The 54,543-nt window shown below is 64.4% G+C and carries 58 protein-coding genes and 1 pseudogene (2 of these 59 cut by a window edge); 30 read left to right on the forward strand and 29 right to left on the reverse strand.

The window, feature by feature from the left end; genetic code table 11:
• The 5 genes in view from BLT08_RS06785 to BLT08_RS06805 are tightly spaced (at most 3 nt apart) and all read left to right on the forward strand, a layout consistent with a single transcriptional unit that may run on beyond the window.
• A protein-coding gene (locus tag BLT08_RS06785) for an ABC transporter substrate-binding protein (RefSeq protein ID WP_175529252.1) crosses the window boundary here: on the forward strand, positions 1–1,264 show its 3' portion. It extends 44 nt beyond the left edge of the window; the window shows 1,264 of its 1,308 coding nt (coding positions 45–1,308); its start codon lies off the left edge, out of view; the stop codon is at positions 1,262–1,264.
• Between the two features lie 3 nt (positions 1,265–1,267).
• Entirely contained in the window at positions 1,268–2,158 is an 891-nt protein-coding gene (locus tag BLT08_RS06790; protein ID WP_175529253.1) for a branched-chain amino acid ABC transporter permease, read from the forward strand.
• Entirely contained in the window at positions 2,151–3,227 is a 1,077-nt protein-coding gene (locus tag BLT08_RS06795) for a branched-chain amino acid ABC transporter permease (protein WP_090304236.1), read from the forward strand. The genes BLT08_RS06790 and BLT08_RS06795 overlap by 8 nt, the downstream gene beginning before the upstream one ends.
• Positions 3,227–3,958 carry an ABC transporter ATP-binding protein gene (locus tag BLT08_RS06800; protein WP_090304240.1) on the forward strand — a complete coding sequence of 244 codons (732 nt, stop codon included), beginning with the start codon at positions 3,227–3,229 and terminating at the stop codon, positions 3,956–3,958. The genes BLT08_RS06795 and BLT08_RS06800 overlap by 1 nt, the downstream gene beginning before the upstream one ends.
• Positions 3,959–4,687, forward strand: a complete 729-nt coding sequence (locus BLT08_RS06805) for an ABC transporter ATP-binding protein (protein ID WP_090304242.1) — start codon at positions 3,959–3,961, stop codon at positions 4,685–4,687.
• A gap of 69 nt (positions 4,688–4,756) precedes the next feature.
• Here BLT08_RS06805 and BLT08_RS06810 read toward each other — a convergent pair whose 3' ends face one another.
• Both BLT08_RS06810 and BLT08_RS06815 read right to left on the reverse strand, forming a co-directional pair.
• A complete protein-coding gene (locus BLT08_RS06810) occupies positions 4,757–5,218 on the reverse strand; it encodes an acyl-CoA thioesterase (RefSeq protein ID WP_090304244.1) in 462 nt (153 codons plus the stop codon).
• Between the two features lie 57 nt (positions 5,219–5,275).
• A complete protein-coding gene (locus BLT08_RS06815; protein ID WP_090304246.1) occupies positions 5,276–6,067 on the reverse strand; it encodes an N-acyl homoserine lactonase family protein in 792 nt (263 codons plus the stop codon).
• A gap of 125 nt (positions 6,068–6,192) precedes the next feature.
• Here BLT08_RS06815 and BLT08_RS06820 point away from each other — a divergent pair, with 125 nt between their 5' ends.
• Together BLT08_RS06820 and BLT08_RS06825 are read left to right on the forward strand one after the other, a co-directional pair.
• Positions 6,193–6,327, forward strand: a complete 135-nt coding sequence (locus BLT08_RS06820) for a transporter (RefSeq protein ID WP_090304248.1) — start codon at positions 6,193–6,195, stop codon at positions 6,325–6,327.
• A 104-nt stretch (positions 6,328–6,431) separates the two neighbouring features.
• Positions 6,432–7,766 (forward strand): NAD(P)/FAD-dependent oxidoreductase, encoded by a 1,335-nt coding sequence (locus tag BLT08_RS06825; RefSeq protein WP_090304250.1) that lies wholly within the window; start codon positions 6,432–6,434, stop codon positions 7,764–7,766.
• 280 nt (positions 7,767–8,046) lie between these two features.
• On the opposite strand, the gene BLT08_RS06830 is transcribed toward BLT08_RS06825, so the two are convergent.
• From BLT08_RS06830 to BLT08_RS06840, 3 genes are all read right to left on the reverse strand, one after another.
• Complete coding sequence (locus BLT08_RS06830) at positions 8,047–8,754, reverse strand: metallophosphoesterase (protein ID WP_090304252.1); 708 nt, start codon at positions 8,752–8,754, stop codon at positions 8,047–8,049.
• The gene (gene artA, locus BLT08_RS06835) at positions 8,751–9,761 is read right to left on the reverse strand and encodes an archaeosortase A (RefSeq protein WP_090306042.1); all 1,011 of its coding nucleotides are present in this window, start codon (positions 9,759–9,761) and stop codon (positions 8,751–8,753) included. Before artA ends, BLT08_RS06830 begins: the two co-directional genes overlap by 4 nt.
• Positions 9,762–9,888: 127 nt before the next feature.
• On the reverse strand, positions 9,889–10,242 hold the full coding sequence (locus BLT08_RS06840) for a hypothetical protein (protein WP_090304254.1): 354 nt from the start codon (positions 10,240–10,242) through the stop codon (positions 9,889–9,891).
• Positions 10,243–10,992: 750 nt separating this feature from the next.
• Between BLT08_RS06840 and BLT08_RS06855 the strand changes: the two genes are divergently transcribed.
• The 3 genes from BLT08_RS06855 (at position 10,993) to BLT08_RS06865 (ending at position 12,703) form a co-directional block, all read left to right on the forward strand.
• Entirely contained in the window at positions 10,993–11,583 is a 591-nt protein-coding gene (locus tag BLT08_RS06855) for an OB-like fold-containing membrane protein (protein WP_090304261.1), read from the forward strand.
• A complete protein-coding gene (locus BLT08_RS06860) occupies positions 11,576–12,085 on the forward strand; it encodes a metal-dependent hydrolase (RefSeq protein ID WP_090306046.1) in 510 nt (169 codons plus the stop codon). Before BLT08_RS06855 ends, BLT08_RS06860 begins: the two co-directional genes overlap by 8 nt.
• Before the next feature lie 63 nt (positions 12,086–12,148).
• The gene (locus BLT08_RS06865; RefSeq protein WP_090304263.1) at positions 12,149–12,703 is read left to right on the forward strand and encodes a metal-dependent hydrolase; all 555 of its coding nucleotides are present in this window, start codon (positions 12,149–12,151) and stop codon (positions 12,701–12,703) included.
• 74 nt (positions 12,704–12,777) lie between these two features.
• On the opposite strand, the gene BLT08_RS22905 is transcribed toward BLT08_RS06865, so the two are convergent.
• Entirely contained in the window at positions 12,778–12,948 is a 171-nt protein-coding gene (locus BLT08_RS22905) for an HVO_0758 family zinc finger protein (protein WP_175529254.1), read from the reverse strand.
• A 219-nt stretch (positions 12,949–13,167) separates the two neighbouring features.
• Between BLT08_RS22905 and BLT08_RS06870 the strand changes: the two genes are divergently transcribed.
• The 5 genes and pseudogenes from BLT08_RS06870 (at position 13,168) to BLT08_RS06885 (ending at position 17,108) form a co-directional block, all read left to right on the forward strand.
• Entirely contained in the window at positions 13,168–14,343 is a 1,176-nt protein-coding gene (locus BLT08_RS06870; RefSeq protein ID WP_090306049.1) for a glycosyltransferase family protein, read from the forward strand.
• A gap of 26 nt (positions 14,344–14,369) precedes the next feature.
• On the forward strand, positions 14,370–14,849 hold the full coding sequence (locus tag BLT08_RS06875; protein ID WP_090304266.1) for a DUF7109 family protein: 480 nt from the start codon (positions 14,370–14,372) through the stop codon (positions 14,847–14,849).
• Positions 14,850–14,882: 33 nt separating this feature from the next.
• The gene (locus BLT08_RS06880) at positions 14,883–15,476 is read left to right on the forward strand and encodes an NUDIX hydrolase (RefSeq protein WP_090304269.1); all 594 of its coding nucleotides are present in this window, start codon (positions 14,883–14,885) and stop codon (positions 15,474–15,476) included.
• A gap of 203 nt (positions 15,477–15,679) precedes the next feature.
• A complete protein-coding gene (locus BLT08_RS22520) occupies positions 15,680–15,829 on the forward strand; it encodes a DUF2080 family transposase-associated protein (protein WP_139171286.1) in 150 nt (49 codons plus the stop codon).
• Positions 15,830–15,832: 3 nt separating this feature from the next.
• Positions 15,833–17,108, forward strand: a pseudogene (locus tag BLT08_RS06885) (RNA-guided endonuclease InsQ/TnpB family protein).
• 13 nt (positions 17,109–17,121) lie between these two features.
• Here BLT08_RS06885 and BLT08_RS06890 read toward each other — a convergent pair.
• The gene (locus tag BLT08_RS06890) at positions 17,122–17,808 is read right to left on the reverse strand and encodes a DUF502 domain-containing protein (RefSeq protein ID WP_090304272.1); all 687 of its coding nucleotides are present in this window, start codon (positions 17,806–17,808) and stop codon (positions 17,122–17,124) included.
• Positions 17,809–18,013: 205 nt separating this feature from the next.
• On the opposite strand from BLT08_RS06890, the gene BLT08_RS06895 reads away from it, so the two are divergent.
• The 3 genes from BLT08_RS06895 to BLT08_RS06905 all read left to right on the forward strand — a co-directional run bounded on the left by BLT08_RS06895 (position 18,014) and on the right by BLT08_RS06905 (position 21,100).
• A complete protein-coding gene (locus tag BLT08_RS06895; RefSeq protein ID WP_090304275.1) occupies positions 18,014–18,793 on the forward strand; it encodes a DUF7388 family protein in 780 nt (259 codons plus the stop codon).
• Between the two features lie 352 nt (positions 18,794–19,145).
• The gene (locus BLT08_RS06900) at positions 19,146–19,910 is read left to right on the forward strand and encodes a creatininase family protein (protein WP_090306052.1); all 765 of its coding nucleotides are present in this window, start codon (positions 19,146–19,148) and stop codon (positions 19,908–19,910) included.
• Complete coding sequence (locus BLT08_RS06905) at positions 19,907–21,100, forward strand: NAD(P)/FAD-dependent oxidoreductase (protein WP_090304277.1); 1,194 nt, start codon at positions 19,907–19,909, stop codon at positions 21,098–21,100. Before BLT08_RS06900 ends, BLT08_RS06905 begins: the two co-directional genes overlap by 4 nt.
• 28 nt (positions 21,101–21,128) lie before the next feature.
• Here BLT08_RS06905 and BLT08_RS06910 read toward each other — a convergent pair whose 3' ends face one another.
• Positions 21,129–21,590: an Hsp20/alpha crystallin family protein gene (locus BLT08_RS06910; protein WP_090304280.1), complete on the reverse strand. Its 462-nt coding sequence runs from the start codon at positions 21,588–21,590 to the stop codon at positions 21,129–21,131.
• Between the two features lie 168 nt (positions 21,591–21,758).
• The gene (locus BLT08_RS22910) at positions 21,759–21,917 is read right to left on the reverse strand and encodes a DUF7559 family protein (protein ID WP_175529255.1); all 159 of its coding nucleotides are present in this window, start codon (positions 21,915–21,917) and stop codon (positions 21,759–21,761) included.
• A gap of 201 nt (positions 21,918–22,118) precedes the next feature.
• Here BLT08_RS22910 and BLT08_RS06915 point away from each other — a divergent pair, with 201 nt between their 5' ends.
• Together BLT08_RS06915 and BLT08_RS06920 are read left to right on the forward strand one after the other, a co-directional pair.
• Positions 22,119–23,843 (forward strand): radical SAM protein, encoded by a 1,725-nt coding sequence (locus BLT08_RS06915; protein WP_090304282.1) that lies wholly within the window; start codon positions 22,119–22,121, stop codon positions 23,841–23,843.
• A 171-nt stretch (positions 23,844–24,014) separates the two neighbouring features.
• Positions 24,015–24,419, forward strand: a complete 405-nt coding sequence (locus BLT08_RS06920; protein WP_006092272.1) for a TRAM domain-containing protein — start codon at positions 24,015–24,017, stop codon at positions 24,417–24,419.
• 123 nt (positions 24,420–24,542) lie between these two features.
• On the opposite strand, the gene BLT08_RS06925 is transcribed toward BLT08_RS06920, so the two are convergent.
• On the reverse strand, positions 24,543–25,196 hold the full coding sequence (locus BLT08_RS06925; protein WP_090304285.1) for a helix-turn-helix domain-containing protein: 654 nt from the start codon (positions 25,194–25,196) through the stop codon (positions 24,543–24,545).
• Positions 25,197–25,300: 104 nt separating this feature from the next.
• Here BLT08_RS06925 and BLT08_RS06930 point away from each other — a divergent pair, with 104 nt between their 5' ends.
• Complete coding sequence (locus BLT08_RS06930) at positions 25,301–25,654, forward strand: ArsR/SmtB family transcription factor (RefSeq protein ID WP_090304287.1); 354 nt, start codon at positions 25,301–25,303, stop codon at positions 25,652–25,654.
• Positions 25,655–25,801: 147 nt separating this feature from the next.
• Here the strand turns inward: BLT08_RS06930 and BLT08_RS06935 are convergent, their stop codons facing one another.
• The 4 genes from BLT08_RS06935 to BLT08_RS06950 form a co-directional block, all read right to left on the reverse strand.
• The gene (locus BLT08_RS06935; RefSeq protein ID WP_090304289.1) at positions 25,802–26,569 is read right to left on the reverse strand and encodes a geranylgeranylglyceryl/heptaprenylglyceryl phosphate synthase; all 768 of its coding nucleotides are present in this window, start codon (positions 26,567–26,569) and stop codon (positions 25,802–25,804) included.
• 79 nt (positions 26,570–26,648) lie between these two features.
• Positions 26,649–27,431: a YkgJ family cysteine cluster protein gene (locus BLT08_RS06940; protein WP_090304291.1), complete on the reverse strand. Its 783-nt coding sequence runs from the start codon at positions 27,429–27,431 to the stop codon at positions 26,649–26,651.
• A 131-nt stretch (positions 27,432–27,562) separates the two neighbouring features.
• Complete coding sequence (locus BLT08_RS06945) at positions 27,563–28,357, reverse strand: MBL fold metallo-hydrolase (RefSeq protein WP_090304293.1); 795 nt, start codon at positions 28,355–28,357, stop codon at positions 27,563–27,565.
• Positions 28,358–28,471: 114 nt separating this feature from the next.
• Entirely contained in the window at positions 28,472–28,753 is a 282-nt protein-coding gene (locus tag BLT08_RS06950; RefSeq protein WP_090304294.1) for a MarR family transcriptional regulator, read from the reverse strand.
• Positions 28,754–29,078: 325 nt separating this feature from the next.
• On the opposite strand from BLT08_RS06950, the gene BLT08_RS06955 reads away from it, so the two are divergent.
• Together BLT08_RS06955 and BLT08_RS06960 are read left to right on the forward strand one after the other, a co-directional pair.
• The gene (locus tag BLT08_RS06955) at positions 29,079–29,786 is read left to right on the forward strand and encodes a class I SAM-dependent methyltransferase (RefSeq protein WP_090304296.1); all 708 of its coding nucleotides are present in this window, start codon (positions 29,079–29,081) and stop codon (positions 29,784–29,786) included.
• Positions 29,787–29,958: 172 nt separating this feature from the next.
• The gene (locus BLT08_RS06960; protein WP_090304298.1) at positions 29,959–30,864 is read left to right on the forward strand and encodes a glycosyltransferase family 2 protein; all 906 of its coding nucleotides are present in this window, start codon (positions 29,959–29,961) and stop codon (positions 30,862–30,864) included.
• 20 nt (positions 30,865–30,884) lie between these two features.
• Here BLT08_RS06960 and BLT08_RS06965 read toward each other — a convergent pair whose 3' ends face one another.
• Together BLT08_RS06965 and BLT08_RS06970 are read right to left on the reverse strand one after the other, a co-directional pair.
• Positions 30,885–31,673 (reverse strand): enoyl-CoA hydratase/isomerase family protein, encoded by a 789-nt coding sequence (locus BLT08_RS06965; protein WP_090304300.1) that lies wholly within the window; start codon positions 31,671–31,673, stop codon positions 30,885–30,887.
• A 387-nt stretch (positions 31,674–32,060) separates the two neighbouring features.
• Complete coding sequence (locus BLT08_RS06970; protein WP_090304302.1) at positions 32,061–32,840, reverse strand: DUF7839 domain-containing protein; 780 nt, start codon at positions 32,838–32,840, stop codon at positions 32,061–32,063.
• A gap of 290 nt (positions 32,841–33,130) precedes the next feature.
• On the opposite strand from BLT08_RS06970, the gene BLT08_RS06975 reads away from it, so the two are divergent.
• Positions 33,131–33,631, forward strand: coding sequence for a hypothetical protein (locus BLT08_RS06975; RefSeq protein WP_090304304.1), 501 nt, complete (start codon positions 33,131–33,133; stop codon positions 33,629–33,631).
• 335 nt (positions 33,632–33,966) lie between these two features.
• Here BLT08_RS06975 and BLT08_RS06980 read toward each other — a convergent pair whose 3' ends face one another.
• Positions 33,967–34,809 (reverse strand): hypothetical protein, encoded by an 843-nt coding sequence (locus BLT08_RS06980; RefSeq protein WP_090304306.1) that lies wholly within the window; start codon positions 34,807–34,809, stop codon positions 33,967–33,969.
• A gap of 130 nt (positions 34,810–34,939) precedes the next feature.
• Positions 34,940–36,121, reverse strand: coding sequence for a bifunctional sugar-1-phosphate nucleotidylyltransferase/acetyltransferase (gene glmU / locus BLT08_RS06985; RefSeq protein ID WP_090304309.1), 1,182 nt, complete (start codon positions 36,119–36,121; stop codon positions 34,940–34,942).
• Between the two features lie 153 nt (positions 36,122–36,274).
• On the opposite strand from glmU, the gene BLT08_RS06990 reads away from it, so the two are divergent.
• Positions 36,275–37,405: a DUF4367 domain-containing protein gene (locus tag BLT08_RS06990; protein WP_090304311.1), complete on the forward strand. Its 1,131-nt coding sequence runs from the start codon at positions 36,275–36,277 to the stop codon at positions 37,403–37,405.
• Positions 37,406–37,500: 95 nt separating this feature from the next.
• Here the strand turns inward: BLT08_RS06990 and BLT08_RS06995 are convergent, their stop codons facing one another.
• From BLT08_RS06995 to BLT08_RS07020, 6 genes are all read right to left on the reverse strand, one after another.
• Positions 37,501–37,704 carry a hypothetical protein gene (locus BLT08_RS06995; RefSeq protein WP_090304313.1) on the reverse strand — a complete coding sequence of 68 codons (204 nt, stop codon included), beginning with the start codon at positions 37,702–37,704 and terminating at the stop codon, positions 37,501–37,503.
• A 192-nt stretch (positions 37,705–37,896) separates the two neighbouring features.
• Positions 37,897–39,435, reverse strand: a complete 1,539-nt coding sequence (locus BLT08_RS07000; protein ID WP_090304315.1) for an aldehyde dehydrogenase family protein — start codon at positions 39,433–39,435, stop codon at positions 37,897–37,899.
• A gap of 117 nt (positions 39,436–39,552) precedes the next feature.
• Positions 39,553–40,494 (reverse strand): phosphatase PAP2 family protein, encoded by a 942-nt coding sequence (locus BLT08_RS07005; protein ID WP_090304317.1) that lies wholly within the window; start codon positions 40,492–40,494, stop codon positions 39,553–39,555.
• A gap of 89 nt (positions 40,495–40,583) precedes the next feature.
• Positions 40,584–41,114, reverse strand: a complete 531-nt coding sequence (locus BLT08_RS07010; RefSeq protein ID WP_090304319.1) for a hypothetical protein — start codon at positions 41,112–41,114, stop codon at positions 40,584–40,586.
• A 116-nt stretch (positions 41,115–41,230) separates the two neighbouring features.
• Complete coding sequence (locus BLT08_RS07015; RefSeq protein WP_090304322.1) at positions 41,231–41,746, reverse strand: HTH domain-containing protein; 516 nt, start codon at positions 41,744–41,746, stop codon at positions 41,231–41,233.
• A gap of 86 nt (positions 41,747–41,832) precedes the next feature.
• The gene (locus BLT08_RS07020; RefSeq protein ID WP_090304325.1) at positions 41,833–42,642 is read right to left on the reverse strand and encodes an RIO1 family regulatory kinase/ATPase domain-containing protein; all 810 of its coding nucleotides are present in this window, start codon (positions 42,640–42,642) and stop codon (positions 41,833–41,835) included.
• Between the two features lie 228 nt (positions 42,643–42,870).
• Here BLT08_RS07020 and BLT08_RS07025 point away from each other — a divergent pair, with 228 nt between their 5' ends.
• The 3 genes from BLT08_RS07025 (at position 42,871) to BLT08_RS07035 (ending at position 45,848) form a co-directional block, all read left to right on the forward strand.
• Positions 42,871–44,082, forward strand: a complete 1,212-nt coding sequence (locus tag BLT08_RS07025; RefSeq protein ID WP_090304328.1) for a DUF7544 domain-containing protein — start codon at positions 42,871–42,873, stop codon at positions 44,080–44,082.
• Positions 44,083–44,461: 379 nt separating this feature from the next.
• Complete coding sequence (locus BLT08_RS07030) at positions 44,462–45,604, forward strand: acyl-CoA dehydrogenase family protein (protein WP_090304331.1); 1,143 nt, start codon at positions 44,462–44,464, stop codon at positions 45,602–45,604.
• Positions 45,605–45,620: 16 nt separating this feature from the next.
• Positions 45,621–45,848 (forward strand): hypothetical protein, encoded by a 228-nt coding sequence (locus BLT08_RS07035; protein ID WP_090304334.1) that lies wholly within the window; start codon positions 45,621–45,623, stop codon positions 45,846–45,848.
• 47 nt (positions 45,849–45,895) lie between these two features.
• Here BLT08_RS07035 and BLT08_RS07040 read toward each other — a convergent pair whose 3' ends face one another.
• The 3 genes from BLT08_RS07040 to BLT08_RS07050 form a co-directional block, all read right to left on the reverse strand.
• Positions 45,896–46,687, reverse strand: coding sequence for a DUF6517 family protein (locus BLT08_RS07040; RefSeq protein ID WP_090304337.1), 792 nt, complete (start codon positions 46,685–46,687; stop codon positions 45,896–45,898).
• A gap of 181 nt (positions 46,688–46,868) precedes the next feature.
• Positions 46,869–47,372 (reverse strand): DUF2062 domain-containing protein, encoded by a 504-nt coding sequence (locus BLT08_RS07045; protein ID WP_090304340.1) that lies wholly within the window; start codon positions 47,370–47,372, stop codon positions 46,869–46,871.
• A gap of 118 nt (positions 47,373–47,490) precedes the next feature.
• Positions 47,491–48,744 carry a Glu/Leu/Phe/Val family dehydrogenase gene (locus BLT08_RS07050; protein WP_090304343.1) on the reverse strand — a complete coding sequence of 418 codons (1,254 nt, stop codon included), beginning with the start codon at positions 48,742–48,744 and terminating at the stop codon, positions 47,491–47,493.
• Between the two features lie 1,199 nt (positions 48,745–49,943).
• On the opposite strand from BLT08_RS07050, the gene BLT08_RS07055 reads away from it, so the two are divergent.
• Complete coding sequence (locus tag BLT08_RS07055) at positions 49,944–51,227, forward strand: Cdc6/Cdc18 family protein (RefSeq protein ID WP_090304346.1); 1,284 nt, start codon at positions 49,944–49,946, stop codon at positions 51,225–51,227.
• Positions 51,228–51,360: 133 nt separating this feature from the next.
• On the opposite strand, the gene gdhB is transcribed toward BLT08_RS07055, so the two are convergent.
• Positions 51,361–52,647: a glutamate dehydrogenase GdhB gene (gene gdhB / locus BLT08_RS07060; RefSeq protein WP_090304348.1), complete on the reverse strand. Its 1,287-nt coding sequence runs from the start codon at positions 52,645–52,647 to the stop codon at positions 51,361–51,363.
• Between the two features lie 151 nt (positions 52,648–52,798).
• Here gdhB and BLT08_RS07065 point away from each other — a divergent pair, with 151 nt between their 5' ends.
• A complete protein-coding gene (locus tag BLT08_RS07065) occupies positions 52,799–54,199 on the forward strand; it encodes an NAD-dependent succinate-semialdehyde dehydrogenase (RefSeq protein WP_090304351.1) in 1,401 nt (466 codons plus the stop codon).
• A 90-nt stretch (positions 54,200–54,289) separates the two neighbouring features.
• Here the strand turns inward: BLT08_RS07065 and BLT08_RS07070 are convergent, their stop codons facing one another.
• Positions 54,290–54,543 carry the 3' end of a carboxypeptidase regulatory-like domain-containing protein gene (locus BLT08_RS07070; RefSeq protein ID WP_090304354.1) on the reverse strand. The gene runs 649 nt beyond the window's last position, so only the last 254 of its 903 coding nucleotides appear in the window; its start codon lies beyond the right edge, outside the window — the gene reads right to left on this strand; its stop codon occupies positions 54,290–54,292.

Below are 54,543 nucleotides of genomic sequence, written 5' to 3' on the forward strand. Positions count from 1 at the left end.
ACGACGAACATTTATCGGAGCAGCCGGAGCCGGTGCAGTAGCGACGACGTTTGCCGGCTGTCTCGGCGAAGACGACGACGACATCATCCGTATCGGTCACCTCGGGCCGGTCCAGATGGACATGGGGGCGGGGGCGGAGAACAGCGCCCAACTCGCGGTCGATCAGGTCAACGACGACGGTGGGATTCTCGACCAGGAGGTCGAACTGATCTCCGAGGACTCCCTCGCTGACCCCGGAGAGTCGATGACTGCGACCGAGCGCATGGTCGAACAGGAGAACATCGACGTCCTGATAGGGACGTTCGTGAGCGAGGTCACGCAGGGAATCGTCGACTACGTGGGCGAGGTCGACATCCCGTTCCTGATCACCGGGTCGGCGGATCCGATCACGCTCACCGATACGGTAGGTGAGGACTACGACCAGTTCAAGAACATCTTCCGGTCGGGCCCGATCAACTCCGACCTGCAGGCGCTCGGTATGGCAGACTACGCCGAGTTCCTCGCCGACGAACACGGCTGGACGGACTTCGCACACATCGCGGACGACGCCGCCTGGACGGTCCCGTTCTCCGAGAACCTCCCGGACGAACTCGAGGACCGCGGACTCAACGTCGTCCACGAGGATCGGCTGGCGCCGGGAACCGACGACTTCTCGCCGATGCTCAGCGACGTCAGCAGCGCCGACGCCGACGCGATGCTGCGCTTTTTCGCACACAACGTCGGCACGGGGATGCTCGTCAACTGGCGGGAAAACGAGTACGAGTTCGGTATCGAAGGGATTCACGTTCCAGGGATGTCGCCCGAGTTCTGGGACGACTCCGAAGGTGCAGCACTGTACGAAACGACGTCGCAGTCGGGGGCCGCGGGCGCCGCAGAGATCACCGAAGAGACGGTCCCGTTCACCGAAGCCTACGTCGAGGAGTACGGCGACAGTCGACCGAGTCTCCCGATGTACATGGGGTACAACTCCTACGACGCCGTCTTCGTCTACAAGAACGCCGTCGAGCGCGCCGGCACGGCCGACTATCAGGCGGATATCGATACGATCGTCGACGAACTACTCGAGACCGATCACACCGGTGCAACGGGGGAGATCGAGTTCTACGGCCCCGACTCGGAGTACCCCCACGACGTCATGGAAACGGAAGTGGACGGCACCATTTCGAACTTCCCCGTCACGCAGTGGCAGGACGAGGGCGAGTTCGAGTGCGTCTTCCCTCGCGACTTCGCGAGCGCCGACCACCTCGCACCCGACTGGATGTGAGACATGTTAGGTGCACTTATTTCGGTACTGGTAACGGGAGCGATGATCAGCGCCGTCTACGCGCTGATCGCGATCGGCTTTACGATGATTTTCGGCGTCGGCGGCGTGTTGAACCTCGCTCACGGCGCGTTGATCATGATCGGGGCGTACAGCTTTCTCGTCGTCACGTCAGGATCGACACTCGGAATACTGTCGCTTCCGACGGGGATCGGACTCATCGTCGCGATCGCCGTCGCCGCGGCCGCCTCGTACGTGCTCTACATCGGCCTCGTCGAGCACATCGAGGAGAATCCGGTGATCACGTTTCTCGCGACGCTCGTCGTCGCACTGATCCTCTCGGAACTGTTCGTGATGGGCTTCTCCTCGAGTCCGCGAACGCTGATCAACCTCGTTCCGGGGAGTATTCACGTCGAGCAGTTCGGCGTTCGCGTCACGAACATCGAGGTCGTCGGCTTCGTCGTCTCCTGGATCGCGATCGGGTTGCTGTGGTACTACGTGACCCGAACCGACGAGGGGAGATCGATCCTCGCGACGTCGATGAGCGAACGCGGCGCGCAGCTAACCGGCGTCGATCTTCCGAAGATCAAAGCCCGGACCTGGCTGATCGCGGGCGCGTTCGCCGGTCTCGCCGGCGTGTTCATCGGGACGCTTCAGTCGACGAGTCCGATCATGTGGCTCGATCCATTGGCGCTCGCGTTCATCATCGTCGTCATCGGCGGCATCGGTTCGATCAAGGGCTCGATCGTCGCGGCGTACCTGATCGGCTACCTCGAGACGCTGACCGTGGAGCTTCTCGGAGCCGGATTCAGGGGCACGTTCTCGTTGCTCGTGCTCGTCATCGTACTGCTCGTAATGCCACAGGGTCTGTTCGGGAGGGAGTGGGTCCATGAGTAGTGACACCGGCCGTCTCGGCGGCCCGCTCAACTCGATCGCAGACGGCTACAACGACCGCTTCGGACAGGTGTTCGGCGAGTTGAACGGCTTGCAGTTCGCGCTGATTATCGGCTCGCTACTCGTCTTGCTGCTCGTTCCCGTCTGGGCACCGCTGCTCGGCATGAGTGGTCTCCTGCGGACGCTCGCGCTCGCGTCGATCTGGGCTATCCTGGCGATGGGCTGGGACATCCAGAGCGGCTATACGGGCTACATCAGCTTCGGTCACGCCGTTCTCTCCGGCGGAGCCGCGTACACCACTGCGTTGCTTATCGGGAACGTCAACCCTGATCTCTCGCTCGCGGTGACGCTGCCGCTATCGGTCCTCGCCGCGTTGACGATCGGCCTCGTGATCGCCGTTCCGTCGTTGCGGCTCAAGGGGCCGTACTTCTCGCTGGTCACGTTCGTCGCCGGCCTGATATTTTACCAGCTCACCTACGCGTTCAGTGACTACACGGGTGGTGAACTCGGTGTGCGGGTCGGCCGGATCGACTTTACCGTCGGCGGATTCGAAATCACAACCTTCGATCCGGTGATGCGGTACTACGTCATGCTGGTCCCGATGCTGTTGATCGCGGTCACGCTGCTGTACGTCGCTCGATCGAACGTCGGGATGATCTTCGTCGCGATTCGGGAGAACGAGACGGCCGTCTCCGCCGCCGGGATCGACACGACCAAGTTCAAGATCTGGTCGTTCGTGCTGAGTTCGATCCCGATGGGGATCGGCGGCTGGCTGCTCGCACACTTCTACGGCACCGTGAACCCGTTGAACTTCCTGCTGGTCGACCGGAGCATCGAACTGATCGCGATGGCCGTCGTCGGTGGGATGAGTTCGATCCTCGGACCGATCGGCGGCGCGTTCCTCGTGATCGTCCTCCGCGAAGAGGTGTTGCGAATCTTCGGTGCGACGGGCCGTTGGGTCATGCTCTGGACGCTGATCCTGCTCGTGCTCGTCTTCGCCCGCGACGGGCTGTTCCGCAAACTATGGCACTATCTCGGGCGACTCGGCTCCCGAGACGGAGGTGAGAACTGATGAGTCTGTTCAGGTTAGACGGATTGACGAAGCGATTCGGTGGACTGGTCGCCGTCGACGACCTCTCGTTCGAGGTCGATCGCGGTGAGATCGTCGGTCTGATCGGGCCGAACGGGTCGGGCAAGTCGACCGTGTTCAACTGTACGATGGGACGGTACAAGGTCAGCGACGGGTCGATCCACTTCGACGGCTCCGAGATCACCGACTACAGAACACACGAAGTCGTCGAGAACGGTCTCTCGAGGGTGTCTCAGGAGTCCAACCCGATCACGGAGATGCCCGTCGCAGCCAACATCAAGCTGTTCACCCTTCCGAACAGCGTGCTGGCGTTCCGCGGCGGAGCCACCGACGAAGAGATCTACCAGTACGCGGCGCGAATCGATCTCGAGGACAAACTCGAGGAGATGCCCGACGAGTTGCCACACGCAGATATCCGGCGACTCGAGATCGCGAAGGCGCTCGCGACGGAGCCCGAGATGCTGTTGCTCGACGAGCCCTTCGCCGGGATGAACCAACAGGAGATCAACGATCTGGTCGATAAGTTCGAGGAGTTGCGGGAAGAGGGAATCACGATGATCGTCGTCGATCACAACATGGGCGGACTGATGAAGCTCGCAGATCGGATCGTCGTGATCCACAACGGAAGCAAGATCGCCGAGGGGTCGCCCGAGGAAATCGCCGAGAACGAGGCGGTCAAACGGGCGTACCTCGGCAGTACGGAGGCGATGTAGATGTCAGACAGCACCACGCCACACCTCGAGATCGACGATCTCCACGTCTACTACGGTAAAGCACACGCACTGCAGGGCGTCTCGATCGACGTCGACAACGGAGAGATATTCGGCGTCATCGGCCCCAACGGAGCCGGGAAGACGACCATGCTGAACGCGATCGCCGGCTTCCTCGAATACGACGGATCGATCCACTACGACGGTGTCGACCTCGCGACCGTCAGCCCTCGAGATATCGTCACTGACGGGCTCGTCTACTGTACGGAAGATCGGGACCTGTTCCCGTTCTTTACCGTCCACGAGAACCTGCAGATGGGCGCGCAGTTCCGGGACGACCGCGAGGCCGTCGAGGAGGACATGCGGATGGTCTACGACCTGTTCCCGCGGCTCGACGAACGCCGCGATCAGGAGGCCGAAACGATGAGCGGTGGCGAACAACAGATGCTCGCCATCGGTCGCGCGCTGATGAGCGATCCCGATCTGTTGATGTTGGACGAGCCGACGCTCGGGTTGGCACCGATCATCATCGAGGACATCAACGACGCGATCGAGAAGTTGAATCAGGAAGAGGGACTCACCATCCTGCTAGCCGAGCAGAACTCGACGTTCGCGCTCCGCCACGCCGAACGCCTCGCACTGCTCGAGACCGGGAGTATCGAACTCGCGGGATCCGCGGCCGAGTTCCAGGACAACGATTACATCCGCGAGGCGTACATCGGGATCCACTGAGGCGGTCGCTTCGCGGCTGACGTTTTTTTGAGAGTGCGTCGATAGTTCGAGTGACTTCCTCGGGCCGTCTCACTCCGGAAGGCCGCCCTGATACGCCGCGACGGCCTCCCGAAACGCGTCGGGGACGGCGACCGGCTCCTCGGTCTCGAGGTCGACGGCGACCTGCGTAACGCTGCCGTCGGCGAGCAGTTGGTCGTCGGCGTTTCGTTTCACGCGGTACTCGAACGTGATGCTGGCCGTCCCCATCTCGACGACGCGCAGTTCGTTGACCAGCACGTCGCCGAACTCGGCCGCGTCGCGGTAGTTCAGCTCCGTGTTGACGACGTGGACCTGCCAGCCGTCGGTCTCCATCTGCTCGTAGCTGTAATCGATCTCTCGAAAGAACTGGGAGACGGTCTCGTCCTGAAAGGTGAAGTACTCGCCGTAGAAGACGATTCCCTGCTGGTCGGTCTCGGCGAATCGGACGCGATTCTCGAAGACTGGCTGGAAGTCGGCTTCGGCAGCGTCGTCAGTATTGTCAGCAGTATCCATACCACCTACCGTCGTCGCGACGAGCAAAATCGTACCGGACTCGGCAACTGGCCGCCGCTACAGCGACTCGAGCGTCTCGAGATCGTCACCGTCGTGACCACAGATAACGGTCGCGTCGTGCCGTCGCTCGAGGTCTTTGACCGTCCGGAGGCTCTCGAGCCAGTGGCGTTTGCTCCAGAGTAACTGCCCGCCCATCGGCAGTTCGTCGTGATAGTTCGCTCGCGTGTAAGCTTGATCGCCAGCGAGGACGACGGTGCCGGCGTCCTCGAGTTCAAGTTGGACCCCGAGCAGGCCGGGCGTATGTCCTGGGAGGTGGACGAATTCGAGGTCCTCGACGAAGTACTCCCGGTCGCCGTGAACGATCTCCCAGTTCAGGTCGCGGTCGAAATCACCCGCCACGTAGGCCTCGTCGCCCGCGTCGGTCTTGGCGCTGTAGTAGGCGAACTGCAGTTCCTCCTCGTGGACGTAGACGGGCGTGTCGGTCCCCTCGAACGCGTACAGCCCGCCCGCGTGGTCGAGGTGGAGATGGGTCTGGATCACGCAGTCGATATCGGAGACGGCGTAGCCCGCGTCGGCGAGGTCGTCCTCGAGCGGCCGCAACCCGGTGTGTTCGAACGCGGCGTAGAGGTCGGCGGGCCAGTGGCCCGAATCGGCCTTCGGATGCGAGCCGGTGTCCCAGAGGATCGTCGCTTCGGGGTGGTCGATGACGAGGTTGTAGACGGGACCGTCGCCCATCACCGTCTCCGGGTTCGGCTCGTCGTTCGTCCCCAGCGTCGCCCCCTCGATGATGTTGTTGACGTCGGTGGTGATCGTGCCGCGCTCGATCGGCGTAACGGTCGCAGAAACCATGGTTGACACTGTGGCCGGCCGGGCATAATACCGGCGGCGGGAGCCCGTACCCGTGTGTCGGCGTTCGGGCCGTTCGCTGTGCATGCCTGCCGCAGGTCTACCTGATAGTTCGTCGTAGCTGTCACATGGTTCGACTCTCGACGATTATGATCATCGCCGGTATCGTGCTCCTGCCAGTCCCGATCCCACCGTTCGCGACCATCGCCGGACTCCTCCTTATCGTCGCGGGGGTCGCCCTCCGAGTGCTGACGGATCTGTAGCGGGCAGTTGGACCGCCCGCGAGCGACCGATGAGCGCCACGATCCGAAAAGCAACTGCATGAGTAGGTCCACGATTTTACGTCCCCCGGCGTGACGGATGGGGTATGCAGACGACTCCACGGGTGCTCGTCGTCGGCGGCGGACTCGCCGGTCTCGTCGCGGCGCGCCACCTCGCCGGCGGCGGGGCCGACGTGACGCTCCTCGAGCGCGACGACACGGTCGGCGGCCGGGTTCGGACGCTCGAGCGGGACGGCTACCGATTCGATCGCGGCTTTCAGGTGCTCTTTCCCGCCTATCCCGCAGTGCGGCGGGAACTGGACCTCGAGGCCCTCGACCTGCGCCGATTCACCTCGGGCGCGACCATCGCGCGACCGGGCCGACGGTCGGTGCTCGCCGACCCGCGTCAGCGGCCGGGCGCGATACCGGCGACGCTGCGCAACCCCGATATCACGGTGGGCGACCGGCTTCGTGTCGCTCGCCTTTGGTGGGCGTTGTGGGGACTCGAGCCGGATGACGTCTTCGACGATGCTCGCGAGGAAGACGTCTCGATCGAACGCTACCTGCGCGAGCGCGGCTTCTCCGACGGGTTCGTCGAGGAGTTCGTCGCGCCGTTCTACGGCGGAATCACCCTCGACCGAACGCTCTCGACCTCGAGTCGGGTCTTCGAGTACACGTTCGCGACCCTCGCGGCTGGCGGGGCCGCGGTTCCGGCGAGGGGGATGGAAGCGATACCGGCACAGCTCGCCGAGCACGTTCGGGACGTCGACGGGACGATCGAGACCGATATCGCGGTCGAGTCGGTCTCGAGCGACGAGTCGTCTGCGACCGTCGAGACGGCCGGCGGAGCGACGCACGACGCGGACGCGGTCGTCGTCGCCACCGATCCGCCGGACGCACGGGAGTTGACCGGCCTCGAGTCGATCCCGACCGAGGCGCGGGGCTGTGTCACCCAGTACTACGCGCTGCCGGACGAGACGGGTCTCGAGACCGGCAAGCGATTGGTGTTGAACGCGCTCGAGGACGAGGGACCGAACCACGTCGTCCCGCACAGCGCCGTGGCACCCGAGTACGCGCCCGAAGACACGACTCTCATTAGCGCGACCTACCTCGGGTGCGAGGGCCAACGGCCCTCGAAGCGAAGCGACACCAGCCGCGGGGCAGAAGCGAGCGACGCGGAACTGGCCGAACGAACGCGACGGGCGCTCGAATCGTGGTATCCGGAACGGCGGTTCGACGGCCTCGAGACGCTGCACACCGATCGAATCCCGTTCGCTCAGTTCGACCAGCCGCCGGGGATCTACGACCGACTGCCGAACGCCCGCGATCCGGACGGGCCGGTCTACCTGGCGGGCGACTACACCCGCTGGTCGTCGATTCAGGGCGCGATGCGCAGCGGGCGAGACGCGGCCGGAGCGGTGCTCGAGGACCTGTCCCGATAGCCTCTCGAGTGCGAGCACGCGGTACCCCCGCCGCGGCGTGGACGGTCGAATTCGGCGATCGATCAGGGATAGTCACTATCCGTCAGCGGGTGGTAGCCTCACGGAATGACGAGAAACGGTACGGGACGACCCGAAGGAGTCGATCGACGGCTCGCACGGCTGTTCGTAGTCGTTATGAGCCTCTCGCTGACGGTCGCATCGCTGATCGTTTTGCTGTTTCACCGATTCGAAGAGACACTCCGTCGGTGGGTACGCCGGAGCTAGCCCGTCACCGAGTCGCTCACAGCAGCCGTCGACACTCGCCCAGCGGCGGAAACCACAGCGGCTCCTCGCTCGAGTCGTCCCAAACTGCCGGATGGAACTGGCCGGGGTTGGTGACCAGCGGCGACTGAAAATCCCGAGCACCCATGCCGTTGACGGTCGCGCCCGACGCCAGCCTCGTAAACGCCGGGCAGACGATCACGTCGGCTCCTTCGTAGACGCCCGGCCCGTAGAGGAAACACGGCAGTTTGCGGCCGTCGACGGAGAGCGCCGGATGATCGTGACCGACGACGTACCGGTCGGCCTCGAGAGCGGGTGCCTCGTGACCGTGACAGACGACCGTCTCGCCGTCCGCGAGACGATACTCGGGGCTCGTGTCGCCGTCGAACGCGTCCTCGAGCATCGTGTCGTGGTTACCGGGCGTGACGACGAGGGAGGCACCTGCACCGTCGACGACGGTCTCGAGACCCGCCAGATCGCGTTCGACGCCGCGCGGGAGTCGGCTGAAGGAGTGGAGGAGATCGCCAGCGACGACGACGGTTTCCGGCGCGGTGCGTTCGAGCAGGGACTCGAGTCGGTCGCGGACATCGCTCCCGTCGTCGATAGGGGCGTCGACGCTCGAGTCGACGGCTTTGCCGAGGTGGAGGTCCGCGACGACGAGCGCGTCGGCGTCGGGGACGAAGAGCGCGCGTTCGAAGGGCGAAACGGGGAGGTCGACGGCGGTCACTGCTGCTCGGGGCCGCCGTCGGCGCGGACCTCGTCCTTGCCGAGCGCCTCGAACAGGTCGTACTCGTTGCCCGTGAGGACGAAGAGGACGTCCTCGAGCGGCTCTAAGATCTCGGGGAGGATTTTGACGAGCAGGTAGGTGATCCCGACGAGGGCGACGATCGACAGCGACTGGGCGATGTAGTTGTGCGCGACGAGGAAGGACACCCGACTCTCCTCGGCTCCCATGTACGTGACCATGAACGAGACGAGCCAGTCCTGCTGGAACCAGCCCCACGGGGAGGCCAGCCCGATGAAGACGTTGCGCACGAGGTTGAGGAACCAGATGACGCCGATGGCCATCGCGAAGGCGATCGCCTTCCGCTTGAACGGGGCCTTCACCGCGGCGACGAGTCCGCCGAAGATGGCCATGCTGCCGAGTCCCGTACAGGCGAGGATAATGTAGGTGGTCCGCCCGGTTACCGTCTCGTCGGAGTCGAAGTCGAACCGGCTCTGGTAGCCGTTCGCGCCCTCGTTGATGCCGGGGCTGTGGCCGAGCAGTTCCATCCCGTAGTGGGTCTGGACCGCGGTCGTCTCGATCAGCCACGTTCGGACGACCGGAATCGTCTCCGCGGGGAGATAGATGAGCCCCATGAACGCGACGGCTTTCGTCAGGAGGAACAGCGAGTCGCGGCCGTCCCAGAGGAGGTAGCCCGTGTACGCACACAGCGGGAGCGCCGCGAGCGCCAGCACCGTCTGGAGCGGGCTCTGGACGTCGTAGTAGTAGTACGGCACCATCGTCAGCCAGAAGACGCCGAAAGTGAGCCAGGCCCCCATCGCGAGGTGTCTGGCCGGCTCGGGGACGCCCTGCCATCGGAGAACCAAGGCGGCCAGAAACGCCGCGATCGCGACCCACGCGAGCAGATCCGTCAACCCCATCGAACCGATAACTGCCGGCGTCAGCGTCGCGCCTACGGCCTCGAGACCCGCGACCGATCCCGTCTCGGCCGCGGCGGAAGCGGGCGACATATTCATGGAAGACTGAAGGAGGGCGTCGTTATCAACCTGACGCCCTGTATCACATCGTTCGGACGAGAGAACAGTGGCCGAACGAAGAGCGAGAGCCCCGAACGATGCGATCGACGCGTCTCTCGGGTCAGTTGGAACTGTAGACGGCTCCGGAATCGATCATCGTCCGCGCGTAGAGGTCGATCGTCGAGAGTGCGATGATCGTCAGCGGAAACGCCACGTCGGCGAAGCTGACCGCCTCGAGTCGGAGCGCGGTCACGAGGATCGGTTCGGTGAGCGTCCCGGCGACGAGGAGCGTGCCGGGGCTGAGAAACACGAGCGCGAGCGCGCACAGCGCGGCCCAACTGCACCCGCGTTTCCACTGGCGGCTGTAGAGGTGGCCGGTGCCCGGGAAGCAGACGGCCAGGAGGTACGCCGGCCACGTCCTCGCGCGTCCGCCGAGACGACGCGGCAGGCGGATCATCACCTGCGGTAACGTCATCGGTGTCGCCTCCGGCAGGCCGTGGATCGGTGGTCGACGCGATCCGGTTCGACTATCCTCGATGTGTCCATAGTAGCCGGGTCCACAGTCTCATTGAAAAACGTCAGTCAGACGGTCGCACGACAACGACGCCGCGACCCACCTACCGCGGCCCACGGTCAAACGACGGCGGACGACGCAGCGTCTCTTCCGATCGCGTATAATAGCCCACAAAATCCACCGGCCCGTTTTTGTAGACCGGTCACAGAACACGTCTATGGACGACCAGTACGGCGGACCGACTCGTCCATCGAGCCACCACCGAGTCGACGAGCCGACCGCGTGTTGTAGCTGCGGAGCCGAGATCGGACCGCGCGAGCGACGCCTGACGTGGCGAGTCCGCGACGGCGACGACCGTTTTCGGTATCACTACTGCAGCGACGCCTGTCTCCCGACCCCTGGGTTCGGATCGGATTGACGTCCCGCTCCAGACTCGAATTGCTCGAGTCGGCCGGCCACTTCTCGGAACACCCGGGCTGGTAGTCGGCGTGTCACTTCTGCCGATCACCAGCGTGGTCGGCGCGTTCGGCTACCGAGCGATCGCCACGCTGGAACCGTTCGAAAACGACGTAATAGTCCCCGTTACCGGGATAACGATGGGGCCCTGTTTCGGACTCCTCGTCCGGGTCGTTGCCGTCGTCACCCGCGAGCAGCGATCGGCGGTAACGGAAGACATTTGTCGCAGCTAACCGATCCACTCGAGGAACACGCATGTCCGAGCCGTACGGCCAACGCGGTCGCGTCCTCGCCGGACTCGTCCTTCTGGCGCTGCTCTTCGGTTGTCTGGTCTGGGCGGGCGCGACGACCGGCGATCTGACGGAGAGTCGATATCCGGACGAAGTCGAGGTCACGCCGGACCGCGAGTCGTACGTCGGCGACCGGGTCGTCCTCGGCGGGTTCGTCGTCGACACCGACCCGGTCGTCATCGCGACGCGTGCCAGCGGCTACGGCCGATTTACGCTCGTGGACGCTGACGCACAGCTCAAAAACGATGACGGACCGCTCGAGGAGGGCGATCGAGTGACCGCGTTCGGAACGCTCGAGGACGAATCCACGCTCGTCGTCGAACGCACGACGACTCGCGAGTCGTCCGAGACGAGCTACATGCTGCTCGTGTCCGCCCTGGGTGGGCTCGTGAGCGCGTGGTGGTTCGTCCGCCACTGGTGCTTCGACCGGGGCGCGCTCGCGTTCGTGCCGCGAGCGGGTGACGACCCATCGTCCCAGGGCGACGGTCGATCCGCAATCGAACACGCGGACCAACGCGGACGAGCCGCCTCGGACGGAGGTGACCGACGTGGCTGACGTCCTGACGCACGTCCTCGTCGGCTACGTCATCGGCACGCTCCTCACCTTTCGAGTGGAGTCGCTGGGGCAGGCACACGTCGCGCTGGTCGTGATCGGCGCGCTCTCGCCGGACTTCGTGAAGATTCAGCTCCTGTTTCCGGACGGCTTCGTCGCGTGGACGCTCGGCGTGCCGTTCTCCTGGAGTCCGCTGCACACCGTCGCGGGCTCCGTCCTCGTAATCGGGCTGGGCAGCCTGCTCGTGGCACCGGCCCAGCGCAAACGGGCGCTCGCCCTGCTCGCGGTCGGTGCGCTCTCACACCACGTCCTCGATCTTCTGCTGTTGACACCGACGGGGGAGTCCTACGCCGTCTTCTGGCCGCTGCTCGAGTACCGGTTCCCCTCGGCGGATCTGTACCTGAGCAGCGACCGCTGGCCGGCGGTCGTCGCCGGCTGCTGTGCCCTCGTCGTCTGGCTCGTCGACCGCTCTCGCACCGCCGCTCCGGAGACGGCCCACGAGTGACCGTCCCATCGCCCGCGACCGATCGCACCAGTTATATTTCACCTCCACCTCGTCCCGGCCAGTATGTGGCCACTCGGACACGTCGCCGTCGCCTATCTCTGCTATACGGTCGCGACGCGAGCCCGTTTCGACGCGCCGCCGGCGCAGGTCTCCGTGCTCGCTCTCGTCGTCGGCAGCCAGTTTCCGGACCTCGTGGACAAACCGCTCGCGTGGTATCTGGGCGTCATCCCGACGGGACGGACGCTCGCACACTCGCTGTTCCTCATCGTCCCGCTCTCGATCGCCCTCTACGTGCTCGCCAGCCGCTACGATCGCAGCGAGTACGGCATCGCCTTCGCGATCGGCGCGCTCTCGCACGTGCTCGTCGACGCCCTGCCCGTGCTCTGGGGCGTCGAGGGGAGTGCGAACCACCTCCTCTGGCCGGCGATTCCCGTCGAGGAGTACGAACAGGGGCCGCCGACCGTCCTCGGTCTCCTACGGGAGTCGATGGGCGATCCGTACTTCCTCTCGGAGTTCGTGCTCGCCGCCATCGCCTTCGTGCTCTGGCGACGTCACGGCTATCCCGGTCTCGAGCCACTATACACCGCACTCGAGCGAGTGCGGCCGACTGCAGGATAGCAGGTTTCGACCCTCGACAGCCGACGGCCGATAGCGAGTCGCCAACTGTCCGCGGCGTCGACAGACTGAGACGACTACCGAATCTCCTTCCACTCCGCGGCGCAGTCCGGACAGATCCGAACGGTTTTGATCTCGTTCGGGTCGTTCTCGGTCTTCAGGGGCTTTTCGCAGTCACCACAGACGAGCCGATCGTACGTGTCCTTCTCGAGTTCGCCTTCGCGGAGTGCCTTCCGGACTGATTTCATGTTCGCCCCCTACGAAGGTGGGGGAGAAAAAGACCGGTGCTTATTTCGAGGTCGTGTCGTCACTGATCCAACAGTTTCCCTGCAGTGAGTTTCGGTCCGAACGAAGCGGTCGGGTTCACGACCAATCGGACGAACGAGCCGGTGGGAGTCCGCGGTACCCCCGCGGTCTATCTGGCCGGAGTCGTGGGCGTTTTACCAGTTCGGCCGAACACTCCACCGATGGAGTACGTACAGGAGCGGATCGCGACGCTCCACGCATTCGGGGGGCGAGATGGGGGGTCGGGTGGCACGCTCGCTCATGACACCGCCGATGCGGTCGCCGAGACGACCGTCGTCGTTCCGATGACCGCTCGTGAACACGAGAACCCCGCCGCCGAGCGCGTCCTCTCGGAACTCGAGACCCTCGAGCCCGCCCCGGCCGCCGTTATCGTCCCCGTTCGAGCCGACGCCGACGAGATCGAGCCGTTTCGGCGGTGGCTCGAGTCGTTCGCCCTACCGATTCGGGTCTGTTGGTGTAACGCGCCCGCGGTGGAGACGCTGCTCGCGGACGTGGGACTGGCGAACGGCTTCGGCAAGGGACGGGACGTCTGGCTCGCGCTCGGCCCCGCCGCCGAGTTCGGCGAGTACGTCGTCGTCCACGACGCCGACGCTCGGAGCTACGAGGCCGCACACGTCCGCCGGCTGCTCGCCCCGCTCACCATGGAGTTCGAGTTCTCGAAGGGGTACTACGCCCGCGTCGAAGACGATCAGCTCTACGGGCGACTGTTCCGGCTGTTTTACGCGCCCCTGATCCGAACGCTGTCGGCCGATCACGACGCGCCCGTCCTCGACTATCTCGAGGCGTTCCGGTACGCGCTGGCCGGGGAGTTCGCCGTCACTGCGGGCCTCGCCCGACAGCTTCGCGCGCCGCGAGCCTGGGGACTCGAGGTTGGCACGCTCGGCGACGCCTTCGACCAGGCCGGGTTCGACGGCTCCGCGCAGGTGGATCTCGGCCGCCACGAGCACGACCACCGCGCGGTCGCCGGCGATACCGGTCTGGAGGGGATGAGCCGTGAAGTCGCCGCGGAACTGCTCCGCGTCCTCGAGGAACGCGGCGTCGATCCCGACTACGAAACGCTCGGAGAGCGATATCTCGCGGCCGGCGATCGGTTCGTCCAGCAGTACAGCGCCGACGCGGCGTTCAACGGACTCTCCTACGACGCGGCGAACGAGCGCGACCAACTCGCGCGCTACGCGAACTCGATCGCCCCGCCCGGCCCCGACCGACGGCTGCCGCGATGGCGCGACGCGCCGTTCGAACCGAGCGACGTCCTCGAGGCGGCCCAACCGTGGCAGGTGGGCGGACCGACCGGTCTGCGCCGATCCGAACGGATCGACACCGGCGCACAAGACTAATCTGCCCACCCTTCGTTGTGGCGGGTATGAACGCGACCGCCGACGAACTGGCAGGGGTCGTCGACCTCTTCGGCGGACTGACCCGGCCGGAACTCGAGCGGGCGCTCTCGGAAGCCGCGTTCCGCGCCGACGGCCAGTCCGTCGACGAGTCGGCGCTCGAGGCGGCGATCGACGACGCCCTCGAGAGCTTCGCCCTCGTCGAGTACGAGCGGCGCGTCGACGACGACCGTCAGTCCCTGCTCGTCGCCGGCCCGACGGCGTTTCCGTCGGTCCCCGAGCACGCCGAAGACGTCCCGCACATCCTCGATATCGACCGCCGTCGATTCGATCGCGACGCCCTCGGTGAACAGGTCTACGAGCAGTTCGTCGACGCCGCCGAGTCGGCCGTCGATGCCGACGACGACGATCGAACCCGGCACCTGCTCGACGTCAGCTACGACGTCGAAGCCTGGGCGCCGGTCGACCTCGCGAGCGAACGAGACCGACTGGAGGCGAGCCTCGAGTGAGCCCCGAATCCCCGTGAACGCGGACGAACACCCATGTCACAGAAGACCCTGACCCTGGAGCCGGTCGCGAGCCACGAACCGCTCGAGATCGACGACCAGGAATACGACGCGGCCGTCCTCGCCCCGGTCATCGAGCGCGACGGCGAAGATCACCTGCTGTTTACCCGACGGGCCGACCACCTCGGCGAACACCCCGGCCAGATGAGCTTCCCCGGCGGCGGCGCCGAACCCGTCGACGAGACGATTCTCGACACCGCACTGCGAGAGTCGAACGAGGAGATCGGACTCGAGCCCCGGGAAGTCGAAGTCATCGGCCAGCTCGACGACATCCGAACGATCACGGAGTACGCGGTCACGCCGTTCGTCGCCCGCGTCCCCGACCGCGAGTACGTCGGCGACGGCAACGAGGTCGCCGAAATCGTCGTCCTACCGTTGTCGGGACTGCTCGACCCCGATAACTACGAGTACGAACGGCGCGATCACCCCTACTACGGCGACGTCGTCATCCACTACTTCCACGTCGACGGCTACACCGTCTGGGGGGCGACGGGGCGGATCCTCGTCCAGCTGCTCGAGTTGACGACAGCTTTCGAAGCGCCCGAAGGGCTCGATCGGACACACTACTAAGGAGTTCGGCCACTCGAGGGGTTTCGACAGCCGTTTTCCGAGACGAGTTTACCTAAATCGAGGCGCTAATGCCCCTTCCTCAGCGAGCGAAGCGAGCAGGGAGGGGATACAGCGCCGCTTGTGTTTCTTGCACTGTTCTACAGCAGGCCCGCAGGCCAACGCTATCGGTAGCTTCATGTTTCTACGTAGTGTAAACATTGGTAATGGATCGGTACGAGGTCGAAGGGCACGAAGTCCACAAAGCCGAAGTGAAACCAACCGGCAACGGCGCTCACGTGCTCGTTCCCAAGCGGTGGCGAGGTGCCACTGTCAAAGTCGTCCGCGTCACCGACCCAAACGACGAAGACGAGTAGGCCATGCGCTACAACTACAGGTATCGGCTCAATCCGACCAACGAACTCCACGAACGGTTAGCGTGGACTGTCGATACCTGCAGACAGGTCTACAACCACTTTCTACACCGACTCAACCGAGAGAACGGAACCTCGGCATACTCCGAGCAGTCAGTCCTTCCCGACCTCAAGAACTGGTGGACCGACCTGAAACAAGTCCATTCGAAAGTGCTGCAGAAGGTCGTACAGCGGCTGTACGACAACCTCTCAACACTGAAGGGGCGGAAGGACAACGGCTACCACGTCGGCGAACTCAAGTGGAAGGCACCGCAGGAATATCGCTCGATCAAGTACAGTCAAACCGGCTTCGAACTCAACAACACGAGTGGCCGTACTGTGCTTTCTCTTTCCAAAATCGGCGATATTCCGATGGTCTACCACCGCGACGTTCCTGACGACGCCACGATCAAAGAGGTCGTCGTCAAGCAGGAACCCACCGGCGAGTGGTTCGCCGTTCTCGGGATCGAAACCGAGGGCAACGCGTCGTCAAAACCAAAGACGCTCGAGGACTGTGTCGGGATCGACGTGGGTATCCTGAAGTACGCCCACGACACCGACGGTACGGCTGTCGAACGTCCCGACCTGTCCGACGAACGCGCCCGGTTGGAACGCGAGCAACGAAAACTCTCGCGCAAAGATCACGGATCAGCAAACTACCGCAAGCAACAGCGTGTCGTCGCCAAACGTCACGCCGATCTGAAGCGAAAGCGCAGAGACTTCTTGCACAAGCTCTCGAATCACTACGCTCGAGAGTACGACCTTGTGGCCGTCGAAGACCTCGACTCCAAGGGGTTGATGGAACTTCCGTCAAACAGCCGCAACCGTGCCGGAGCGGCGTGGGGGACGTTCCTCCGAATGCTCGAGTACAAGTGCGAACGCGAAGGCACGCACTTCGTCGCCGTCGATCCCGCCGGAACGACCAAAGAGTGTGCGGCCTGTGGCGTCGAGACGGACAAACCACTGTGGGTTCGCGAGCACTCGTGCCCCTCGTGCGGGTTCACGGCGGACAGGGACTGGAACGCGGCCTACAACATCTTGGTACGCGGTCTGAAGCAAGTAGGGACGGGCTGTCCCGAACCAACGCCTGCGGAGACTGCGCTCCCTACGGGAACCGATTCGGTTCCTGCAAAGCGCGTTTGTCGAGGGAACCTCGACAGGCTGTCAGACGTAGTCTGACAACGTCGTGGAAACAGGAAGCCCCACCCTCGAGGAGCGAACGGCGTCAGCCGTGAGCGAGTAGGGTGGGGAGGAAGTCACTGCTGTGGCGGTTTCCCGTCCGACTGCAGCTCGCCGACGACGGAGATCGACGCGTCGTCGAGATCGTGCTCCGCGCGGTCCGCGTCGCCGAATCCGGCGCTCACGACGCGCGTCAGCGCTTCCTCGACGCTCTCGTCGAGTTCGGTGATCTCCTCGGGTGCGACCTCGAGAACGAATCCCGTCGTGATGTTCGGCGACGTGGGCAAAAAGAGGAGGACCCGTCCGTCCGGCGAGGTGCGGCCCGTCTTGAACGCCGTCATCCGCAGTCCGCCCCAGGTATCGATCTTGACCGGCGTCTGGAGGGTGTCTCCCGTTCCGATCGTCGTCTCGGTGGCCGTCTTCGAGGCGTTGTAGACGACCCGGATGACGGGGACGCGGTTCGCCAGGTAGTCGACGATTCCCTCGAACACCTCGCCGGTCGTCGTCTCGGTCGTCTGGCCGATGGCGTACATCGCGAGCGCGAGAGTCGCGATGAACGCTAGCACGCGGAGGAAGCCGGCGAGTTGCTCGCGAGCGTACTCGCCAAGCCACGGGAGGAACACCTCGAGCGTCTCGGCGTTGAGCAGGATACCGGGCGTAAAGCCCGCGATGAACGAGTAGAGGGTGTAGACGATAAACAGCGTCACGAGGACGGGCCCGATAACGATGAGTCCGCGTCCGAAGTCCCCTTTCACCGAGTCCATTGCTCCACTCACAGCCTGAGTCTGGGGCCCCTCCTACGAGTAGATTGTGGACTCGTGGCGACCGAAACCGAACCCGCGTCGGAACGCCAGATTTTTGCGCGCCGACGGCAGAGGACGTCTATAGTCGCGTAGACGCCGCCACTCGCGAGCCACCGATCGACACTGGCTCGCCGGGTCGCCGACACGTCACGCGAGTACGCCACCGATGTTAACTACGAGCACCGTCGCCCGCGCCGGACTTGACGCGATCGCCCTGAAACCCGCCGAGTGTGACGTTTCGGCGGCCGAATCGCTCCCGGTCGAGACGATCGCGATCGACTACGAGGGACGTGACCATCTGCCCGCCCGCGAGACCCTGACGTCGCTCTCGAGCGACGCGAACGTGTTAGTCACGACGCCCGTCCGAGCCGACGGCTTCGACCCGCTGGGGGACGACTCGATCGCTGCGGGTCTCCCGGACGCAGTCGGGCGCGTTCTCGTCGCAGGCCACCCCGCCTACCTCACCGACGAGGAGCGGGATCGGGCCGTCGCGCCCCGCCTCGGTGCCGCCCTCGAGACCACGCCCGACGCCTGGGTCGGCACCGAAAGCGTCGAGCGGATCGCGATGGCGACCGGCGCGACCCAGTACGATCTGCTCTCGCGGACGACCCACCGAGAGCTCCGGGCACTCCGATCGGCCGGGTTCGAGGGCGATATCGCCGTCTACGCGCCGACGGTCCTGACCGACGACGAGGATCGCATCCTCGAAGCCGTCGGGGAGTACGTCTCCCGTCGACGGCCAGTCGAGCGGGCGCTGCCCGACGACGCCGCGATCGGTACGAGCGCAACCGGTCGCGCTCGAGCGATCCTGCTCGAGGCGGCCGACGACTACGCGCTCGCCGGCACGCCCGACGACGTCTGCGCACAAACCGACGCGCTGCGCGAGGCCGGCGCAACCACGGTCGTCGGCTACCCGGCGCAGGGGCTCGAGCCGTTTCTCGAGTAAGCCGCTGTCTGTTGGTCATCGCAAGTCGCTCGATCACCTCCATACGGCTGTGGAACGGAACAGATTGTAGCGAGTAGTAATCACTCGAGTACACATCGTGAATAGTGGGCGTTCGAATATGCTGCTCGTACTGGCGACGGGGATTGCCACGTCCTCCCCAACCGACTCGCTCGTTCACGAGTTCACTCGCTCATCCCTCGCGCAGCGTCGACGCGCGCCTCACTTGCTCGTTCGCCGCGCGTCAGCGCGCGCCACCGCACGAGGTTTAATCGGTTAGATTTCGACGATTCCCCCGCCGTCTCACGCGTCGAATCACCAACAGTATAAGTAACGGGGACGCCCAGCAGTGCGCATGTCACTGCTCGCCGAGCACACGACGACTACTGCAGCCGACGCCATAGATCGGGCCGAGGTCGCGGTGCTCCCGACGGGGAGTACCGAACAGCACGGCCCGGCGCTGGCGCTCGGTATGGACCACCTGGCCGCCGAAGCGTTCGCCCGGACGGCCGTCGATCGCGACGATGCGGTCGTCCTGCCGACGATCCCCGTCGGCGTCAGCGAACACCACCGTCAGTTCGACGGGACGTTGTACGTGACCGCAGAGACGTTCGAACGCTACGTCGAGGAGACCATCTCGAGTCTCGCCGCACACGGCGTCCGGAAGGCCGTCGTCGTCAACGGTCACGGCGGAAACTCGGGCGCACTTCGACGGGCCGCACGTACCCTGCGCGACGAGGAGACGGCGTTCGCCCCGCCGTGGAACTGGTGGGACAGCGTCGCGGACATCGCCGACGACCTGTTCGACGAGGAAGGCGGCCACGCGGACGCGATGGAGTCGAGCCTGCTCTGGCACCTCCGCGAGGATCTCGTCGATCCGGACGCGCTCGAGGCCGCCGAAGCCGGCGCGAGCGAGGCGTGGGGCGAGTCCGTCCACGGCGCTGCGCTCGGTTTCGATACGATCGATTTCTCCGAGAGCGGGGCAGTTGGGCGGCCGACGCAGGCCGACCCCGAGAAGGGTGCGCAACTGTTCGACGCCGGCCGAGACCAGTTACACGCGCTGCTCGACTGGCTCGTCGACCGACCGCTCGCGGACTGCTGGCCGCGTGATCACAAATGAGCGGAAATCACAACGGCGACGACCCCGAACTCGCCGTCGGCGCGGACGCCTTCGTCCAGTCGGGTGCCGGCCTCGAAATCGCCGTCGTCGGCGCGGGGGCCGTCGGCGCGACGACGGCTTACGACCTCGCGCGGGAGGGTGCCGACGTAACGCTGTACGAGAAGGGGGCAATCGCGAGCGGGTCGAGCGGCCGCGCGGCGGGCGTCTGCTACGACGCCTTCGCGGACCCGCTCGACGCCGAGATCGGGACCGACGCGATCGAGCGGTTCCGCGACCTCTCGGGCGACGACACCTTTCCGTTCGTCGAATGTCCGTACGTCTGGCTCGCCCGCGAGGGCGACTCGGAGCGCGCCGACGCGATCCGCGAGCAGGTCGGCCGGATGCAGGAGCACGGCATCGTCGCGCTCGAGGCCGATGCCGACGACCTCGCGGATCGATTTCCGTCGCTACGAACGGACGACGTCGAAGTCGCGGGCATCGCCGGCGGGGCGGGCTACACCGATCCCGCGACGTACACGGCCTGTCTCGCCGCCGCAGCGAACGGGGCCGGGGCGACGCTCGAGCCGGATACCCCGGTGCAGGTTCGCACCGATCCGTCGCGAGTCGTCCTCGAGGACGGCACCGAACGCGAGGTCGACGCGGTGGTCGTCACCGCCGGCGCACACACGAAACAGCTTGTGGCGGACGCCGGTATCCCGATCGCGATGAAACCCTACCGGGTGCAGGCGCTCGTCGCGAGCGGCGACCTCGCGGAGCCGATGTGTTACGACGCGACGGACTTCTTTTACTTGCGGCCCCATCCCGACGGCTTGCTCGTCGGCAATGGAACCGAATACGTCGAGGCCGATCCGGACGGCTACGAGCGCGACGCCAATCCCGACTTCGCCGAGGAGCTGCTCGCACGCGTCTCACACCGGCTCCCGGACGCGGATCTCGAACTCGAGCGGGCGTGGGCCGGCCTTTGTACGGCGACGCCGGATCGGGACCCGCTGGTCGGCGAGCTACGGGACGGCCTCTACGTCGCGACCGGCTTCCAGGGCCACGGCTTCATGCGCGCGCCGGCGATCGGTCAGCGACTCGCAGAACAGGTACTCGGCGACGACGGAATCGATGCGTTCGATCCAACCCGGTTCGACGGCGACGAGTCGTTCGAGATCGTCGACGGGATGGCGATCGAGTCGGAACCGTAATTCGAAGGTGAAACAGAGCGGAGACGACTCAGTCGTCGACGGCGATTTCGTCCGCTTCCGGCGTCGACGCAGGTTCGGAGTCGGCGTCGTGCTCCGATTCTTCCGTCTCGATCGAGGAATCTTTCGGAATGTCGATGCGCAGCGTGCCGGTTTCGGTCAGCGTGGCCTCGCCGGCATCGGGATCGACGACCGCGTCGTTCGGCAGTTCGGCCTCGCCGTCGAGTTCCATTCCGCGGCCGGGGAAGCGCATCTCGTAGCCGTCGCGGAACTGGCGGAACCGCTCGATTCGGATCTTGACGTTTCCTTCCAGATAGCGGACCTGTACGTCGTCGGGTTCGGCACCCGGCGCGTCGAAGACGACCTGATAGCTCGTCTCGTTCTCGAGGACGTCGACGGGCAGCGAGCGGTGTTGCTGGACGCGTCCGTTCGCGCGGCCGACCTGTCGGTAGAGGGCGTTACCGATCGACTTGCGGAGGTTGCTGGGGCTCATGGGGCGTCACCTCTGAATGCGGGGCTGGAGACCGCAACGGAGACCGTGAGGAGGGTCGAGGACATGGCTTACCATCGGCTACACTAGCCCCATTCATATCTCTTTTGATAGAACAAAATAAACGTCTGACGAGTTCCGCGTTCACGAAACTGCGGCGGCGGCGGGAAGCTACAGTTCGACCTGCTCGAGACAGTCGCTTCCCCCACAAACCGGACACGAGAGGTCGGTCACCTCGAGGTCGTCGGGCTTGTCGTACGTGTAGTGGTTCTCGAACAGGTCGAGAAAGCAGTCCTCCGCGGTGCAGACGAGTTCCTCCGTCGGTGGCATACCCTCTCTTGGGTCACGACGACTATCAACGTCCGGGTTACGGAACCATCGGTTCGACGGTACTGGCTTCGGCTACTCGCTGCGGGTCGCCCGTACGAACTACAGCCGCGAGCAGCGAGCGGTTCATCGACGACGACCCTGGGGTGGACACGTTCGTTCGGTGTAGTCACCGTTTTACCACTCGAGGCGCTACCCGACGTCATGACTGACCCCGAGACGCTGTCGGTAACGATCGTCGACGGCTACGTCGACGAGCCCGCCCACTTCGGGGTGCCGCCGTACATTTCGACGTATCCGCGATACGCGGCCGGCGCGCTGATCGATGCGGGGGTGCCACGCGAGCAGATTACGTACCACACGATCGATCGGCTTCGCGACGAGCCGGACTACTGGCGGGACGTCGACGAGGCCGACCTGCTGATTTATCTGGGCGGGATGACCGTCCCCGGTAAGTACGTCGGTGGCACGCCCGCCGAACCGGACGAAGTGCGAAAGATGGCCTGGACGGCGGGCGGCACGAGCCTGATGGGCGGCCCCGTCAAGTTCGGCGTCGGCGACGAGAACGCCGGCGCGACCGAGACCGAACGGCAGGATCTGGACTTCGACTTCGTCGCCAAAGGCGACGTCGAGGCCGCGGTCTACGACCTCGTCGAGAGCGGTCTCGAGGGATTCAACAATCGGATGCGCGACGTCGACGAAGTGTCGCGGTGGGCCCAGGAGGGGGCGTTCATCGTCGAGCAACACCCGAACCATCCGGATCACCTCATCGCGGAACTCGAGACCTCGAGAGGCTGTGCCTACCGCTGCTCGTTCTGTACGGAGCCGCTCTACGGCAACCCGACGTTCCGGCCGCCGCCGTCGGTCGTCGGCGAGGTCGACGCCCTCTCGGACTACGGCGTCAAACACTTCCGAATCGGCCGGCAGGCCGACATCCTCGCCTACGGCGGCGACGGCGAGGCGCCGAACCCCGACGCCCTCCGACAGCTGTACAGCGGCATCCGAGAGGTCGCACCCGACCTCGAGACGCTCCACCTCGACAACATGAACCCGATCACGATCGTCGAGTGGCCCGAGGCGAGCCGCGAGGGGATCCGGATCATCGCCGAGCACAACACGCCCGGTGACACGGCCGCGTTCGGGCTCGAGTCGGCCGATCCCATCGTGCAGGAAGAGAACAACCTGAACGTCACCGCCGAGGAGTGTTTCCAAGCGGTCAAGATCGTCAACGAAGAGGCGGGCTGGCGACCCGAGGAGCGCTCGGAGACTGAGGGAGTGGACAACGGTCCGCCGACCCGACTACCGAAACTCCTGCCCGGAATCAACCTCTTACACGGTCTCAAGGGCGAGCGCGAAGAAACCTACGAACGAAATCGTGAGTTCCTCCAGCGCGTCTACGACGAGGGCTACATGCTCCGGCGGATCAACATCCGGCAGGTGATGGCCTTCGACGGCACCGACATGAGCGATACGGGAGCCGAAATCGCAAACGAGCACAAACAGCTGTTCAAGCGGTACAAGACGCGGGTCCGCGAGGAGATCGACCAGCCGATGCTCGAGCGCGTCGCCCCGCCCGGCACCGTCCTCCCGAACGTCCACCTCGAGTACCACCAGGACGGCAAGACCTTCGGCCGCCAACTCGGCACCTACCCGCTGCTCGTCGGCATCCCGGGCGAGCGCGAACTCGAGCGGACGATCGACGTCGCCGTCGTCGATCACGGCTATCGCTCCGTCACCGGCGTCCCTTATCCGCTCGATCTCAACGACGCGTCGATGGACGAACTCACCGCCATCCCCGGAATCGGGGACCGAACCGCGGGCGACATCGTCATCAATCGCCCCTACGAGACCGTTGCGGACGCCGACCTCGAGACCCAGTTCGATCTCTCGCAGTTCGTGACGGCACGCGGTCTCGAGCACGCGCGGTGATCGACGCCTCAAGCGTCTCCGTTCGGCTCTCTCGAGCCGATTCGGTCCCTTTTTCGGGTGTGTGTTATATGTTGCCGTCCGACATCCGTACTTTCTTTCAACTGTTCAGACGCCCGATCTGTCGGTAGTTCTATTACGAATGAGCATAAGAGGTGAAATCGAGGGTCTACTGTGGAAATATCTGAAAAACTCCTGTGTCTGTTCAGTGCGGACGTTTCAGCAGAGGAGGATCGTTACGTCATCGAAGTACCACGTCAAGAGGTCGAAACCGGCGACATCGACCCGGAAGAAGTGTATCGAGTCGCACTCATCTCACGGGAGGAGTCGACCGAGACCGAGGAGACGACGGCCCAGCCACAGACGGCACCGTCCGAACCGCAGCCACCGGTCGACGTCGGCGAAACGCGCTACGTCGAGATCGAAGACATCGGGAAACAGGGGGACGGTATCGCTCGCGTCGAACGCGGCTACGTCATCATCGTTCCCGGCGCCGACGTCGGCGAGCGCGTCAAAGTCGAAGTCACCGAAGTCAAATCGAACTTCGCCGTCGGCGAGATCATCGAGGAAACGTTCTAACCGATCAGTTATCCGGGTTTTCGAGCGGTCTGCGGTCACGCTCGACCCCGGTCCGTGTTAGCTCCCCGAGAGACGTCGTCAACGAAGAGTTGGTGTTGCAGTGGCGTCGTCCGAACGGTCCTATTAGTGCTCGTTCACGTCGAGGGCTGCGGCGACGAGACTCGATTGTCCCCGTCGCAGCAGATCGGAGACGGTCGAAACCGCGCAGTCGAGTCGATCCGCGATGTCCTGAAGCGTCGCCGTCCGCGGAATTTCGTAATAGCCGAGCTCCCAAGCGACCTCGAGCGCTCGTCGTTGATCGACCGTGAGCGGAGCGTGTGCGATCTGCGGGACGGAGCCGACGGAGATCACGTCGACCGTCAACTCGTCCGGGATCTCCTCGCGGAGCTCCCGAAAGTCGCTGGACGTGGTCACGAGCGAGACGACCATTCGCCGGTCGGGCAGGTACTCTATCGGCGGGATCACCGCGAGCGTCTCGCGTTGAAACGCCGCCGCGAGCGCTCGGTTGTACGCATCCAGTTCGTTTCTCAGATAGGAGTAACAGCCGTCGTCTCCGTCCGAATAGATCTCGTACTCGTCGATATCGAGCTCCGTCCGGAGCGCCGATTCGTACACGTCCGGGTCGCCTTCCACGTAGTTGATCGTCGTTTCGATCCCGTCGGTGATCGTGACGTACAGAATCAGCTCTCGAGACACCGCTGGAGCGGTACAGACGAGCGAGTGGATCGGATGGATCGTCGTCTCCGTGTGCGTAATCGCGACCCGAATGGCGTTCATTGCGTTCGGCCTCGTCCGTCCCTGCTATCTCGGCGAGGCCACTTATATAATTGCGAAACGATTCGTCCCAACAGTTTGGCGGGGCCGAAGCAGTGGTTTGAACGATGGCACGGAACGGAACGTCGGAGAACTCGACACCGTCGACCGACGAATTGCTCGAACTGCTCGGTGATCGGTACGCTCGTCGGGTCCTTCGGACGATACTTGACGAACCGATGGCCGTGCAGCAGATCGTCGAGACCACGGGAATCTCGAAGCCGACGGCGTATCGGCGCCTCGACCAGTTAGAGCGGGCGGGACTCGTCGCGTCGAAGCTGCTGCTCGACGCTGGCGGGAACCACTACAAACAGTACTGGACGACGCTCGAGAGCGTGACCCTTCGGATCGGTGAAGACGGGGTAACGACGACCGTCCGAACCGACCGTACGCAGCGGAGCCGGGAACGCAGGCTATCGTAACGATCGAAGTCGGTTGCAGACCGAATCCAGGGTCGGCGTTCGGTCGGATGTATACCGGTTGAACGGGCGTCGTCCAAGGATGTGTACCGACCACATAGCCACCGTCCGAGGAGATGTACCAACCGCCAGCCGCGACGCGCCGCCAGCTCACGTCCTCGGAATCGTATCCCGGAACGTCTCCGGATCGTCGTGGAAACAGTCGCCGACGACGACGGCGTCCGCGCCGGCCTCGAGGATTTCCGTCGTCTTCTCCTGACTGTCGATGCCACCGCCGTAGAGGAGCGTGGTGTCCTCGAGATAGCGCGCCGCGGCTTCGACATCTTCGGGACCGCCGTAGCGGCCGGAGTACTCGACGTAGAAGATCGGGAAGCCGTAGAACGCCTCCGTCGCGAGCGCGGCGCCGGCGACTTCCTCCGGTGTGTAGGTAGCCTCGACCCCCGACGTGGTCGCCGCCGCGGAGTCGAGGTGCTGGACGACGTAGCCCTCGCCGATCAGGCTCGTCGTGAGTTCGGCGATCGCGTCGACGCCCTTGGACGCGACGAAATCGCCGACGACCGGAAGTCCGGCCCCGAGGAGTTCCTCTGGCGTGCGTCCGACCTCGGTGAAGAGATCGACGTGTTTGCCGACGAAATGCTCTCGGTCGCCGTTGTAGACCGCCGGAACGGCGACGAAGTCCGCAGCGTCGATCGTCTCTCGCGAGACGTGGTCCGAACTGTACGGCTCCTGAAAGACGGGTGTCGAGGGATGTGCGTCGTCGATCGCTCGGATCGCCTCGAGCGTGTTCGCCTCCGTGACGTCGTCGGAGCCGCCGACGATCACCAGATCGGTTCCCTCGAGCACGTCGAGAGCATCCGGTAACGGCTTCGCGGGATCGACTTTCGTGATGTGGGTCACCCCGTCCCAGTCGAGTGTCATGCAGAGGCCTTCGAAGAACGGTCTCAACTCCCTGTCGGTTTCGCGGTCGGTCGGAGGTCGGTCCCCGTTGGGTGACGATTCAGTCGTCGAGCGGCGTCCCGTCGATCCGTTTCGCCCCCTCGGAGTCGTGGACGACGACCTCGCCGGGGTCCGGTGGGGCGGGCTCGTACGTCTCTCGGACGGCGATGGCTTCCTCGATCTCTCGCACGGCGCGTTCTTTCAGCGCGCGAGCGAGGTCCTCGGCGTCCTCGCGGGCGATGGCTCGACCGAGCCCCTCGCACTCGTGGGCGCGGACGACGCCTTCCGTATCAACGGCTTCGCCCATCGGCTGGCTGGTTCCGGCCAGTGCGACGCTGAAGGGGTAGGTCTGACAGATCAGTGGTCGATCGTCGTGGGCAGCGCAGGCCCCGGTTCCGTCCTCATCCTCCTCGTAGAAGGTGCAGTCCCCACAGCTGTCCGTCTGGAGCGCCCACTCGAATGTCTCGCCCTCGAGGTCGCCGTTTTCGGTCTCCGACAGGCCGTACGGCATCGGGCGGGCGACGTCGCGCCAGTCGTACTCGCCCTCGTAACCCTCGCTATCTCGCGGTTCCACCGTCTGCTCGCGGCTCGACGAGGCGCTCACACGGTCCGAGGGACTCTCGGAGTCCCTCGCTACTTGATTGTCCGCGGCCCGTTGGGCCGCGCTTGCCTCGAGGTCGCGAACCTCGTCCGGAAACACCGTCGCGGTGTGTTCGTCCTCGCCGTGGCCCTTGCAGCAGGCCCCACAGCGGGTACACTCGAAGCCGATCGACTCGATGGCGTCCGCGAGGTCGTCGACGGCGAGTTGGCGGGCCTCCTCGAGTTCGGCCTCGAGCGATTGCATACCGGATACTCCCTGCGAGGGCAGAAAAGGCAGTCGCTCCCTCGCCGTTCATACGGTTTACTGTAAGTCATTTCCGGCGCAACCGCCGCCCGGATCGCGGTTGCGCCGGTAAATCGTTACAGTAATCCGTATCAGTCGGTCCGCGCGGCCGGCACCGATCGCTCGCCGTCCCACCGGACGCGTCCCTCGACGTCGAGTTTCTCGAGGTGGGCAACGACCGTCGCGCGGGCGAGATCACGGACCCCCGAAAGATCCTTTTCGTAGGCCGTATCGAGGATCTCCTCGAGCGTGTGCCCACCGGAGTCGACGGCCTCGAGAATCTTCCCTTCCCGGCGCTTTCGGTGGGTGAGCAGTCGCTCGAGGGTTTCGCGTGGCGCGTCGATGTCCGGCCCGTGACCGGGATGGAGCGCCGGCGGGTCGGCCGCCCAGAGACGACGCAGGGTCGTCACGTAGGCGCGCATGTCGCCCTCCGGCGCGCCGACGACGACGCTGCCCTCGCGGACGGCACAGTCACCGCACAGGATCGGCCCGTCGCGGCCGGCCTCGAGGGCCACGTGGTCGGGGGCGTGTCCGGGCGCGTCGAGGACGCGAACGCGGTCGTCGCCGAGCGGAATCGTCGTCCCCGGAGAAAACGTTCGATCGGGAGCGACGCCGGTCGCCTCGCGGAACCGGTCGACGCGGCCGTATCGCGCCCAGACCGTCGCGTCCGTCTCTGCGGCGTACGATTCGACGGCGCCGACGTGGTCGGGATGGGTGTGCGTGACGAGCACGTGTTCGACGCCGCGGTCGCGAACCAGCCGGTCGAGTTCGTCGGTCCGCGCCGCGGGGTCGACGAGCATCGCGGAGTCGTCGCCGAGCAGGTAGGCGTTGGTCGCCCCGCCCGGTGCGCGCGTCGCGACCGGAATCGCCAGTCGGGTGAGATGCATATCTCGAGCGTTGCAGCGGGCGAAAAAGTGTGTGTCGACAGGTCGCTCGAACTGACGCCGGCGGACCACCCCCATCCGTACCCCCGTACAGATGTGGACCGGGCTGCCAGGCGGTCAGTGTTTGAGGAAGTAAACCTGTTTGCGCGCGTCGCGGAAGCTGTATCGGGAGCCGACGAGACCGACGTCCTCGAGGCGATTGAGCGCGTAGCGGACGGTTCGGTCGGGCAGGAGCGACTCCTCGGCGAGCTGGCCCTGCGAGAGCGGCGAGTCGGTCTCGAGCACTTTCGCGACCAGTTTCGCACTCGGCGGCAGGTCACGGAGACGGTCGCGGTATTCGTCCTCTGAGAGGGTTTCTTCGGCAGCACCGGCACGGTCCTCGGCTGTACTCATGCTCATACCTACCACAGCGGAATGGCCAGTGGTAAAGCTTCCCTATATGTAGATACGAATAGTCCAGTTTGTATAAGGAGTATGAATGAGGTATTAACACAGAACGTGCATCCCGCCGCAGTCTTCCGATTGTAGTTATATACTGGGTCGCTCGGAGTCGATTCCCCGGCGAGCGAGTGTCCGTCAGTCACCGTCACTGGACTCTCAGTTCGAGGATCAGTTCCGACGAATCGTCGACACCGCTGGCTCGATTCGGGTCGGCACCTGCGTGTCCACTCGCCGATAGACTCCAGTATCGTTTTATCCTCCGGCTACTGTAGTTGCGCCCAGTGTGAAAGGACAGGAGTGGTACCAGGCCGACGACGTCGCCGAGGAGTACGACGACAAGCGATTCTCCCAGGGCGGACAGCTGATCGACCGCCGGGAGAAAGCAGCCGTCCTCGAGGCCATCATGCCCGTCGAGGACCGGAACATCCTCGAGATCGCCTGTGGTACCGGGCGGTTCTCGGTGATGCTCGCCGAGCAAGGCGCCGACGTCGTTGGACTCGATATTTCGGCGGCAATGTTACAGCAGGGCCGGAAGAAGGCCCAGAACGTCGAACTCGAGGGGACGCTCGAGTTCTTGCGAGGTGACGCGGGACGGCTTCCGTTCCCGGACGACCACTTCGATACCGTCGTCGCGATGCGGTTTTTCCACCTCGCGGACGATCCGAAGGCGTTCTTAGAAGAGATGCGTCGCGTGTCGCGCGAGCAGATCGTCTTCGACACGTTCAATCGGTTCAGTTCGCGCAGTATCTACAACTGGGCGCTGCCGATGGGGTCGCGACTCTACTCGAAGAGCGAAGTCGCCGTCTTGCTGGCCAAGACGAACCTGACCCTGGTCGACGTCGAAGACGATTTCATCGTCCCCTACGGCTTCTACCGGTCGATTCCGAACGTGCTCGCCTCACCGATCCGGACGATAGACGAGACCATCGGAAAACTGCCGGTCACCGACCACCTCGCGTCGGTCTCCTACTGGAACACGCGGGTTCGCTGACGGCTACCTGCAGTCGTCGGCGGCCCTGTCTCGGGTTTTCCCAGCCGTTGGGTTCTCTCTCGAAGCCACGTGTTTCTCGTTCGCGACGTGTGAACGACTTGAGACGATGCAGTGATCGTCACTCGGCGGGAAACCCCCCTGTTTTTACTACCGACGAACGCTACCACAAGGTATGGAGCTCTCGGTGGTGGTATCGACGCTCAACGACCGGGAGCAGTTAGTATCGTGTCTCGACGCACTCGCGAAGCGAGCACCGCCGTCGACGGAAGTCATCGTCGTCAACGGACCGTCCTCCGACGGGACGACCGGCGTCGTTCGCGACCGCACCGACGTGGACGTGCTCGTCGAAATCTCCGAGCGAAATCCCAACGTCTCGAGAAACGCGGGTCTCGGAACGGCCACCGGCGACGTCGTCGCCTTCCTCGATGGCGAGTACGCGATCGAACACAGCTGGTACGAGGCCGTCGAACGATTGATCGCCGACGGCACGGACGTCGTCACCGGCCCCGTCACGGGCGGCGGCACCGATTACGAGCTTCGAAAGCCACGATCCATCAAGGGTCGCAGCGTCACGCACTTCGACGGCGACAACGTCGCGTTCGACCGGACCGTCCTCGAGGCACTGGACGGATTCGACGAGTACCTCGAGGTCGACGGCGAGCGGGACTGCGCCCACCGCGTGGCCGGTCTCGGCTTCGACGTCGCCTGGGACGCGGAGATGGCCGCCAGATGTGAGGTCGGGACCGACGGCGGACGGACCGACCCCGACTGGGGAGGGACCTACCGCTCGCTGTCCTATCGACTCGCGAAGAACTACGGACCGCGACCGACGGTTCTCGGCCGAACCGTCGGGAGCGCGCTCCGCGACGGGTTCGCGAGCATTCGCGGCGTCGTCGCGGGAGAGGAGAAGCCGACCGGGTGGGTCTCCAACGGTACCGACGTCGTCAGCAACGCGGCCCGCGGCCTGGGTGACGGCCTCCGCGCTCGCTACGCCGACCGGTCGGCACAACGAAACCCGAACGGGCTGTCAGTGCGTCACGACCGGGCGGTGCAGTTGTACGATCGCCGCGAGGAGTAAGCCGCGCTGTCGCTGAGTGCTCACTCGCCGCGAAACGTCGGCTCTCGATCCTCGAGTCGCGCCTCGAACCCCTCGCGGTAGTCGTCGGTGTCGTCCAACTCGTACCCTAACTGCCGTTCGTAGGTCAGTCCCTTCTCGAGGGGCATCTCGAGGGCGGCATTGAGCGCTTGCTTGGCATTTCGAAGGCCGAGGGGAGCGTTGTCACAGAGGTCGTCGGCGAACGCCTTCGCCCGCTCGTCGACGACGTCGGCGTCGACGACTTCGTGAACCAGTCCCATCTCGGCGGCGTCCTCGGGGTCGACGAACTCGCCAGTCATGACGATCTCCTTCGCGTTCGAGAGGCCCACCAGTCGCGGCAAGCGCTGGGTCCCGCCGCCGTGCGGAAAGGTGCCGAGTTTGACCTCGAGCAATCCGTACGTCGCCTCGCGGCCGATAATCCGGAAGTCACAGGGGAGCGTGAGTTCGAACGCCCCCGCGGGCGCGGCGCGTTTGATCCCGGCGACGACAGGTTGACGGGTCTCTTCGATCGTCTCGAGGAGTTCGGGAAAGACGTCGCGATCAATCTCGGAGTCGGGTTCGACTCGGTTGCGCATCATCTCGAGGTCCATGCCGGCACAGAGGACGGGCCCCTCGCCGAGCAACGTCACCGCGCGAACGTCGTCGTTCGCGTCGACTCGCTCGAAGGCCTCGATCAGATCGCGCATGAGATCGACCGTCATCGCGTTTCGCTTGTCGGGCCGCGAGAGATAGACGTCCGCGCGCGTCTCGTTCCAGTCGATCGCCGCGAGTCCGGTGCCGATGGAATCCATGTCCGTTCGGTTAGCCGCCAGTCACGTAATAGTAGCTGCTGAGATGGAACTGTCACCCGAAGCCCCTTGCCGAACGCTCAGTACAAATAAAGGCGTTACCGACCGGACCACGTACGGTGGCGCGCGCTGAGCCGCGGTGAACCGCGGCTCGAAGATGTGCGAGGTCGTCGCGAGTAGTGCGGGATCTCCGATCCCGCATACCATGCGAACGGGCGCTTCGCGCCCGTGAGCGGATGCCACGAGCGACTGCGTGGAAGACGCTTGCGTCTTCCAATGGATGAGCGAGCGCCTCTAGCGCGAGCGAATCGGCTGGGGAGGACGTGGAACTCATTGCCGCCAGCGACAGCAAACCGCTCGTTCTCGTCAAACCCCGTTAGAGCGGATCGACTACCCCTCGAGCACTTCGTAGGAGACGTCCGCGTCTCGAAGCGTATCGGTTACCCGGCCGACTTCGTTGGTGGTGGCGACCGCGGCCACCTCGAGACCGCGTTCGGCGCCCTCGGCGGCGACCTCGCCGGCCGCGAACGGGACGGTCGGATCGCTGCCGGCCTGGCGGCAGGCGACGACGGCCTCGACGCCGGCGGCGACGACGAGATCGGACTCCGCACAGTGCTCCGAGAGCGTTGCCGAGTCGACGGCGCGACTCCCGCCGGTGCGAACCGCGGGGATCTGCAGAACGGTGACGGAGCCCGGCTCGAGCTCCATGACGCCCTCGAAACTCGTGACGCCGACGTCGGTGCCGGCCTCGGCGTCGGTCGTCGCGACGCCCGTCGCCGGCCCCTCGCTGTTGGGGGTCGCGTGGAGCAATCCGTCTCGAACCGAGAGCGTGACGGTGTCGCCCTCCGCGATGTCGTCGGTCGCGATGTAGGCCGCCTCGCTCATCGCCCCGAGCACGTCGCCCGTGACGTGGTCGGCGAACCGGCGCACGTCGTCGGCGGTCCGAAAGAGCAAGTCGACGCCTTCCGGCGTGACGCGGTAGCGCGAACGACCCTCCTTTTCGACGAGGCCGTCGTCGACGAGTTCGCGGATGTACTCGCTGACGGCCTGACTCGTCACGCCGACTTCCTCGGCGATCTCTCCCTGGCTGACGGCGGGCTGGCGCTCGGCGATCTGGACGAGGATCCGAAACCGCGTTGCGGCCCGCTTGTTATCGAGGACGTCGACCATGCGTCGATAATTCGGCGAGCGCCTCAAAAAGGTACCCGGTCTCGGCGATCCGCTCTCGGCGGGCTGATTCGGACCGTAAAGAGGGAGAGGCCGCGAGAACGTGGAATCTGACGGCGGATTGCTCTCGTCCGAAGAAGGATGTGATACTCCCGACCGGTGAAGGGTGTGCAAGCGACGTTCATATGCGAGCGCGACCGCACTGAGAGATACGGAGTAGCGATCGATCCCCTCCATTGGACGGCGCTTCGATCCCCAACGGTCCCCCTTCCAGACGGAGAGCAGACGAACTCATGCATCGACGAACAGCCCTCGCGGCGATCACCGGCGCTAGCCTGTCCCTCCTCACGGGGGGCGCTACCGACTGGACCGCCACACCGCCTGCCGGTGTCGACGAACCCCTGACCGACGACACCATCGGTCCGGCCGATGCGACCGAACGGGCGGCGACCGACCTCGAGAGCGGCGTTTCCTTCGAGGGGGAGGTAGTCGAGGTCGTCGAGTGCGGCCGGACCTGCCGCGAGGCCACTACGACGCTCACCAACACCGGCACCGACGATGCGACTGCCGTTCAGGTCGCCGCCACCGTCGTCGCCGGCGAAACGCTCGTCTGGGAGACCGACGAGGAGATCGGACGCCTCGAGGCCGGCGAAACCGTCACTCGGACCCAGCGGATCGATATCGACGTCGTGAGCGCTCTCGCGATCGAAAACAACGACCGAACGGTCACGATCACGACGACGATCACGTCGGCACAGCGGACGGAACAGTTCGTCACCGAGACGAGGGTGTAGTCCGGTGGCAACGCATCTCCAGTAGACTAATTACCCTCCACTCGAGCCAAGAGTACGTGGGCTGGGCTGCGGTTGACACACCATTATCACACACCACTGCGGTCCCAGCGCCCACACCGCGACTTCGATGCGGGAATCACAGCTAGCCGTCGGTATCGACCGAGCAGCGTTCCCGCTGTAGCGTAGTATATCGGTGTTGATGATAGTCTTTAACCCGATACGATTTGGCGGTGGCGGACGATCGAGCCACCGCTCCGTCCGGTGAAAATGACGACAGTATCGCCGTCTTCGGTGACGAGGCCCGACAGCTGTACTGATCGGACGTGATAACGAAGCTATTGCGTCGAACTCGAGGCCTGAACCTCGGTCTCTCCGGCGGTAATCGGTCTGAGAAGTCGACGAAGCAGCGAGTAACAACAGCCGAAGACGAACCCGAAGACGAGTAGACCGATCAGACTCTGCCAGTGAAGATACGGAAACGGCCGCGAAAGCTCGAAGAACCGCTGCATCCAAAGCGGGAGGGCGACGACGATTCCGAACAACCAACCCACGACGGCGACCAGCATGCCGACCGAGATCCCGGCGACCGGATCGGTCGCCCGCATGGTTTCGTCCGCCAGCGCGATGATCGCCGCAATGCCCGCGCCGGTGACGATGCTCCACGCGAGCAGTAGCGTTGCCCCCGCGCGGGCGCTCTCGCGACCGTACAGCGTGGCGATGGACTCGAGCCGGTTCGTCGCGTACAGCCCGGCGCCGAGGGCGGCCCCGGCGATCAGGGCCGCGAGCCCGACGCAGACGATGGCCGCGACGAACTGGGTGCCCCGCGACCCGCTCGTGGATCCGTTCCTACTCCCCGCGGCCGTAAACACGGTGACCGCGACCAGAAAGAGGAGTATCGATCCGACGATTAATTCGAGCGTCATCCCGGTAAGCGCCGGCTGATCGAGCGTATAGTGGAACGCGAACAGGTCGGCCCACCGCGAATCGTGGAGGGACTCGAGGGTGCGATCGAGGACGGGAGCGACGCGATACGCGTCCGGCGCGAGCCCCCAGAGCCCGCCGCCGAGGATCAGCAACAGTTGATACCGACGGACGCTCTCGAATCGGAGCGCCAACGGCGCCGTCAGCAGGAGGAGGAGTGACGCACCGACGAGGAAGTGGACGATAGCTGGGGCCATGCAGTCGAAGTGAAGCGACCGTACGCCGGGGAACTCCTTTAGTAGCCTCGCCGTACAGCGCTCGAGCGGCGGTGGATTCTCGAGACGCGTGCTCGAATAAGACTCTGCGATCGATACGTATCGTGTTCGGTTAGCGATCGCGATCGACCGTCTCACCGGGCAGCGTCGTCGCGCCGGTGTCGAGTTTCAGTCCGGGTGAGAGACTCGAGTTGATCCCCGTCTTCGCGCCGTCACCGGCGACGACGCCGAACTTTCGCCGTCCGGTCGAAACCCGCTCGCCCTTGACGGTGAACTCGATATCCCCGTCGTCGTGGCGGAGGTTCGCGACGTTCGTCCCGGCACCGAAGTTGACGTCCCGGCCGAGGATGCTGTCGCCGACGTAGGAGAGATGGCTGACCGAAGCGTCTCGAGAGAGCACGCTGTTTTTCACCTCCGCGGCGTGGCCGACTTTCGCCCCCTCGTCGATCAGGGTCGCCCCGCGGACGTAGGCGTTGGGCCCGACGGTCGCGCCCGAACGGATCAGCGCCGGTCCCTCGACGACGACGCCCGGCTTCACCGTCGCGCCGTCTTCGACGACCACGTCGCCTTGCAGGTGGGCGTCCTCGCTCACGTCGCCGTCGATCCGGCGCTCGAGATCGCCGATCTTCCACTCGTTGGCCTCGAGCAGTTCCCAGGGTCGGCCGACGTCGAGCCAGCGCTCGAGCGTGACGGGCGTGACGTCGAACTCGTCGATCACGCGAGCGACGACGTCCGTAATCTCGTGTTCGCCGCGCTCGCTTTCGGGGACCTCGAGCCATTTTTTGGCCTCCTCGGGAAAGGCGTAGGCCCCGGCGTTGGCGAGGTTCGTCGGTGGATCGGCGGGTTTCTCGACGATACCGGTGACCGAGTCGCCCTCGGTGCTGAGGACGCCGTAGTTGCGTGGCTCTGCGACTTCGATAGCACAGATGGCCGGACACTCGGTAAAGAGCCGATCGATCGCCGCGGGATCGTACAGGTTGTCGCCGTTCAGGACGGCGAACGGACCCTCGATGTGCTCGCGGGCCGTGTTGACGGCGTGGGCTGTCCCCGCCTGTTCGGTCTGAACGGCGTAGCTGACGGGAACGCCGCGATACTCCGCGCCGAAGTAGTCCCGAACCGTGTCGGCTTCGTAGCCGATCACGAGGACGATTTCGTCCGCTCCGGCGTCGACCGCGGCGTCGATAGTGTGGGCCACGAGCGGCCGGTCCGCCACCGGCAGCATCGGTTTCGGAACCGAATCCGAGAGTGGTCGAATGCGCGTGCCCTGACCCGCCGCGAGAACGACTGCTTTCATGTGTTTGGCTGTTCCACGAACCGTCGGATAAGCGATTCGCCTCCCGGAGCCGACATTCCTTCCATTCCTGACAGCAATCGGCCGGGTGTTCCGGTCGAGAAAACGCGACTCCCGATTTATAAGGTCGGATTGCTGAAGTGAGACTGAGAAGCGATGAAGCGAGTACACGTTTCGACAGTAGTCGTCGCCCTCCTGCTGGTCACCGCCGGCTGTCTGGGCGCGGTGGGATCAGGAGACGACGACACGAGCGTCGACGACGATGTCGAGGAGGACCTGCCCGACGAGGAACTACCCGACGAGGAACTACCCGATGCGGACGCGCTGCTCGAGGCCGCACTCGAAGCCGAATCGAACGTGGAGACCGTCCAAGGGATCCAGACGACGACGATGGACGACGGAACGGAGACCGTCACGACGACCCAGGAGGTCTGGGAACGAGGGCCGGATCAGTACCGGGCTGATATCGTCGAAGCAGACGAGCCCGAGCCCATCGACGTGATTGTATCCGACGGTTCGACGGTCTGGATGTACGACGCGGACGACAACGAGGCCGTCCGAATGGAGTTCGAATTCGATCTGGAGGACCAAGAGGCGTTGAACGACGGCTTCGTCGAGGCCTTCACGACCGGTACGAACGCGTCGGTCGAGGGAACCGATATCGTCGCGGACCGAGACGTCTACGTCCTCGAACTCACCGGCGACGGCGACGACGCGCTCTACGAATCGGCGACGCTCTGGATCGACCAGGAGACCGACTACCCCGTGAAACAGGAGATCACGCCCGCAGTCGGTGAGTCGGTGACGACGACCGTCGCGTTCGATGAGGTTGCCTTCGACGAGGATATCGACGACGAGGTCTTCGCGTTCGAACCGCCAGCGGACGCCGAGATCAGGAACCTCGAGGAACTCACGCCCCAGCAGTACACTGATGTTGACGCCGCCGATGCCGACGTCCCGTTCGATCTCCCCCGCCCGGACGTTCCCGCCGAGTACACGCTCGAGAGCGTCCTAGCCGGAGAGAACATGGTGGGCTGGAGCGCGACGCTGCAGTACGCGGACGAAGCGGGCTCGTTCCTGACCGTTGGCGTCGCCGACGAGGCTCAGGATCCCGTCTTCGAACCCGACAGCGACCCCGTCGAGATCGGCGACGTCGACGCGACGATCCGAGAGGCCACCGAGACGAGGACGATCATCGAGTGGGAAGACGACGGACTCAGCTACACCGTCAGCGGCGAACTCACGGCGGACGAACTGATCGACGTGGCCGAGTCGATCGTCGACTGATCGCGCTACCCTGAAAACGTTTTTCGACGACACGGCGCCGGTACCGGCAGCCGGTAGCGAGACGAAACAGCCGCTGTGTGGCAGTTCTCGGGGAGTCAGTATGTGATCAGCGAGAGGATCAACACGCCCTCGAAAATCAGGAAGGCGCCGATCGCTTTGAGCGCTCGCCGACCGAAGGCGCTCAGCTGATCCTTCGCGAACATGCCGAAGAGCGCCAGTTTGAACACCGTTCTGGGAAATAGGTAGACGAACACGCCCGCAATCGCTACCGCGACGCCGACTCCTTCGATTATCCCCATGGGTCGGCTGATCACGCCTCGAGACTTTGGTTTTGACCCGTTACGGCTGATAGGGAGAGGCTACGTAAGCGCCCGACGCACGGTAGTGCTCGACTGATCGCGGCCCGGTCGCTCCGTTCGGAACGGACGACGGGAGCGTTTCGGGCGAGGACGGCGAGCGACGAGTCAGCACTGAGTCGCAGTCGTCCGCGCTCAGTCCTCGCTCGTCGTGATATCGGCCGACAGTCCCTGGGCCATCTCGATCTCTTTCGAGTTGTTCAGCGTCCAGGCGGTACGTTCGGTGACTGCCTCGATGGCTTCGCGCGCGCTCGGGTAGCCGTTGCCGGACTTCTTGACGCCGCCGAACGGCAACTGGACCTCCGCGCCGATACACGGCAGGTTCGCGTACGCGAGCCCGAGGTCGGCCCGGTCGCGGAAGGCGTTGAGTTGGCGGTAATCCTCCGAGATGATCGCCCCGGCGAGTCCGTACGGCGTGTCGTTGTGGATCTCGAGCGCGCGGTCGATCTCTCCCTCGTACTCGACGAGGGCGACGTGCGGGCCGAAGCACTCCTCTTTCAGACAGCGCAGGTCGGTGTCGTACTCGATCTCGTAGACGAACGGCCCAACCCAGTGGCCGTCCTCGTGGCCGTCCGGAATCTCTTCTGCTCCGAGTTCGAACCGGTCGACCAGTACCTCCGCGCCCTCCTGTTCGGCCAGTTCGTTGTGTTTGCGGATCTTCTCGACGTGGTCGGCCTCGATGGCGGGCCCCATGAACGTGTCATCCTCGAGCGGGTCGCCGACCGCGATATCCTCGGCGATGTCGACGTATCGCTCCTTGAACTCGTCGTAGACGTCAGTGTGGACGATCAGCCGCTCGCTCGAGACGCAGCGCTGGCCGGTCGTCTTGAACGACGACATGATCGCCGAGTGGACGGCGATGTCGAGATCGGCGTCCTCGGTGACGATGATCCCGTTCTTGCCGCCCATCTCGCAGGCCGCGAGCTTGCCGGGTTCGCCGCCGACCTTGCCCGAGATTTCGTGGCCGACCTCCGCGGAGCCGGTAAAGAGGACGGTGTCGACGCGCTCGTCGTCCGTGATCGCCGCGCCGGCGTCGCCGAAGCCCTGAACCATGTTGAAGACGCCCTCGGGAATCCCGGCGTCGTCCATCATCTCGGCGATAGTCTGGCCGCACCACGGCGTCTGCTCGGCGGGCTTCCAGACGACGGTGTTGCCCTCGACGAGGGCGATAGCCATGTGCCAGAAGGGGATCGCGACCGGGAAGTTCCACGGCGTGATGCAGCCGATGACGCCGCGGGGCTTGCGGCGCATGTAGGCGTCTTTCGCCCCGACTTCGCTCGGGACGACGTCGCCGTGGGGGTGTCGGGCGTTGCCCGCGGCCCACTCGACCATGTGCCAGGCTTCGGTGACGTCGGCTTTCCCTTCCGAAATCTCCTTGCCGCACTCCTTCGTGACGATCTCGCCGAGTTCCTCGTGGCGCTCGCGCAGTTCGTGATAGATGTCCCAGAGGTACTCCGCGCGATCGATGTAGGAGAGCGACCGCCACTCGTCGAAGGCGTCTTCGGCGGCCTCGAGGGCGGCGTCGACGTCGCCGACCGTCCCGCGCTGGAACGTCGCCAACGTCTCGCCGGTAGCCGGGTTTCGACTGTCGAACGTGTCTCCGTCTCCATCTCCATCAGTCCACTCTCCCCCGATGTAGTGGCCGTACTCCTGCTCTGAGGCTTGCTGGCTCATACCGAACCGAACGACGAGCGACGTGAAAAACCTGGTTGTGGTTCACACACAAAGTGGGCTGGCGTCGGAACGGAGATGGGACCCACGATTCCGTCCGGCCTCCGGATCGATCTGCCATCAGTTCGACCGCCTCGGATGACGAACGCGACCGTACAGCTCCCGTGCCCGATCCGAGTGCCGAGCGACTGGGATCACGAGGGCGAGCGCCGTGACGAGACCCACAACCCCGGCCGCGGTCGAGAGCGAGACGAACGGTCCGTCTCCGAGCGCTGCGATGAGCGGAACCGCGCCAATCAGCGCCGCGCTGCCTCGTAACAGTATCGGGCGAACCGAACTCGAGCGCGACGGGGTGACGGCGAGCCGTCGACCAAGCATGACCAGTTGCCAGCCACCGAAGGCCCCCAGCGATCCGGCGAGTAAGAACACCGCACTCGGCGTCCGATCGCTCGTCACGAGGAAGAACGCGCTGAATCCGATGCCGAGTGCGAACGTGATCGTCGCCCGATCGGCGAACTCCCGCCGGAGGAGCGCTCGAGCGACGAACAGGAGGGCCAGTCCAACCGCAACCCCGACGACGACGTCGACGACGTAGTGGACGCCGAGTGCGACCCGCGTGAAACAGACCAACGAGACGAGCGACGCGGCGACGCCGTAACGGAGTCGTCTCGAGCCGACCGAGAGGACGCTCGCAAGCCCGAAATAGACGATCGTCGTGTTGACCGCGTGGCCGCTCGGGAAGCCGTAGCCGCCGGCGGTCGCCGTCGCCTCGTACAGCGGCTGGACGAGCCGCGGCAGCAGCGTCGGGTCGAGCAGCGGTTCCTCGGGACGCGGGAGCCCGAACACCTCCTTGAGCCCCTTGTACAGTCCCATTCCGGCCAGCGTGACGCCCGCGACGGCGGCGATATCGTCCCGATCCCTCGTGTCGATCCAGTACAGCACGGTGAGAACGAGCACCAGAAACCAGACGTCGCCCAACTGGGTGAGCAGGGCGATGACGACGGCTACCCACTCGGGGATCGACTCCTGGACGAGATCGAATTCGCCGATGCCACGAGACATTGGTTCGGAGTACGGTCAGCGATCGGGAGCGTCGTCTGTTGCGCGGCCCGACATCACTCGGATCGACGCGCTCGAGATCGAGTCCTCGCTCATCGGTCTTCCTTCTCTCCGCGGTCTTTCGTCACCGTTCGATCGCCCTCCGGCGGCCGGTCTTCGCTCTCGGGGTGGCGCTCAGCCCCCGATTCGGTCATCTCGTCCGTCTCGGGCTCCATCGCCTCGCCCGAACGGCCCTCGCCCGCAGCGGCCGTCTCGTCGGTTTCGTCGTCGTCAATTTCGTCGCCCTGTTCACCGGCGGCTCGTCGATCGCGTTCCTCACCCTCGTGGCCGGTGGACTCGTCGCGGTCGAAGACGGGATCGGTATCTGCGTCGGTCGTCCGCGCGTTCTTGCCCTCGAGTCGGACCACGTCTGCAGTCACTTCGCGGACGACGGCCCCGCCGATCGGAACGATGTTGTCGGTATCGGCGTTCCAGTCGAGGGCAGCTTTGATCGAGTCCGTCACGCTTCCCTCGAGTTCGACGTACGCCGTCTCGTCGCCGGTCATCGTGACGACCCCGATGGACTCGCCGGCGGCCGTCTCGACCCGTTTGCCGACGTCGGCGTCAGTAAACCGAGAGCACATGTGCACAAGTAGTGTAATCTTCTCAAAACGTGTAGTGCCTGCACAGGCCAGCGGCTCGCGCAGGATCCGAAATCGCTGCGTACTGGGCGCTGAGTTGGTTGCTCTACGGACGAGCGCTAGTGACCGTTCTCCATCGAGTCCTCGCCTACCGGACCGAACCGGTCTCGGAACGCGAACGGTTCGGTGAAACCGACTTCGAGCGCGGCGAGACACTGTTCGACAGAGTACGTTCGCTCGCCATCCGAACAGGGGGCAACACAGCGGAGAGTATCGCTCTCGTAGACGGCCAGAGAGACGATCGGAACCCGAATCTGGACGGCCGATCGACCGTCGAGCATCGAACCGGTTTCGCGCCGGTCGAACGAGGGCTCGAGCGTGTACCCCTCGCCGGACGCCCACGCCCGGAACGAGTTCACCGTGAGCGATATCGACGGGCCGGAATCGCCGAGTTCCTCGAGTGCGGGAGTCACTGAGGTCCAGGTTTCGACCGCCACCTCGGCGATGCCGTCGGTCTCGAGCCGACGTACTCGGTCGACGATCCGCTTGAGTTGCTGGACGGTCTCCGGAGACGCCCGTTTTCGGAGGTAGAGTACGGCCCGGATCGAGGGTGGGTTCGCTGACGATTCTGTCATATGTGGGAGAAGCGATGCGTTCGTTCCGCCGCTCACCTATCCATCCATCGCCAGGAGAGATAAAACCGACATCGTGTCCCTGTTCCTCACCGCCGGTTCAGATCCGCCGCCGCCTCGAGTTCGGTCCGTAACGTCGTCGAATCGAACTCGTGGTCGGGACGGAGGCGGACGAAATCGAGGAATCGGCGCGCCGAGAGGAGTTCTTCCGGCTCGTAGACCGTCGCGGCCGCCCGCACGGCGTCTCGAGCGCCGATCCGTGGCTCGAGGATGGCCAGCCCACAGGCAAGATCGTAGGCGGTTGTCTCGGCGACTCGGTCGTCGTGGACGTTGGTCGCGTCGATGAAGTAGAACTCGCCTTCACACAGCAAAATGTTCTCGGCGCGCAGGTCGCCGTGGGCCATACCGTGATCTCGGAGGGTGGCCAGCATGTCGAACAGTTCCGTCGCGCGCTCGGCGACGAGCCAGTCGGGCGCGTCGTCCAGCGATCGGAACTCCGGCAGATACTCGAGCACGAGTACGCCCAGCCCGTTGACCTCGAACGCTTCGATCGGCTGGGGTGCGTTGATGCCGATCTCGCGCATTCGCTCGGTCGCCTCGTACTCGTGTTCGACCATCTCCCGGGGCGTGTCGAACCGGCCGAAAAAGCCGCCCGTGCCCGCCGAGACCGCGCCGACGTTTCGCCCCGTCGTCAACACCGCGTGGACGAGCGCGTTCTGTCGCGAGACGATCTTGACGAACCACCGCTCGTCGATCACGCAGGGCGTCGACAGCCAGTTGTCGGCCTCGAGAAACTCCACGCGAACCTCCTCGCGGTCGTACCGATCCGCCAGCGTCCGGATCACGCGCTCGAGGCGGTCCCACTCGACGTTTCCTCGGGCGAGCCGGCGGATATCCATATATCGGATGTGGGTGCTCCGGTGTTAAATGCGTCCCGAACTGTCGCCGGCGAGACGTATCCGGCGACGGCGTCTCTACCGGGTCGCCGCCGTCCCCACATTGAACTACCGGGGCTGTCCGATGATTGGCCCAGCCAACCAGGGCCTAACCGGTCGTCCGGAGACCGATCCGGCCGAGGGGAGCGGAGCAGTATCATTATCAACAGCGGAATGAAATGTGTGGACAATATGGATGCGATCGACGATCTCAGCGACGCACTCGAGACGACTCGGAACTTCCTGACCCCGGTCAGTGTAGGGCTGTGGGTCAAACTCGCGATCGTCGTCTTCTTCGTGAGTTCGCTCGGGATGGGCGGCCCGACGATCCCCGGCGGGGACGTCGGCACGTTCGCCGACGAGCCGATGTTCGAGGAAGAGACGCCCGGCGAGGTCGAAGAGTTCGAAGAGGAGTTCCCTGTCGAAGAACTCCTCGTTCTACTGTTGGTCGTCGGCGGGATCATCCTCTTCCTCTGGCTACTGTACGCGATCATCAGCGCCGTGATGCAGTTCGTCTTCATCGAGTCGCTCCGGACGACCGAGGTCCACGTGAGACGATACTTCAGCGCGAACTTCGGGAACGGGCTTCGGCTGTTCCTATTCAGAGTCGGACTGTTGTTGGTCGCCGGAATCCTCGGAAGCGCACCGGCGGCGGTTATCTGGCTGCAGGGCGGCTTTGACGCCCTCTCGGGTACTCTCGTCGCACTGTACGCGCTGTACGGCATCGGACTCTATCTCGTCTACTCGCTCGCCCGACGGTTCACCGACGAGTTCGTCGCGCCCGTCATGTTGCTCGAGGATCGCGGCGTCATCGGCGGCTGGCGTCGGTTGTGGCCGACGCTGAAAGGGAACTGGACGGAGTACCTGGTTTACCTGATCCTCGTCTGGATCCTCTCGCTCGCGATCACCATCGCCGTCTGGTTCGTGATCATGTTCGGAGCGCTCGCACTGCTGATCCCCTTTGCCATCGTGATCGTCCTGCTGATACTCGCCGCCGGCGAAATCGGCGTATTTCTCTCGGTGCTGGTCGGCATCGTCGCGTTCCTGACGATCCTGCTGTTCGTCGCGCTCGTCTGGACGCCGATCGCGACCTACTTCCAGTACTACGCGCTGTTGTTGCTCGGCGATACGAACGCCGATCTCGATCTCATCCCCGAGCAGCGCGCCGCGGTGCGCGCCGACGGCGGCGAATCCGGCGAGCGAGGCGACACGTGGGACGGTGACGCTCGAGGCGACCGCGACCGATTGGACCGCGACGAGCGTCGGACGAGCGACGACGACCGCGAGTGGGATGACGACTCGGACCCATGGAACGACACGGACGAGTCGGATCCGTGGAGTGACGCGGACGAAACGGACGACTCGAACGGGTCTGACGATCGCGACGACGACCGCGGCTGGTAACGTCCCGAGCGAATCCGCGCAGTTGACGCGGTTGCCGTTCTATTTTCGCGGTGATCGGATCGCAGAACGCACGATCACGACACGCCGTATCTGACGACGCGTGCGTAGCGAGCCAAAACGGTCCCGTCGCTCACCTAATAACGAGAACTGAACGGAGCGAGACGGGGCGCTACGCGAGTAATATATTGGTGGACAGAAACCGCGAGTACCCCTACCCGCTGTCCACCGTCCTACCAGAGTGGTTACCGGTTGGGGCAATATGCTTTGTGGTCCCGCGGGACTGACTCGGGTGGCGCGAGACCGACCCGACAGCGCTGTCGGACCGACGGTCGACGAACGCCGTCGGTGCGTTTATTCCGCCCCTCGGCAAGTATTGCGTATGGACACCGAGCTACCCGACGAGCACCGGATGGTCCGAGAGACCGTCAGGGACTTCTGTGACGCCGAAATCGAACCGATCGCCCAGGAGATCGAGGACGAACACCGGTTCCCCGCGGAGATCTTCGAGCAACTCGCCGAACTGGATATGATGGGCGTCCCGATCGACGAGACGTACGGCGGACTCGGCGGCGACACGCTCATGTACGCGCTGGTTGCCGAGGAACTCGGTCGGGTCTCCGGCTCGATCGGGCTCTCCTACGTCGCGCACACGTCGCTCGCGTCGAAACCGATCGAACAGTTCGGCACCGACGCCCAGAAGGAACGCTGGCTCCGCCCGCTCGCCGAGGGCGAGTATCTCGGCGGCTGGGCGCTGACCGAACCCGAGAGCGGCTCCGACGCGTCGGATATGGACACCGTAGCGGAGAAGGATGGCGAAGAGTGGGTGTTGAACGGCACCAAGCAGTTCATCACCAACGCCTCCGAAGCCGGCTCGATTCTCGTCAAGGCCGTCACGGACCCGGACGCGGGCTACGACGGTATCTCGACGTTCATCGTCGATCCCCGCGAGGACGATGGCTTTGAGGTGAGTACGATCTGGGAGAAGATGGGACTGAACGCCTCGCCGACCTGCGAGATTCGCCTCGAGGACGTCCGACTCCCCGAAGACCGACTTCTCGGCGAGGAAGGCGAGGGCTGGAACCAGACGAAGAAGACGCTCGACGGCGGGCGGATCTCGATCGCCGCGCTTTCGACCGGGCTGGCACAGGGGGCCTACGAACACGCCAAGACCTACAGCAAGGAGCGCGAGCAGTTCGGCCAGCCGATCTCGAAGTTCGACGCCATCCGCGACAAGGTCGTCGACATGCACCGGAAGACCGAGCGGGCGCGACTGCTCACCCGCCGGGCCGCTCGCACCTACGACAAGGGCGAGCCGGTCACTCGCGAGTCGGCCCTCGCGAAACTCGACGCCAGCGAGGCCGCCCGCGAGGTCGCCGAAGACGCCGTTCAGGTACTCGGCGGCTACGGCTACACCACCGACTTCGCCCCCCAGCGGTTCTACCGGGACGCGAAACTGATGGAGATCGGCGAGGGCACGAGCGAGATCCAGCACCTCGTGATCGGTCGCGAGCTGGGGCTGTAGCTCCGTCTCCGAACCCGTGAGCTTCACACTGCTCGGTTTCGGCCTCGTCGCACTCGGCCTCGCCGGCGTCCGGTACGCACCCGCCATCGTCGCCGCCCAGCACCGACAGGGGATGGCCCCGCTTGGTGACGACGACGGCGCCGACCTCGAGAACGCGGACAGAGTTCGGGTGACGAAAGGAGCCGGCGTCGTGCTCGTGGTCGTTGGACTCGTCAGCGTCGCGTACGGATCCGGTATCGTCTGAGCGACGAAGCGAAAATCGGTAGCGTCGCCGCGTTTCTGGTCGGGAAGCTATTCGAGCGTACCGAGTACTCCGTCGTCGTCCTCGCTCTCGTCACCGCCTTCGCCGTCGCCGTTCCCACCGTCGTCGCCATCGTCACCGTTCGCATCGTCCTCGGTTCCATCGTCGTCCGTCTCGTCGCCTCCGTCGTCGTTCGTATCGATATCGGCGGTCACGCCCTCCATGAGTTCCAGGACGTTCGACTCTTCTTGCATGCGGAGATCCTGCGGATAGACCCCGATGGTCACGAGCAGGTCGTCGTCTTCCGTTTCGACGGCCTCGCTGACGTGGAGGTCGACCGCGAGGTCGTGGCCGTCGAACGTCGCGTCGGCGTCGAACCGCGACCGGGTCGTTTCCCCGCCGAGAATCGTGACCTCTCCGTCCTCGTCGTGGGAGATGTCTCCGATATCGTCGTAGTTGTCCTCGACTAACTCGATGATCTCCTGGGCGGACATATCCTCGATCGGATTGACGTTTCGCCCGGCGATGCTGATCTGTGGCGTCGTAAGGACGATAAAGACGGCCGCGCGCTGGCCGTCGAGCGGTCCGACGCTGACCGACTTCTCGTGTTCGGTCATGTAGTTCGTGACGGAGATCGTCTCCGTGGCGATGCTGGCGCCGACCTCCTCTTCGACGACGATGTCGTCGATGTCGGTCTGAGCGTAGCCCGTCTCGTCGCGAACGCTCGCTTCGACGCCGACCGGCGACGACTCGTGTTCGTCCATGCCGACCAGACCGAGACAACCCGCAAGGCTCGTCAGTCCCGCGATGGACAGTCCGCCGAGTACGGTTCGTCGTTTCATTTCCTCCCAATCGATAGTCCGTTCATATGAGTTTGTTGGATCCGAGACTGTATGCGCCAGCGGAAACAGTTGCGCTTGGGACAAATCCATCGTTCGAAGCAGGTACCACTATCGTTCGAGGCAGGGACCGAGGGGCGCTCGAGGTGGGCCGAGCGAGCCGTAGAACACGCGTTCGATTCGATTACTTCCGTCGGAAGAAGCCGATTAGAATTGAGAGCAGCGACGTTCCCGTTCGCTGTCTTGATCGCCGTCGGTGGGCCCGCGTCAGGTGTAAGACGGTCACGTATCCGATCACCGAGAGGGCAATCGCGATGAGGAGATTGCCGAGCAGTAGCTGCTGGATCGCGACCCACGCCGATTCGGTGGCCGTCCCGTCGAGCGATCCGACCGACTCCGACCCGAGCAGAACGGCTCCGACTTTAAAACTCGCGAGATAGACCACGGGCTTCACGAACGGGTTGAGCACGGCGACGGAGGCAAATATTGCGGGTTTGCTGATCCACGACCAGATCGAGATGAGGACGAAAAACAGCCCGATCCCGAGTCCCCCGGTCGGCATCGCCGTGATGAAGATGCCGATCGCAAAACTCGCTGCAACTTGATGCGGAGTGTGCTCCTCGCGGAACGCCGCGAGTAGTTGGCCGCGAACGCGATCACGATAGTCGGCGAGCCGTTCGCGTACCATTCGCTCTGTGGGTCGGAGGCCAGCGACCGTCAAAAAGATACCGAGTCGCGACGCAACGGATCCGCAGTAGATGTCCGCGGACGAATTCGGCGTTCGACCGTTCCGTCCGAACCCCCGGTTACGGGAACGTCCCGGCTTCCTCGAACGAGTCGGCGACCCGCCGAATCGCCACGACGTACGCGGCGGTACGGGGGTTCTCGAGGTCGTACTCCTCGAGCGTCTCGACGAGGGCGTCGAAGGCGTCGACGATAATGTCCTCGAGTTCACTGTTGACCTTCTCCTCGGTCCAGTAGAAGCGCTGGCGGTTCTGGACCCACTCGAAGTAACTAACCGTCACCCCGCCGGCGTTGGCGAGGATGTCCGGAATCACGAAGACGTCCCCTTCGAGGATCGCGTCCGCTTTGGGCGTCAGCGGTCCGTTCGCGGCCTCGGAGATGACGTCCGCCTGTACGTCGTCGGCGAGGTCGGCGTCGATGGCGTTCTCGAGGGCGGCCGGAATCAACAGATCGACGTCCAGCGTGAGGACGTCCTCGTTCGTCAGTTCCTCCTCGCTCTCTTCGTAGCCGACGACGCTGCCGGTCTCGTTCTTGTGGTCTTTGGCCGCAACCGGATCGAGCCCGGAGTGGTTGTAAACGCCGCCGCTCGAGTCGCTAACGGCGACCACGGTCGCGCCCATCCGATCGATCAGTTTCGCGGCGATCCAGCCAGCGTTACCGTAGCCCTGGACGGCGACGGTCGCTCCCTCGAGATCCTTATCGAGGTAGTCGAACGCCTCCCGGGCGGCGATCACCGTCGATCGGCCGGTCGCCTCGACGCGGCCCTCGCTGCCGCCGCTGGCGATGTTCTTGCCCGTGATGACGCCCGGCTCGGTGGTGTTCTCTAAGGTCTCGTAGGTGTCTTTGATCCAGTTCATCTCCCGCTGGCCCGTGTTCACGTCGGGTGCAGGGATGTCGCGGTCCTCGCCGATCATGGGACGGAGTTCCGTCGCGAACGCGCGGGTGACGCGCTCGAGTTCGGCCTCCGAGTAGTCGTCGGGGTCGATGATGATTCCGCCCTTGCCGCCGCCGTAGGGGATCCCGGCGGTTGCACACTTGTACACCATCCAGCCGGACAGCGCCTTCACCTCGTCGCGGGAGACCTGCGGGTGGTAGCGAATGCCGCCCTTGTAGGGTCCGCGGTCGCCGTTGAACTGCGAGCGAAAGGCTTTGAACCGCTCGAGCGAACCGTCGTCGAGCTCGACCGTGAGATTGGTCTCGAGCACGCGCTCGGGATGTTTGAGCCGTTCGATGACGTCGTCACCGACCTCGAGATGAGTTGCAGCCTCGTCGATCTGTGACTGGAGGCTTTCGAATGGGTTCGCGCCTTCGGTCATATTGGCCTCTTTTTCGGACGGGAGGATAAGCGTAGCGAATATCTATCATGGTGCACAGTATCCCGTTCACCCAAGATATCGATATGACCTAGTATACTGATCGCACGGTCACTTTTCGTCGGTCAATGTGGTCCGATCCTGAATGCGTCTCGCTCCGGCGATAAACGGGTCGTCGAGCCGCGAATGGGGGAGACCGTGTCACCGGGACTTGCCGTGTCACCGTCGTCGGTCCGAGACCGGTCGCCGACGGACACCCCTCGTTCAGAGTGAAACGACTCGAGCGGGTGTCCGTGTACGATTGCTGGCTCGAGTGCGCCGTAGTATTTACGTGGGGGAGACCCGTCGTTCAGAGTGAAACGGGGACGATGCGACGACTCATTTTGTCGCTGTCCACCCGGAGCGTTAAGCGGTGACAGACGACGTTGAACGGAACGAAGGAGGCATCCGAACAGCGCCGTCGACCTATTCGATGGATTCAGGACTCTTTCACTTTGAACGGGGAGAGAACCGAGGTGAACGGGGAGGCAACTCGAGGTAGGTCGGTCGCGAACCGTCCCCCAGCAACCGACACGCTTGATCGGGACCCCCACACCCAGTTCAGAGTGAAATGGGTTCCGACTGTAGTGCACTGACTGTAGTACGGCGACTGTAGTCGACGGGTACTGACGACGAGTCGGTACCCGTTAGATAGGACACCTCGTAGAAACGTTGAGATGACTGAACCTATATGTATATATTGCGCTATAGGTGGCAATCTCCACTACCATAAAATATAATACTACTATACTAGCTAGACGGATACCGATAGAAGACGGAAGAAGAAGAGATCGCGGTTCTCGAGGTCCAGAAGACGTAATCAGTGCTCATCAACTCCGGTACGTCCAGTCTGTACCGTCGTCAGTCGATTGATCTGTAGTCCAACGCCCCATCGCGTCCTTGCTCATTTACGGTTCGTCCCATACCTGCACGTCGTTTTCACTTTGAACGAGGGGTGTGGGGGTCGTGATCACGATCGACGGCGAGCGACGATGGCCCGGGTGGAGTTCGAGTGGGTCTCGAGACTGGTTCAGTCTGAACTCGGGTTCTATCGCTCTCGATCGATATCGTCCGAATTGGCGCGAACTAACACAGCTACCTGCAGTCTATCAGTCTGAACTACCTTCCATAGATTTATTATGTCCGTCTTCGACGACCGAGGTATGGCTGACCAGGCTGGGGACCCGCTCTTCCACTCTCACGATCCCATCTTCAATCGGAAGGAACTCCTCCACGTCGGACACGTTCCCGACGAAGACCGTATCGTCGGTCGGGACGACGAGATCGAATCCGTCGCGGCCGAAGTCGGTGCGATCACGCGCGGAGATCCACCGAACAACGTGATGATCTACGGCAAGACCGGCACCGGAAAGAGTCTGATCTCCCGACACGTCGCGACGCGCGCACAGGACGCCGCCCGAACGAACGAGATCGACTGCGGCGTTCTCTACATCGACTGCTCCGAGGCAAACACGGAGACGCGTGCGACGCGGCAGTTGGCGCTCAGTTTGAAAGAGCAGACCGACTATCAGGAGAACATTCCGGTCCGTGGCGTCGGCACCATGGAGTACTACCAGCATATCTGGCAGATCCTCGAGGCGTGTTTCGACGCGATCATCGTCATCTTAGACGAGATCGACAAACTGGACAACAGCAACATCCTGATGCAACTCTCACGCGCTCGAGAGGCCCAAAAGACGGACGCCTACATCGGCGTGATCGGCATCAGTAACAAGGTCAAGTACCGGGAGACGCTCGACGAGCGCATCGACAGCAGCTTCGGGCACCGCGAACTGTTCTTCCACCCCTACGATGCCTCCCAACTCAGGGAGATCATGCGAAACCGCGAGGACGCCTTTCAGCCGGCGGTCTTAGAGGACGGGACGATCGAACTCTGTGCCGCGTTAGCCGCCAAGAAACACGGCGACGCGCGGAAGGCGATCGAGATTCTCAAGGAGGCCGGCGAACTCGCTCGCCGCACCGGTTCGGAGGCCGTCTCGGAGGACCACATCCAGCAGGCTCAGGAGGTCGCCGAGATCAACCGGATCGAAGAGCTCACGAGCGGCGCGACGGTGCACGCGAAACTCGCCCTCTACGCGCTGGCGAGCCGCATCATCACGGGCGACCGCGAGACGTACAAGACCAGAGAGGTCTACGAGCGCTACGTCGGTATCTGCGAACTGGTCGCCACCGATCCGATCACCGAGAACGGACTGTACCGACAGCTCAAGGAGCAAGCGTTCCTCGGCGTCATCGAATCCGAGAAGACCGGCGGCGGTCGGTCGCAGGGGAGCTACCTCCTCCACCGGCTCGTCACCGACCCGAAACACATCGTAAAGGCCGTGCGACGGGATTCCTCGCTCGAGGAGCTGCCAACCTACGATCGGCTCTCCGGTAGCGAAAGTTCCTCGAGGGCGCACGACACCGATCTCTCCTCCTTTTCCTGAATCGACTGCGCGCGATTCCGACCTGCTGACCTCCCCTACCTTCGACCGCTCTTTCACTCTGAACGAGGGGTGTGGGTGCCGGAATGGAATGCTAACTGCGGTGCGGACGTAACGTCGTTCCCGCATTCGGTGACTACGGCCAGAGTCCGCGCGTCTCGTGGACGTCGGCGACCCGCTCGAGCGCCACGATGTACGTCGCGTCACGCCAGGTCACGTCCCGGGCCTCGTACTCCTTTCGAACGGCGTTCCAGGCCCGGAGCATCTCGGTCTCGAGTTCCTCGTTGACGCGCTCGAGACGCCACTTCCGGCGGTTGATGTCCTGGAGCCACTCGAAGTAACTGACCGTGACGCCGCCGGCGTTGGCGATGATGTCCGGAATCACGTGGATCCCGCGCTCCTCGAAGATTTCGTCGGCGCTCGAGGTCGTCGGCCCGTTGGCCCCCTCCACGATAATGTCGGCGCTGACGTCGCGGGCGTTCTCGGCGGTCAGAACGTTCCCGATGGCGGCGGGGATGAGCACGTCGACATCTAACTCGAGGAGTTCGTCGTTCGTGAGCGTCTCCGGCGCGTCGTAGCCCGAGACCATCCCCGGCGTCTCGTCGTGGTCCTCGACGTCGTTGGTGTCGAGGCCGTCGGGATCGTAGATGCCGCCGTCGACGTCCGAAACCGCGACGACGGACGCACCGAGGTCGTCGAGATAGCGAGCCGCGTTGGCGCCGACGCTCCCGAAGCCCTGCACGGCGACGGTGGTCTCCTCGCGGTCCCAGTCGTAGTAATCCATCGCCTCACGCGTGACGATACCGACGCTTCGACCGGGCGCTTCCTCGCGGCCGTACGATCCGCCGATCACGGGCGGTTTGCCGGTGACGACGCCCGGCGTCGTCTCGCCTTCCTGCATCGAGTAGGCGTCCATGAACCAGGCCATCGTCTGCGGGTCGGTTCCCATATCGGGGGCGGGAATATCCCGCATCGGGCCGATAACGGGGCGGAGTTCCTCCGCGAAGCGACGGGTGAGTCGCTCCCGCTCGTCCGCGCTGAGTTCCTTCGGATCGACGACGACGCCGCCCTTACCGCCGCCGAAGGGGATGTCCATCACCGCACACTTCCAGGTCATCCACATCGAGAGCCCGATGCACTCCTCCTCGCTCACGTCGGGGTGGTAGCGCAACCCACCCTTGTACGGCCCGCGACCGCTGTCGTGGTGGGCTCGATACCCCGTGTACATCTCTCTCGAGCCGTCGTCGCGTTCTAACGGCACCGTCACGCGATAGACGCTCGTCGGATGTCGCAGGCGCTCGACGATCCCTGCGTCGACGTCGAGGTGGGTGGCCGCTCGCTCGAGTTGCCGACGGGCGGTTTCGACGGCGCTTTCGGGGTCCGCCGACTCCGCCGGTTTCGCCGTTGGATCTGATACGGTCATCGTGCCTCGTCTACACCGTGGCCACGGAAGTACGTCGGCTTGCTAACGCACCGCCTCGCCGGCCAAACGATCCCGAGCGTCGCCGAGCACTCGAGTCGCCCTTCCATAGCCACCCCCGCGTTTGAAGCGCCTCCTCGTAGTCGGACCCTCCATGTCTATCGAGAGTCAGAATCCGGCGACCGGCGAGGTAGTCGACACCTTCGAGGAGACGTCTGCGGAGGACCGCGAGGATCACCTCGAGCGCGCGACCGAGACGTTCGAGGAGTGGCGCGAGACCCCCGTCGAGCACCGCCAGCAGTTGCTGTCGACGGCGGCCGACGTCCTTCGAGACGGTGCGGAGGAGTACGCCCAACTGATGACCGAGGAGATGGGCAAACCCATCGGGCAGGCCCGCGACGAGGTCGAGAAGTGCGCGTGGGTCTGTGAGTACTACGCCGAACACGCCGCCGAGTTCCTGGCGGACGACGTCATCGCCGGCGAACCCGACGCGCGCACGGTCGTCGCCTACCAGCCGCTAGGGCCGATTCTGGCCATCATGCCGTGGAACTTCCCGTTCTGGCAGGTGTTTCGCTTCGCCGCGCCCAACCTCGCGGCGGGCAACGTCGGCCTGCTGAAACACGCCTCGAACGTCCCCGGCTGTGCCAAAGCGATCGAGGATATCTTCCGCGAGGCCGGATTCCCGGAGGGCGCTTTCACGACGCTCCTCATCGGCTCCGACGAGATCGGCGAGGTGATCGGGGACGATCGAATTCAGGGCGTCACGCTCACCGGCAGCGACGGCGCGGGCCGCGCGGTCGCCGAAACAGCCGGCAGCGAACTCAAAAAGAGCGTCCTCGAACTCGGCGGCAGCGACCCCTTCGTCGTCCTCGAGGACGCACCGATGGAGCAAACTGTCGAGACGGCGGTTCAGGCCCGCCTGATTAACAACGGCCAGTCCTGTATCGCGGCAAAACGGTTCATCGTCGTCGACGACGTCTACGACGAGTTCCTCGAGCGCTTCGTCGAGGAGATGGACGCCCAGACCGTCGGCGACCCCAGCGACGAAGAGACTGACATCGGCCCACAGGCTCGCGAGGACCTCATGGAGGAGCTTCACGGACAGGTCGAGGAAACGCTCGAGAAAGGCGGCGAGTGCCGACTCGGCGGCGAGCCGATGGATCGCGACGGCGCGTTCTACCCGCCGACGGTGCTGACGGACGTTCCCGACGACGCGCCCGCGGATCACGAGGAGTTGTTCGGTCCCGTCGCGTCGGTCTTTCGCGTCCCCGACGAGGAGGCCGCGATCGAGAAAGCCAACGCCACCCGCTTCGGTCTCGGCGCGAGCGTCTGGACGCAGGACCTCGAGCGCGGAGAACGGGTCGCCCGACGGTTCGAATCGGGGCTCGCGTTCGTCAACGAACTCGTCAAATCCGATCCCCGACTCCCCTTCGGCGGCGTGAAGGACTCGGGCTACGGCCGCGAACTCGCGCGCGACGGCATTCGGGAGTTCGTGAATGCGAAGACGATCTGGGTGCAACACGACGCCGGCGAGGAAACTGGGATGGTCGAGTGAGGCATTCCTGAATCCGGACGAAGACGTCGGGAGAAGTGACGACAGGATGGCCGTTCACGCGCACGTATCGTCCCGCCACCGGGATCGATTCTACCGGGATCGATTCCGATAGAGACCGACCGTCGCGGCGGTGATCATCGTGGCGAGAAACGTCCCCGCCAAAATCAGTACCGTGAGAACCTGTTCGCGATTCGTGGCTGGCGACGAGTCGTCGCCTCGGGTGTCGCCGTTGACGCTCTCGTCGCTCCTCGACTCGTCGTGATCGACGTCGGTTTCGGTATCGTTCTCGTCTCCATCGCTGCGCTCTTCGTGATCGTCGTCCTCGCTTTCTCCGTCGACATCGT

This window comes from Natronorubrum texcoconense (genome assembly GCF_900100335.1).
Taxonomy (GTDB): Archaea; Halobacteriota; Halobacteria; order Halobacteriales; family Natrialbaceae; genus Natronorubrum; species Natronorubrum texcoconense.

Excerpts from the sequence above, each read along its gene's own strand:
- BLT08_RS06950 (WP_090304294.1), bottom strand. The coding sequence starts at position 28,753 with ATGAGCATGAGTACAGCCGAGGACCGTGCCGGTGCTGCCGAAGAAACC.
- BLT08_RS07025 (WP_090304328.1), top strand. The coding sequence starts at position 42,871 with ATGGATGCGATCGACGATCTCAGCGACGCACTCGAGACGACTCGGAAC.
- BLT08_RS06825 (WP_090304250.1), top strand. The coding sequence starts at position 6,432 with ATGCAGACGACTCCACGGGTGCTCGTCGTCGGCGGCGGACTCGCCGGT.
- BLT08_RS06855 (WP_090304261.1), top strand. The coding sequence starts at position 10,993 with ATGTCCGAGCCGTACGGCCAACGCGGTCGCGTCCTCGCCGGACTCGTC.
- BLT08_RS06965 (WP_090304300.1), bottom strand. The coding sequence starts at position 31,673 with ATGGATTCCATCGGCACCGGACTCGCGGCGATCGACTGGAACGAGACG.
- BLT08_RS07005 (WP_090304317.1), bottom strand. The coding sequence starts at position 40,494 with ATGTCTCGTGGCATCGGCGAATTCGATCTCGTCCAGGAGTCGATCCCC.
- BLT08_RS06880 (WP_090304269.1), top strand. The coding sequence starts at position 14,883 with ATGTCACAGAAGACCCTGACCCTGGAGCCGGTCGCGAGCCACGAACCG.
- gdhB (WP_090304348.1), bottom strand. The coding sequence starts at position 52,647 with ATGACCGTATCAGATCCAACGGCGAAACCGGCGGAGTCGGCGGACCCC.
- BLT08_RS07045 (WP_090304340.1), bottom strand. The coding sequence starts at position 47,372 with ATGGTACGCGAACGGCTCGCCGACTATCGTGATCGCGTTCGCGGCCAA.
- BLT08_RS07050 (WP_090304343.1), bottom strand. The coding sequence starts at position 48,744 with ATGACCGAAGGCGCGAACCCATTCGAAAGCCTCCAGTCACAGATCGAC.
- BLT08_RS06940 (WP_090304291.1), bottom strand. The coding sequence starts at position 27,431 with ATGCAATCGCTCGAGGCCGAACTCGAGGAGGCCCGCCAACTCGCCGTC.
- BLT08_RS22520 (WP_139171286.1), top strand. The coding sequence starts at position 15,680 with ATGGATCGGTACGAGGTCGAAGGGCACGAAGTCCACAAAGCCGAAGTG.
- BLT08_RS22910 (WP_175529255.1), bottom strand. The coding sequence starts at position 21,917 with ATGCCACCGACGGAGGAACTCGTCTGCACCGCGGAGGACTGCTTTCTC.
- BLT08_RS06875 (WP_090304266.1), top strand. The coding sequence starts at position 14,370 with ATGAACGCGACCGCCGACGAACTGGCAGGGGTCGTCGACCTCTTCGGC.
- BLT08_RS06905 (WP_090304277.1), top strand. The coding sequence starts at position 19,907 with ATGAGCGGAAATCACAACGGCGACGACCCCGAACTCGCCGTCGGCGCG.
- BLT08_RS06790 (WP_175529253.1), top strand. The coding sequence starts at position 1,268 with ATGTTAGGTGCACTTATTTCGGTACTGGTAACGGGAGCGATGATCAGC.
- BLT08_RS07065 (WP_090304351.1), top strand. The coding sequence starts at position 52,799 with ATGTCTATCGAGAGTCAGAATCCGGCGACCGGCGAGGTAGTCGACACC.
- BLT08_RS07055 (WP_090304346.1), top strand. The coding sequence starts at position 49,944 with ATGGCTGACCAGGCTGGGGACCCGCTCTTCCACTCTCACGATCCCATC.
- BLT08_RS06995 (WP_090304313.1), bottom strand. The coding sequence starts at position 37,704 with ATGGGGATAATCGAAGGAGTCGGCGTCGCGGTAGCGATTGCGGGCGTG.
- BLT08_RS06795 (WP_090304236.1), top strand. The coding sequence starts at position 2,151 with ATGAGTAGTGACACCGGCCGTCTCGGCGGCCCGCTCAACTCGATCGCA.
- BLT08_RS07030 (WP_090304331.1), top strand. The coding sequence starts at position 44,462 with ATGGACACCGAGCTACCCGACGAGCACCGGATGGTCCGAGAGACCGTC.
- BLT08_RS07020 (WP_090304325.1), bottom strand. The coding sequence starts at position 42,642 with ATGGATATCCGCCGGCTCGCCCGAGGAAACGTCGAGTGGGACCGCCTC.
- BLT08_RS06800 (WP_090304240.1), top strand. The coding sequence starts at position 3,227 with ATGAGTCTGTTCAGGTTAGACGGATTGACGAAGCGATTCGGTGGACTG.
- BLT08_RS06970 (WP_090304302.1), bottom strand. The coding sequence starts at position 32,840 with ATGGTCGACGTCCTCGATAACAAGCGGGCCGCAACGCGGTTTCGGATC.
- BLT08_RS06815 (WP_090304246.1), bottom strand. The coding sequence starts at position 6,067 with ATGGTTTCTGCGACCGTTACGCCGATCGAGCGCGGCACGATCACCACC.
- BLT08_RS06865 (WP_090304263.1), top strand. The coding sequence starts at position 12,149 with ATGTGGCCACTCGGACACGTCGCCGTCGCCTATCTCTGCTATACGGTC.
- glmU (WP_090304309.1), bottom strand. The coding sequence starts at position 36,121 with ATGAAAGCAGTCGTTCTCGCGGCGGGTCAGGGCACGCGCATTCGACCA.
- BLT08_RS06925 (WP_090304285.1), bottom strand. The coding sequence starts at position 25,196 with ATGAACGCCATTCGGGTCGCGATTACGCACACGGAGACGACGATCCAT.
- artA (WP_090306042.1), bottom strand. The coding sequence starts at position 9,761 with ATGTCGCCCGCTTCCGCCGCGGCCGAGACGGGATCGGTCGCGGGTCTC.
- BLT08_RS07015 (WP_090304322.1), bottom strand. The coding sequence starts at position 41,746 with ATGACAGAATCGTCAGCGAACCCACCCTCGATCCGGGCCGTACTCTAC.
- BLT08_RS06935 (WP_090304289.1), bottom strand. The coding sequence starts at position 26,569 with ATGACACTCGACTGGGACGGGGTGACCCACATCACGAAAGTCGATCCC.
- BLT08_RS06975 (WP_090304304.1), top strand. The coding sequence starts at position 33,131 with ATGCATCGACGAACAGCCCTCGCGGCGATCACCGGCGCTAGCCTGTCC.
- BLT08_RS06990 (WP_090304311.1), top strand. The coding sequence starts at position 36,275 with ATGAAGCGAGTACACGTTTCGACAGTAGTCGTCGCCCTCCTGCTGGTC.
- BLT08_RS06945 (WP_090304293.1), bottom strand. The coding sequence starts at position 28,357 with ATGCATCTCACCCGACTGGCGATTCCGGTCGCGACGCGCGCACCGGGC.
- BLT08_RS06895 (WP_090304275.1), top strand. The coding sequence starts at position 18,014 with ATGTTAACTACGAGCACCGTCGCCCGCGCCGGACTTGACGCGATCGCC.
- BLT08_RS22905 (WP_175529254.1), bottom strand. The coding sequence starts at position 12,948 with ATGAAATCAGTCCGGAAGGCACTCCGCGAAGGCGAACTCGAGAAGGAC.
- BLT08_RS06930 (WP_090304287.1), top strand. The coding sequence starts at position 25,301 with ATGGCACGGAACGGAACGTCGGAGAACTCGACACCGTCGACCGACGAA.
- BLT08_RS07010 (WP_090304319.1), bottom strand. The coding sequence starts at position 41,114 with ATGTGCTCTCGGTTTACTGACGCCGACGTCGGCAAACGGGTCGAGACG.
- BLT08_RS06900 (WP_090306052.1), top strand. The coding sequence starts at position 19,146 with ATGTCACTGCTCGCCGAGCACACGACGACTACTGCAGCCGACGCCATA.
- BLT08_RS06805 (WP_090304242.1), top strand. The coding sequence starts at position 3,959 with ATGTCAGACAGCACCACGCCACACCTCGAGATCGACGATCTCCACGTC.
- BLT08_RS06960 (WP_090304298.1), top strand. The coding sequence starts at position 29,959 with ATGGAGCTCTCGGTGGTGGTATCGACGCTCAACGACCGGGAGCAGTTA.
- BLT08_RS06870 (WP_090306049.1), top strand. The coding sequence starts at position 13,168 with ATGGAGTACGTACAGGAGCGGATCGCGACGCTCCACGCATTCGGGGGG.
- BLT08_RS06820 (WP_090304248.1), top strand. The coding sequence starts at position 6,193 with ATGGTTCGACTCTCGACGATTATGATCATCGCCGGTATCGTGCTCCTG.
- BLT08_RS06890 (WP_090304272.1), bottom strand. The coding sequence starts at position 17,808 with ATGGACTCGGTGAAAGGGGACTTCGGACGCGGACTCATCGTTATCGGG.
- BLT08_RS06910 (WP_090304280.1), bottom strand. The coding sequence starts at position 21,590 with ATGAGCCCCAGCAACCTCCGCAAGTCGATCGGTAACGCCCTCTACCGA.
- BLT08_RS06915 (WP_090304282.1), top strand. The coding sequence starts at position 22,119 with ATGACTGACCCCGAGACGCTGTCGGTAACGATCGTCGACGGCTACGTC.
- BLT08_RS06840 (WP_090304254.1), bottom strand. The coding sequence starts at position 10,242 with ATGACGTTACCGCAGGTGATGATCCGCCTGCCGCGTCGTCTCGGCGGA.
- BLT08_RS07040 (WP_090304337.1), bottom strand. The coding sequence starts at position 46,687 with ATGAAACGACGAACCGTACTCGGCGGACTGTCCATCGCGGGACTGACG.
- BLT08_RS06980 (WP_090304306.1), bottom strand. The coding sequence starts at position 34,809 with ATGGCCCCAGCTATCGTCCACTTCCTCGTCGGTGCGTCACTCCTCCTC.
- BLT08_RS06810 (WP_090304244.1), bottom strand. The coding sequence starts at position 5,218 with ATGGATACTGCTGACAATACTGACGACGCTGCCGAAGCCGACTTCCAG.
- BLT08_RS07000 (WP_090304315.1), bottom strand. The coding sequence starts at position 39,435 with ATGAGCCAGCAAGCCTCAGAGCAGGAGTACGGCCACTACATCGGGGGA.